Consider the following 56,877-nt stretch of genomic DNA (forward strand, 5'->3'; position numbering starts at 1 on the left):
TCGCGCCGCCAGACTCCGCAAGGATCTTCGTGATCGCTGCCGTCAGCGACGTCTTGCCGTGATCAACGTGACCGATCGTGCCGATGTTGCAGTGCGGCTTCGAGCGGTTGAACTTCTCTTTGGCCATTTCGTCTCTCTCACTCTCGGTCAGCGCCCCGCGCGGGCCGCCAAAAAATCCGCCGTGGGATAGGGGGTTTCAGAAGCGGATGCAAGAGGCGGGACAATCGCGCGCAAAACCGTCCGCCCCCGCGCGCACGCGCGAAGGCCGGTCCGGCAAGGCCGCGGCGCGGCCCCCTCCCCCTATCCGCCGTCCCCGGGACAAGCCTCAGAGCCACGGCCGGCGCCATAGGGCGTCGCGGCGATGAAGGCGTTCAGCGCGTCCGCAACGCCCGTCGATTTCGCGCGGACGATGAAGGAGAACGGCTCGTTCCGCACGTTTCCGTCCGGCGTCATCATGCAGTGCGGCCAGACCGGGACGAGGCCCATCTTCTGCGACAGGTACTGGACGGTGCCGAGCCCCGAGCCGAAGGCGAACGGGCCTTCTCCCTCCGCGGCGTCGCGGACCCGCCGGGCATTTTCCACATCGTCCGAGGTGCCGATGATGGTCACGTCGGCGATCCGAGCCTGTGCAACGCGGCTGCGGGCGTCGACGTCGGCCGTCGAGCCGGCGATGACCATGATGGTCCTGCCCTCAAGGTCGGCCGCACGCGCCAGCTTCCCGGCATCGGCCTTGCGCACGCCGAAGGCACGCAGCACGAAATAATAATGATCGGACCACACCCCCGCCGCGCCGGTCGCCTGCCGGCGCGTGGTGAGGTCGGCGATACCCGAGGCGGCGATGTCGCAGGCGTCGGCACCGGGGCGCGTCCACAGGCCGTCGAAATCCGCCACCTCCACCGGCTGGAACCGCAGCCCCTGCGACGCGGCGAAGGCCTTGAGATAGTCCACGTCCCACCCCTCCCAGACGCCGGCGTCGGACTTGCCGACGAAGGGCGGGAAGGTGGCGAACATGCAGACCGAGAGCGTACCGGGCGCGAGCGTTTCAACCGGCGCGGCTGCGAGCGGCAGCACGGTTGAAGCCGCCAGAATCATCCCGGCCGCGAAACCGACGGCCCCACGTCGAGCTACCCGCACGCACGCCTCCCCAAAGCTGTGCCGGGACCATAGTCGAGCCGGCCGAACGCGCAATGCGGAGGTATCGGCGAGCGCTAAGGAATCGCCCCCACGGCTGGCGCCTTGCCCCCGCGTCCGCGAACCGTCACAGTGCGACGGTCTTTGCTGACCTCAAGGAAATGCAGGGGCACCACAGCCAGCGCGGGTGCGACATGAGCCCTGACATGTCCCCTCTTTCCAGCCCTCCTCTTGCCTGCTCTCCTCTTGACTGCGCGCCGGACGACCTCCTGTCCGCCTCCGACGTGCGCGACATCGTGAGGCTGCTGGGCGACGTCATCGTCTCGCGCGCGGACTTCTCCTGCGTGAAGCGGCAGCTCATCGATGGCATCTCGACGCTGGTCGGCGCCGATTCCTGGACCTGGAGCCTCGGCTGCCTCGCGGAGCCGGGCGAGCAGCCGGTCTATCTCGGCGTGGCCCATGGCGGTTTCGACGAGGCGCGCTACGGGCGCCTCCTGCTCGCCGCCGCCCATCCCGACATGGCCTGGACCTCGGCGAAGCTGCTGGGCGAGATGCGCGCGTGCAACGCCCACGTCACCCGGACACGGCAGCAGATCGTGGATGAAGCCACCTTCGTCGCCTCGGGCGTCGGCAGCCACCTGGCTGATGCGGACATCGGACCCTTTATCTTCTCGCTCCGGCCCATCGACGAGCGCGCGGTCAGCACCATTTCGCTCTTCCGGCGCCGGAACGCAGCCCCGTTTTCCGACCGGGAAGCGCGGATCGCCCATATCCTGCTCAGCGAGCTGCCCTGGCTGCACGAGCAGGGCTGGCCGAGCGACCGCGGCGCCAGCGTGCCCCGCCTCTCCCCCCGGCTGCGGCTGGTGCTGAACCTTCTGCTCGACGGGCGCACGCGCAAGGAAATCGCCGTCAGCCTCAACCTCTCCGAATACACGGTCGCGCAATACCAGCGGGCGGTCTATCGCCACTTCGGCGTCCGCTCCCACGCCACCCTGCTGCGGCGGTTCCAGATGGGCGACGGTGGCGACCGCCGGTCGACCGTACAGGAGGCGGGCTGACCACCGCGGTCCCGCCCCCTCCCTCAAATGAGGGAATAGGAAGAGTTCCGGCGCGTTTGGTATGCAGGGCAAGCTGCAGCGTCGGCGGACAGCATCTGTGAAGCACGGACAGCTTCACGCGGCAGGATATGCCCCGCAGGGCGCATGCGCACTTGCACGTCCAGATTAAATTTAAACGCCTGATTTAAATTTTATCGCACCGCACGCCTCGAATTTCCGAAAATGACGCGACGTATCGGCATTCATAAATTACTGATACCCTGATTTTTACTTGGTCCGGGGAAGAAAAAAACATGCGTCCTTCGCGGCGTGATTTCGTGACGTGGGTTGCTGCCAGCGGGATCATGCTTGCCATGAGCCGCATCGGCGCAGCGCGGGCCGCCGGGTTCGACGCGAGCCAGACGCTCCCCGGCCCGGCCGCGTTCCGCCTCCCCGGCGCCACGGCCGGGCGCATCGATGCCTTGGCCAAGGTGACGGGCGCCAAGCTCTACGCATCGGATTTCCGCGCGGCGGACATGGAGGGCTGGCCGGCGACGACCGCCCACGCCCTGCTCCTGCGTGCCGCCGACGCCACCCACGTCTTCACCGGGCTCGATCTCTCCGCGCTGGACGCCGGCGCCCGGCCGACGCAGGTGGTGACGGCGCAGGATCTGGAGCGCGCCGGGGTCCGCGTGCCGCCCTTCTATGCCGGCGACCTGCTCTGCCCGGCGGGCAAGACACCGCTCTATCTCGGCCAGCCGCTGGCGCTTCTGCTGTTCGAGACGTTCGATGCCTATGACCGGGCGCGGGCGATCCTGCGCGAGAAGGCCCCCGCCCGATTCGGCGCCGAGACCGGACCCGTGGCGGAGCCGAACTACGCCGCCCTGCGCTTCACCCGCGTCGCCGGGGATGCTCCCGGCGTCCCGGATGTCTATTCGCCGCTGATCGAGGGCTGGATCAGCCCCGGCGTCTTCGAGCCCGGCGGCCGGCCCGTCTGGCAGCCGCTGCCCACCTCGGAAGGTGGCCAGTACAAGAAGGGCGCCATCCACGGCGAGGCCATCCGCGCCTTCATCGCCGCCGGCGCGCCGGACATGCTGGTCCTCGACCGCCGATTCCGCACCCAGTCCGTGGACCCCATGTTCCTGGAACCGGAGGGCGGCCTCGCCTGGTACGACCCGCAGGCCAAGGCCCTGCGGATGGTGCTCGGCGTCCAGTCGCCGCTCGAAGCGAGCGAGGAGCTGGCCCACCTTCTGGGAGCGGCGGCGGCGGGGTTCCGCCCCGAGCGGATCGAGAGCCATTTCGCCCATCTGGGCGGCGGCTTCGGCGGGCGCGACCATACCCCGTTCCCGTTCTACGTGGCTTTGGCCGCCATGTTCCTGCCGGGACACCCCATCCGCCTCGCCCACGACCGGTTTCAGCAGTTCCAGGGCGGCATCAAGCGCCATGCCTTCGACATGCACACGCAGGTGGCCTTCGAACGCGCCACCGGACGGATGCGGGCCTTTGCGGCCGACCATGTCCTCGATGGTGGCGGCCTCGCCAACTATTCGGCGAGCGTGGCCGCAGTGTCGGCCACATCAGCCATCGGCATCTACGATGTCCCGAAAGTGGACGTGACCACCCTCGCCGAGCACACCCGGGGCGTCACGGCCGGGTCCATGCGCGGCTACGGCGTGCTCCAGACCACCACAGCCCTTGAGACGCTGGTGGACGAAGCGGCGCAAGCCCTGTCGATGGACCCTATCACCCTAAGGCGGCGCAACCTGCTGAAGGCCGGCGGCCTCACCATGACCGGCAATCCGTGGACCGTCTCGATCCGCACGCCAGAAATCCTCGACAAGCTGGAAGGCCATGCCCTGTGGCGGGGCCGCGACGAGGCCCGCAAGGCAGCCCCGGCCGGGTCACTGGTCGGCACCGGCGTCGCCGTCTGCGCCAAGGACTACGGGACGGGCGCCGACTGCTCCCTCGGCCGGGTGGAGGTCGATCCCCAGGGGCACATCCGCATCTTCTGCGACGCGGTCGAGATGGGCAACGGCATCGGCACGGCGGTGGCGAACCGCGTGGCGGGCCTGCTCGGACGGCGGGCGGATGCGGTCTCCGTCGCCCGCATCGATGCGTTCGATGAACTCGGGCTCGTGACCTCAGGCGATCCCTACACCCTCACACAGGCGGAGCAGGACGCCGCCGCCCGCAATCCGCGCTGGGTGCCGGCGATCAGTTCGGCCACCAGCGCCTCCATCGGTGCCCATGTGGGTACCCAGGCGGCGGCCGAGGCGGCGCGGCTCATTTTTCGCTTCGGGCTGTGGCCGGCGGCGCTCAGCCTGTGGGGCATCGCCCAGGACGATCCGCGCCGCTTCCTTTGGCAGGAGGCGTTCTGGTTCGACGGTGCGCTCATCCTCTCCGGCCTGCCGCCGCTGCAGCAGGAGAAGGTGGCCGCCCGCGCGCACGAGATGGGCGGCCTCACCGGCGCCATGGCCCACGCCTTCTCCCGCTGGGCATGGGCGCAGGCGGCTTTTCCGCTGGACGGGTTCGAATGGGTCGTGGACCTCGACGCGCTGGCGGTGCGGCGCGGCGGCGGTGCGTTCAAGGTGCTGGACCGCAGCTTCATCGCCTTCCCGCCGGCGAGCTACAACCGGATCGGCACCTCCTTCACATCGAGCTGCGGCACGCTGGTCAAGGTCGAGATCGAGAAGGCGAGCGGCGCCGTGCGGGTCTCGCGGGCCTACAGCGTGCTGGAATGCGGCGAGGTGCTAACCCCCGAGGTGGTGGTCGGCCAGGCGCAAGGCGGCTTCGCCATGGGCCTTGGCTACGCTTTGCTCGAAACCCTGCCGCCGTTCGAGGACGGGCCCGGCAATGGCCGCTGGAACCTCGGCGACTATGTGGTCGCCCGCGGCTCCGATCTGCCCCTCCACGCGCTGGAGGTGGAAGTCTTGCCACGCGTCGCCCCGAACGAACCGCCCAAGGGCATGGCCGAGGTGGTCATGATCCCGGTGGTGCCCGCCATTCTCAACGCCATCCACGATGCCACCGGCCATCGTTTCCGTGCCTTGCCCGTCACGCCGGACGATGTCCGGCGGGTGCTGTGAAGGGAGAAACCGCTTGCCTCCGGTCTCACTCACCATCAACGGTCGCAGCCACGGTCCCATCGAGGTCCGCGAGGGCCTGAGCATGAACGACTTCCTGCGGGAAGTGCTGGGCATGACCGGTACCAAGTTCGGCTGCGGCGCCGCCCAGTGCCTCAGTTGCGCGGTCATCGTGGATCATGCGGACGGAACCAGTTCCACCACGCCCACCTGCATCGCGTCCGCCACCGATTTCAACACGCTCGCCATCCGCACTGTGGAGGGCCACGCGAAGAGCGGCGAGCTGACGCCGCTGCAGAAGAGCTTCGTCGCCCATTTCGCCTTCCAGTGCGGCTATTGCACCCCCGGCTTCCTCAACGAGGGGCAGGTGTTGCTGGAGCGGCTGGAACGCTCGCCCATTCCCCGGGCCGATCTGGAGCGCACCATCGCCGAGGCCCTCGACGGCCATCTGTGCCGCTGCTCCGGCTACGTCAAATACCACCAGGCGGTGCGCGATGTCGTGCTCGCCGACCCCAAACGCTTCCTGACCTGAGGAGCTTCGATGCTGTTCGACAGGCGCCTCGCAATAACCCTGCCTGCGGCGGCCCTCGCCGGGCTGCTGGCGGCAGCCGGGATCGCGCTGTCGGCGCCCGCAGGTACGCTTTCGGCGCCCGCAGGTACTCTTGCGCCGCCGGACGCCTTCGCCGCCATCGCCGATCCCGCGCAGCGGTCGGCGGCCTATTTCGGTGAGCTGAGCAAGGTGCTCACCCACCCGCGCTGCACCAATTGCCACCCCGCCACGGATCGGCCCCGACAGGGGGATTCAGCGCGTCTGCACCAGCCGCCGGTGACGCGCGGCGCGGACGGGTTCGGCACCGCGAGCCTTAGGTGCGGCACCTGCCATCACGGCGAGAATTACGCGCCGGCCGGCGTCCCCGGCCATCCCGAATGGCATCTCGCGCCCGCCGAGATGGCCTGGGAGGGCAAGAGCCCGGCCGAAATTTGCATCCAGATCAAGGACCCGAGCCGCAACGGCGGACGATCGCTGGCCGATCTCATCGCCCATATCGGCGACGACACGCTGGTCGGCTGGGCCTGGCATCCGGGCGGCGCGCGGACGCCCGCGCCGGGCTCGCAACAGGAGGCGAAAGCCCTGGTCAAGGCGTGGGTCGAGAGCGGCGCCGCCTGCCCCAAATGATCTGCCCCCAGCGACCCGCGCAAAATGACATATGGAGGAGGAAACGATGAAATACCGTTCCGTCGGATTGGCCGTGGCGGCGGCGCTCGCCGCAACGCCGCTGCCCGGCGCCCTCGCGGCCGAGCCACCGGCCTATCTCAAGCCCATCTCCGGGCCGCCGCAGCCGCTTTCCGCGCAGGATCTCGCCACCCGCAACGTCCTCCAGCTCAACACCACCATGTTCGCGCTGTACGACAATGCCGGCACCGCGTTTCGCCGCAACATCCTCGCCAGCCATCCGGTCATCCTGGCGCTGTTCTCGGGCGCCGGCGGCCGCATGATCCTCTACCGGCCGGGCCAGCCGCCGCTGGAGGCGCCCTCGGTGCCCAAGGCCTATCAGGTGATGAAGTCGCTGGGCCACAGCGCCATGGCCATTTCCGAGGTCGTGCTGCCGTATCTGGACACGCCGAGCGACACCTCCTGGGTCGCGCCCATGCGGGCCTATCTGAGTGAGATGAAGAGCGCACTGGAGACCATCGGCGCGGCGGAGATGCCCGATGCGTGGCGGGCGAATTCCCGCGCCATCCTGGAGAACAACATCGCCTTCATGGAGGACAGCCTCGCCAAGGGCGTCGTCACCCTCGATGCGGTGCAGGCCTATGCGAAGAAGCAGGCGCCGGTCCTGCGCAACGCCATCGCCTGGGCGGCCCAGACGCAGGTGAAGCACTGGATGGGCGTGCTGGACGGCTGGAAGAAGGACCTCGGCGGCAACTTCGATCAGGCCTTCGGCGCCAGCAACACCATCTATGTGGCCCGCCAGAACAACGTGCTGTTCAGCGTCCTCGCCCAGTATTTCGGCGAGAAGGCCATCAACGACCGCCTGTTCCTGATCGAGACCGTCTCCTTCACCACCACGCCGGAGGACATGCTGACCGCCGTGGTGCGCATCATCTCCGACCGCTCGGTGGGCGGGCTGTTCTTCAACAACGACCGGCTCATGGATTACGAGCTGATGGGAGGCGATGCCCGCAAGGCCATCATCGCGGAGATGAAGGCGCGCGGGCAGGAGCCGTTCCTGCCGCCGCAGGTGCCGTTCGGCTCGAAGCAGTGGCCGGCGCTGATCTCCGGCGGATCGGGCGCCGCCTCCCTCGACGATCTCCATTGAACGACGCCCCGGGCGCGGCACATCCGTGCCCGGGACCATGCACAGGCAGGTGGGACATGCGCGCACCGATCTTCGCCCTTCTCCTTGCCGCCGTCGCGGCGCTCACCCCCGGGCGCGCTCCGGCGGCAGAGGGCGCTGGCACCGACTGGATCACCGGCCTGCCGCGGCAGGACATTCCGGTCGCCGCATGGCCGGGCGGCAGGAAGGTCGCCGTGCTGTTCGTCCTCTACGTGGAAACATGGGGCCACGGACAGGGGCCGAACTTCCGCCCCGACATGACCGGCCGCACGCCCGATCTGGTGGACGAGGGGTTCCGGCAATACGCCATCAATTTCGGCCTGCCCCGCACCGGCCGGCTGTTCAAGGAGATGGGCGTTCCCCTCAGCCTCGCGCTGAATGCCCAGTTCCCCAAGGCGCAGCCGCAGGTGTGGGCGACGCTGCGGGCGCTCGTTCCGTCAGCGCCCATCATCGCCCACGGGCTGAACAATTCCACCGACCTCCTGCCCCTGTCGGAGGGGCCGGCGGCGCAGCGGGCCTATATCCGCAAGACGCTGGACATGATCGAGGCAGACACCGGCGTGCGCTCCACCGGCTGGTCGAGCCCGAGCGTCTATCCCGATGCGCAGACCTTCGAGGCCACCGCCGCCGAAGGCATCCGCTACACCCTCGACGGGATGGATTCCGACGTGCTGGCGCGCCTCGACACCAAGCCGGCGCCGCTGGTGCTGGTGCCCTACCCGCCGAGCGTGGTGGACATGGGCCAGTATCTCTCCCGCTTCAAGGAAGCCGACGACCTCGCACGCCTCTGGATCGACTACGTGCGCGAGCTGGCCCGCGAGGCGAAAGCCGATCCGGCACGCCCGGCGACGGTGGTCGCCATCGGCATCCACCCCTTCGTCGTCGGCACGCCGGCGGGTGCGGCCGCCCTGCGGCGGGTGCTGGAGGCGCTGAAGGCCGAGGACCAGGTCTGGCTGGGCAACACGGAGGCGGTGATGCAGGCCGCCGGTCCGTCTTTGGCGAGTCCCGCTCCCGGCAAGAAGTGATGAAGCGTCCTCAAATACCGCTCATACCGAGATCTGGAGGGTGCGCCGGGGCTTGACGAGAAGTTGAAGCCAATTTTCGGCGGGGAAAAATGCACAGCCCTCCCTTGACCCGCGAAGATCGACGAAGTCGGCGCAGGCGTTGAATAAATCCTGTTTTAAGAAATGGCCTCCGAACGGACTGAGATTACTAACCTACCACCCGACGTATCGGCAGGTATCAACATATTTCCCCGCCCCCTGTGCGATGGCGCGCAAAGCAAAACGCGGCGCTTGGGCTTGAGATAACGTCCCGCCGCGCCGCAGGGCGGCTAGATGCAACGCAAGTTGCTCTTTATCGATTGGGGGATACGCAATGAAAGTTTCCAGGCGCACAGTTACGGCCGGTCTCGGCCTTCTGGGTGCAAGCTCAGCGCTTGGCTCTGCGCAGGCGGAAGGCTTCATCGGCGAAATGGTGACGGACGCGGAAGATCTGCGCGCCGCGTCGGATGCCTATATCTACGGCTACCCGCTCGTGACCATGGAGTTCACGCGCCGGGTGATGACCAATGTGGCCGCCCCCGAGGGCAGCCATGCGCCCATGGGGCAATTCGCGCGCCTGCGCACCTATCCCGACGCGAGCTTCCGCGACGTGACCGCGCCCAACGCGGACACGCTCTACACGATGACGTGGCTCGACGTGGCCAAGGAGCCGTGGATCGTCAGCATCCCCGACATGAAGGGGCGCTATTACCTCTTCCCCATGCTGGACGGCTGGACCAACGTGTTCCAGGTTCCCGGCACCCGCACCACGGGCACCGGCGCGCAGACCTACGCCATCACCGGCCCCGGCTGGAAGGGCACGCTCCCGGCCGGCGTCGTCCAGTACAAGTCGCCGACCGCGCTCGTCTGGCTGCTCGGCCGCATCTACTGCACCGGCACGCCGGAGGATTACGCTGCCGTCCATGCGCTGCAGGATGCCTGCAAGGTCTATCCCCTCAGCGCCTATGGCAAGGACTACACCCCGCCCGCCGGCAAGGTGGACCCGTCCGTCGACATGAAGACGGCGGTGCGCGAGCAGGTGAACGCCCTGAGCGGCGTCGAGTACTTCAAGCTTCTGGCGGAGCTGATGAAGACCAACCCGCCCGTTCCCGCCGACGCGCCCATCCTACCGAAGCTCGCCGAGATCGGCATCGTGCCCGGCAAGGATTTCGACGCCAAGGCCGCCAATCCCGAAGTGCTCGACCGGGTGAAGAAGATCAGCGTCGACCGTGTCATGCTGCACATGGTCACCAGCGGAGACTTCAAGAACGTCAACGGCTGGCGCTACAGCACCAAGACCGGCCTCTACGGCACCGACTACATGCAGCGCGCGCTGATCACCGCCGTCGGGCTCGGTGCCAACCGCCCCGAGGACGCGATCTATCCCATCTCGCTGAAGTCCGGCAGCGGCATTTTCGCGCGCAAGTACAACGGCGCGAACAAGTATGTGATGCACTTCCCCAAGGGGCAGCTGCCTCCGGTGAAAGGCTTCTGGTCCCTCACCATGTATGACGACAAGTATTTCTTCGTCGCCAATCCCATCAACCGCTACTCGATCAGCGCCCGGCAGAACCTGAAGGCCAATGCCGACGGCTCGATCGACCTCTACGTCCAGCACGACTCGCCGGGAGCGGACAAGGAATCGAACTGGCTGCCGGCACCGGCGGGCGAGTTCATCCTCATGCTGCGCATGTACTGGCCGAACCCCAAGAAGCCTTCGATCCTCGACGGCACCTGGACGATCCCTGAAGTCAAGGCGTCCTGACACCAGGGCGCTGGCTCCAGCGCCCCCGCAGAGAAACGATCCGCCCTCCGGACGCAGGCGACCTCACCGGCCGCCTGCGCAGAGAGCGTTCATTGACTGTTCCCGAACTCCCGGCCCGGGCGCCGGGTCCACCACAAGGAAAATGAGATGACCTTTCGCACGCTGAAGCTGGCCATCGCTGCCGGCAGCCTTGCCGCCGCCAGCCTCGCCGCCGCCCTGCCGGCCGCGGCCCAGGCACCTGTCGTGCCGAAGCCCGAGGCGGTCGAGGTCGTGACCCTGCCGGGCGTCGGCAGCGCCACCGTCCTCACCTACAAGGTTCGCTTCGTCTCTGCCGATCCGGCGACCCGCCGGGTCGTGCTCGAGACCCCGGCCGGCAAGCGCTGGGCCGTCATCGCCCCGCCGCTGGTCGGCGACCTCACCGCCTTCCGCAACGGCCAGAGCCTGCTGATCCGCAAGCTGCCCGGCGTGGTCACCGCCATTGCCAAGCCTGCCAAGAACGAGCCCGCGGAAGTCCTGAACGAGGTCGTGGTGAACGACGGCCTGCCCGGCCTGCCCGAGGGCTTCGGCCTGCGCGAGGTGACGATCGTCGCCCCCGTCGTCGGCACCGATCCCGCCGCGGGCACCGTGAGCTTCCCCGGCCCGGATGGCTACCTGCGCACCCTGAAGGCCGCCAACGGCAAGGTTCTCAGCGACCTCCAGACGCTGCAGCAGGGTGTCAACGCGAAGTTCACCTACGTGGAAGGCCTCGCCATCAACGCGGTGCAGTGAACGGTCGCTAACGACCGTTTGAAGGATTGGAACCTCGACCTCGGTGGGGTGTGCGATGTCGGCTCCGGGCCGCCGTGCAGCGAGCGAGGTTCCAGGCCGTCAGGGGCTCCGAACGCCCCTGACGGCCGCTTTCGTTCTGGGAGCATAATCGTCACGGCCATCGGAGTCGCCGCATCACCGGCGTGCTCGCGTCCCGACGAATCGGGTGGTCAGCACCCGAGGCGATCGGCGCTCATGAGCCGGCTGGAACAGCGCGGACGGGGACGGCCTGAAATTCAGAAGACAGGGCTGGAGCGGGTGAAGGGAATCGAACCCTCGTATTCAGCTTGGAAGGCTGCTGCTCTACCATTGAGCTACACCCGCATGCCGGCTGGCTTAGCATGCCGGTTCAAAGGGCGGAAGAGGTGGCGGGCGACCGGACAGGCCGGTTCCCTCCTGCTTCCGCGGGCCGGCGGACACCGGCCCCACGCTCGCGAGAGCGCATTGCGACGACGGGTGGTGGAGGGGGTTGGATTTGAACCAACGTAGGCAGAGCCAACGGATTTACAGTCCGTCCCCTTTAACCACTCGGGCACCCCTCCATAACGACGCCCGTCATCGCGGACCTTCATGCCAGAGCAGGAAGGCTTCGAGCCGGACTGGTGATGCAGGAAAGCGCCAGCGGCCGAAGGTGACGCAGAGCGTGAACTCAAATCGCCATCCGAGGCCGGGTTTATGTGAAAACACGGTGCCGAAGTCAACCGGAAATCGCCCGCCCATGCGCCTCGATCCCCGCCCCTGTGGACGGCCGGGCCGGCCGTGCCGCCGCAACCGGCACCGAAACGCCTGTCCGGGCCCCGCCGCCCCTTGCGCGCGGCGGCGGTGTCTGACAAAGCCACGTCATGTCTGATCGTCCGCCCCGCGAACCGCGCCGCCCCGGCGCCCGCCCGCCCTTCGCCGGCCGTGGCGGCCCGCGCCCATCCGGCGCGCCGTTTCCCCCACGCAAGGGCAAGGGTGGCGGCAAGCCGCCGCCGTGGGCCGGCGCGGACGATGTCGCGCTGCTCTATGGCTGGCACACGGTCGCCGAGGCGATCGGCAATCCCAAGCGGCGGTTCCGCAAGCTGATGGCGACGGAAAACGCGATCAACCGCCTCGCCGAGGAGGGACTTGTCCCGCCGGTTACGCCCGAGCTAGTGCGCCCCGGCGACATCGACAAGCTGCTGGGGCCGGATGCGGTGCATCAGGGGCTCCTGGCGGAGGTCGACCACCTGCGGTCGCCCCCGCTCAAGGATCTCGCGCAGAGCGAGCTTGTCCTCGTGCTCGACCAGATCACCGACCCGCACAATGTCGGCGCCATCGTGCGCTCGGCGGCGGCGTTCGGGGTGAGCGCCATCGTCACCACCGCCCGTCACAGTCCGGCGGCCACGGGCGTGCTCGCCAAGAGCGCGTCAGGCGGGCTGGAGCACGTGCCCTTCTGCCTGGTGCAGAATCTGTCGCGGGCGCTGACCGAGCTGAAGGACAACGGCATGCTGGTGGTCGGCCTCGACAGCGAGGGGCCGGCGGACATCGAGGACACCCGGTTGCGGGCACCCCTTGCCCTGGTGCTGGGCGCCGAGGGCAAGGGCCTGCGCCAGCTCACCCGCGAGACGTGCGACGTACTGGCCCGCATCGACCTGCCCGGCGCCATCAAGAGCCTCAACGTCTCCAATGCCGCCGCCTTGGCCCTCGGCATCGCTCGCCGCGCGTTGAAGAAGGGCTGACGTGGGTCAGGCCTGCCAGAAGGCAGCCCACCATGCTGCGGCGCATGCATTTTTCGCCCTGCACCTAAGACCAATGACCAATCGTAAGGCTGCCACACCTTCGCCATGATACCGCTCGACGCGCCGTGCGCGTCCAGCCCTGCGGGATATCCGTGCGCCAACAATGACGCGGAACCCAGAGGGTCTACCGGAGGAACGCCCTGAGATCCGTCGCACTCCCGCGTGCGCACGGCGCTGTGGGCTTGCGCCGAAAAGACCCTCTCTCGCAGGACCTGTTGGGTCCGACATCCGCCGGCGGCGGAACCCGAAGCGATGGGAGGGATAGGTTCCATGAGCGTGACCACAGCGGGGGCGGCAGCCAAGCCTCGCCCCATGAGCCGGGAGGAGAAGAAGGTCATCTTCGCCTCGTCCCTGGGCACCGTCTTCGAGTGGTATGATTTCTATCTGTATGGCTCGCTGGCAGCCATCATCGGCGCGCAGTTCTTCTCCGCCTATCCGCCGGCCACGCGCGATATCTTCGCCCTGCTGGCCTTCGCAGCCGGCTTCCTGGTGCGCCCCTTCGGCGCCATCGTGTTCGGGCGCATCGGCGATCTCGTCGGCCGCAAGTACACCTTCCTCGTCACCATCCTCATCATGGGCCTGTCGACCTTCATCGTCGGCATCCTGCCCAATGCCGCCTCCATCGGCATCGCGGCCCCGATCATCCTGATCGGCCTGCGCCTGCTGCAGGGCCTCGCCCTCGGCGGTGAGTATGGCGGCGCCGCGACCTACGTGGCGGAGCACGCCCCGCACGGCCGCCGCGGCTTCTACACCTCCTGGATCCAGACCACGGCGACCCTCGGCCTGTTCCTGTCGCTGATCGTGATCCTGTTCACCCGCACCATCGTAGGCGAGCAGAACTTCGCGGCCTGGGGCTGGCGCGTGCCGTTCCTCGTCTCCATCGCGCTGCTCGGCGTCTCGGTCTGGATTCGCCTCCAGCTCTCCGAATCGCCGACCTTCCAGAAGATGAAGGAGGAGGGCACCACCTCGAAGGCACCGCTCTCGGAGGCCTTCGGCAAGTGGGGCAACCTCAAGGTGGTCCTGATCGCGCTGTTCGGCCTCGTCGCCGGCCAGGGCGTGGTCTGGTACACGGGCCAGTTCTATGCCCTGTTCTTCCTGCAATCGATCCTCAAGGTCGATGGCTACACCTCCAACCTGCTGATCGCGTGGTCGCTGGTGTTCGGCACGATGTTCTTCGTGTTCTTCGGCTGGCTGTCCGACAAGATCGGCCGCAAGCCGATCATCCTCGCCGGCTGCCTGATCGCCGCGGCGAGCTATTTCCCGCTGTTCAACATGATCACCACCTACGCCAACCCGGCGCTGGAGAAGGCGATCCAGAACATCCGGGTCACGGTTGTGTCCGATCCGGCGAACTGCGGAAGCCTGTTCAACCCGGTGGGCACCCGCATCTACACCCAGCCCTGCGACCTCGCCCGCGACTTCCTCGCGAAGTCCTCGGTGAAGTACTCGACCGAGGCCGGCCCCGCCGGTTCCCCGGTGCAGCTGAAGGTCAACGACACGGTCGTGCCCTACAGCCCCGACTTCAACAAGACGGCCCTCGCGGCGCTCCAGACGGCGGGCTACCCGTCGGCGGCGACCAACAAGGACGTCGTGAAGATGGCGCATCCGTTCGACATCTTCCGCCCGCAGGTGGCGGCGGTGATCGGGCTGCTGTTCATCCTCGTGCTGTTCGTGACCATGGTGTACGGCCCGATCGCGGCAGCTCTGGTCGAGCTGTTCCCGGCCCGAATCCGCTACACCTCCATGTCGCTGCCCTACCATATCGGCAACGGCTGGTTCGGCGGCCTGCTGCCGGCCACCGCCTTCGCCATGGTGGCCGCCACCGGCGACATCTACTACGGCCTCTGGTACCCGATCGTGATCGCGCTGATGACCTTCGTCATCGGCCTTCTGTTCGTGCCCGAGACCAAGGATCGCAACATCGATCACTGGCACTGAGGTCGCACGCGGCCCCGCCGCGCGTCTCCCCGCAATCGAACGGCTCCGCCCAAGGCGGGGCCGTTTTCATTTCCCCCAGCCCCCCCGCTTGTTCAGCCCTTGGCGCGCTGGTAGAGCATGGGGCCGGAGCCGGGTTAGCACAGCGGTAGTGCAGCGGTTTTGTAAACCGAAGGTCGGGGGTTCGATCCCCTCACCCGGCACCATTTCCCGGTCGGCCCACGTCGGTTGGCGTCGATAATTCAAAGAAAATCAACGGACTGAAAGCCCCGCTCGTCGGAGGCCGCCTTTGGGCATCTGCTGGCATCGTCAGGTGCCAACAAATCCGGATGCCAACAATATGGCGCTTTCCGATGCCGTCGTTCGTTCCGCCAAGCCCCAGCCGCGCCCCGTAAAACCGTCTGGCGGAGGCGACCTCCACCTGCTCGCGACGCCCGCGGGCGGCCGCCTTTGGCGCCTGGCTTACCGATTCGATGGCGGCTGGGGATCACCAAGCACTCGCTCTACGAGTGGAGGAAGCGGAACGGCAACGGCGTCCTTGTCCGACACCCGTCGTCGCCGGACAGCCAGTGCTGCCTGGATCTCGCGGCAACTCAATTCGCGCGCGCGCCACCGGTGATCCGGTTGGTGGAAAGCGCCCCATATTCGAATAATTCAAATTATTATCTGAATACAAATATCTCACCTCTCCACCAACCATCATCCATTTCGGGCGACTATTTATTATAGTTCCAAATCAACGCGATTGATCCCTCAGCTCAGACCGGATACCTCCTCCATACTCAATTCAAATATTTCTCCTGCCCCACCACGATGACTGCGAAACCTGATGCCGCTGGCGATCTGATGCTGGCCTACATGCGCCAATGGCACGACCTGCGCGGCCACCTCAGCAGGCGCGTGGGTTCGCGAGACCTTGCCGAGGAGGCGCTCCAGGAGACCTGGCTACGGCTCGCCGGCATGGGACAGGCGCGGGCGGAGGTGCGCGACTGCCACGCCTTCCTGCTGCGCATTGCGGGGAACATTGCCATCGATCTGTTGCGGCGCGAACGCCGTCATGTCGCGCGGCAGATCAGCAACGAGGCCGTCCTGCGCGAGATTGCCGACGCCGCCCCCTCCCCCGAGGCCTATGCCCTGCACCGCGACGAATTGCGGGTGCTGGTGGCGGCCCTTGCCGAGTTGGCGCCGAAGCCTCGCGCCGCCCTGCTGCTGAGCCGCTGCGACGGGCGGACCCATGCCGAGGTCGCGGCGCACCTGAAAGTCTCCGAAAGCATGGTCGCAAAATATCTAGTGCAGGCTCTGCGTCACTGCCGCGACCGCCTGAGGGCATTGGGCTAACCTCAAGGGTTCGTTGAGACATACCCGCATGACGCACACGCCGCCCCCGTCCTCCGCAGCGGTCGCCCGCCCGTCCATAGCGGCGAGCGATCGCGCCATTGATTGGGTCGTGCGTATGCATTCGGGAGCGCCGGGGGCTGAAGCGGAAGCGCGGGCCTTCGCCCGCTGGCGCGCGGAAAATCCCGAGAACGAGGCGGCGGCGCGGGAAGCCGAGGCGCTCTGGCATGGGCTCGGCGGTGCCGGCGTCCTGGCTCTGGACGCGAAGCGCAAGGCGTCGCGGGAGAAGATCACGCGCCGCGCGCTGATCGGCGGCGGCGCCTTCGCCGCCCTGGGCCTCGGAGCGCTTGCAGCCGGCGCCGTCCGCGATCGCCTCGCCGCGGATGTCGCGACCGGCGTCAACGAGGTGCGGACAACCGAACTGCCGGACGGCTCGCGCGTCCTGCTCAATGCCAGTACGGCGCTGGCGCTCGATTTCAGTGCAACGGAGCGGGGGGTGAGACTGCTGTCCGGGCAGGCCATGTTTACCGTGGCGCGAGATCCGGCGCGGCCGTTCGTCGTCACCGCGGGTGATGGGCGGACCCGGGCCATAGGCACGGCCTTCGACGTGGACATCCGGCCCGATGGCGTGGTGGTGACGGTGGTGGAGGGCGTCGTCGCCGTGGCGACGGCAGCCGGCGGAGCAGGTGCCATCCTGCGCGCCGACCAGAGCCTGCGCTATGACGGACGCGGCCGCGTCATTGGCCCGCAGGCGGTGAATGCGGATGCCGCAACCGCCTGGCGGCGCGGGAAGCTCATCTTCGATCGCCGCCCCCTGGTGGAGGTGGTGGCAGAGCTTCAGCGTCATACCCACGCGCGCATCATCATCGCCGGCAACCGCCTCAAGGGCCTGGAAGTGACGGGCGTGTTCGAGTTGGACGACCCCAGTGCCGTGCTGGAAACCATCGAGCAGACGCTCCCGGTGCGGGTCGTGCGCCTGCCGCTGATCAACGTCATCCTCTGATTGGAAAAAAGTCGCCCGCGCCGGTGCAAGGTCGCCGGGCTGGTTTCGTCCTTGTCCTTGAAGGTCCTGAACGGCGGCGCGCTGGCGGGCCGGCCTCAAGGAGAGAGACGATGGCGGCGGTTGGGAATGGCGTCCGGCGACGGGCGCGCGGAGCGTTGACACGAACGGCTTGGCTGACGGGTGCGGCCATCTGCGCCCTGGTCGCGACAGCCTCGGCCGGTCGTGCGCAGTCTGGCGAGGCGCCCCCCGGCATCGCCTTCAGCATCCCTGCGCAGGATCTCGGCAGCGCGCTCACGACCTTCGCCGACAAGGCCGGCGTACGCCTGCTGTTCCCGTCTGATCTGGTGGCTGGGCGCCGCACGCCTGGGTTGACCGGCACCTATTCGCGCGATGCCGGGCTGGCGCGCCTGCTGGCGGGCACCGGCCTCGTTTACCGCTTCACAAGCGCCAACACGGTGACCATCACGGCGCCTCAGGCGCAGGGCGCGACAGGGGCCGGCGACGCATGGCTCGGCATGGTGGATGTGCAGGGCGAGGACACCCAGCAGGTGGTGGCGCTGGAGACCTCGGCCGGGACCAAGACCGAGACGCCGCTCATCGACACCCCGCAGTCCATCAGCGTGGTGACGCGGGCGGAAATGGACCAGCGCGGCGTGCAGGACTTCAATTCCGCCGTGGCTTACACGCCGGGCGTGCGGGCGGTGGACTATCCCGGCGGCCAAGGCATGCCGGACATCTACATTCGCGGTTTCCGCGCGATCGACCAGAATGCCAATTTCCGCGACGGCCTGCGCAACGGCTTCAATAATTATGACGCCGACATCGAGGTCTATGGCCTCCAGCGCCTGGACGTGGTGAAGGGGCCGGCCTCGGCTCTTTACGGCGCCGGCACGCCGGGCGGCATCATCGATGCCGTCACCAAGCGCCCGACATCCACGCCGCTGCACGAGATCGAGATTCTCGGCGGCAGTTACGACCGCATCCAGGGCGCCTTCGACATCGGCGGACCGGCGACCGAAGACGGGACCTGGCTCTATCGCCTCACCGGCCTGATCCGGGACAGCGGCACCCAGATCGACTATTCCCCCGACAACCGCATCTACATCGCGCCTGCCGTCACATGGCAGCCGAACGCCAATACATCGCTGACCCTTCTCGCCAATTACCAGAAGACGGAAAAGGGCGGCTCCGAGCAGAGCATTCCCATGGCCAACAGCCTTTTTCCGCTGGGGCCGAAGATCTCGCCCAGCCTCTATCTCGGCGCCCCCGGACTGACCAGCTGGAACGTCGAGAACACCTCCGTCGGCTACGAGTTCAAGCACAGGTTCGAGAATGACTGGCAATTGGTCCAGAATGCCCGGTACGCTCACGCCGATGTGGACTATAACTCCGCCTGGGGCTGGGACTGGCCCATCGCGGTGGTCGACAACAAATACTACAATGTGGGCGTTCAATTGAGGCCCAAGGTGGCGGACAGCTTCCTCATCGACACCCACCTCTCCCGCGATTTTCAGACTGGGCCGCTGACACACAAGATCCTGATCGGCATCGACGGGGGGTGGTACAACTCGACCGAAACCCGCACGAACTCCACCAACTACAATTCCATCAACATTTTCGCGCCGAACTACAACTTCATCTACACATTCGGTCGTCCCTGGTCGGACAGCGAGAGCACCATCTCCCAGATCGGCGTCTACGCGCAGGACCAGGTGACCCTCAACAACTGGCTGCTCACCTTGAGCGGGCGTCAGGATTGGGTGCGCAACGAAGAAGCCAACTATTATTCCCGCACCCTCCTCGCGGACTCCGGCCTGACGGACCAAATCGCGACGGCCAATTATTCTGCTTTCACGTGGCGTGCCGGTCTTGGATACAAATTCGACAACGGCGTGATGCCCTACGCCAGCTACGCGACCTCCTTCCTGCCGGTGGCCGGGACGGACTTCCGTGGCCAGTCCTTCAAGCCGACGACCGGCGAGCAGTACGAGGCCGGCATCAAGTATGAGCCGCAGGGCTGGCGGGCCCTGTTCACGGCATCCGTCTTCCAGATCACCCAGCAGAACGTGCTCACCACGGATCCCGTCAACGTGGGCTACTCGGTGCAGGACGGCGAGGTGCGCTCGCGCGGCATCGAGCTGGAGGCGAAGGCCAACATCACCGCCAATCTCGATATCATTGCCTCCTATACCTATCTCGACGCGGTGGTGACGCAGGCCAACCCCAACGAGGCGGGCATCAGCAAGGTGGGCACCGCGCCGTCAGGCGTGCCGCACAACAGCGCCGCCCTCTGGGCCTACTATACGTTCCGCGAGGGCGCGCTGGACGGGCTCGGCATCGGCGCCGGCTTGCGCTACGTGGGCAGTTCCTGGGCGGTGATGAACGAGAGCAACGGCGGCCAGGTCGCCATTCCCGGCTATACGCTGGTGGACGCCTCCCTCCGCTACGACCTCGGCAAACTCAATGAGCAACTGCGCGGTGCGACCTTCTCGCTTTCGGGCACCAACCTTTTTAACACGGAATATTATACCGCAGGCTTCTACGCGAATTCTGTCATCTACGGCACCCGACGCACCATCTACGCATCCCTGAACTATCGCTGGTAGGCGGCCGGGCGTCATGCCCGGCCCGATCTTTGATACCAGGCGCTGGGACCGGAAGACGCCGGACGCCGCCCTCGACAAGGCGAACGGGCGGCGGCGACGGCGTAGAAATCACCACACCATCGCGTCCGTCTCGCCCCTCGTGGCGAGGCCGGCTCACGCTGCGCCGCGCATTGACGGCGGCGTGGGAACGGGTGCCCATACGTAGCCGCAACATCAGAAGCGCTCTTGAGCACGATCTGCACGGCTGGGGCAAACGTTCATGACTTACATTGTGCTGATAGCGGTCGGAGGCGTTCTGCTGCTGCAGTGGAGCGGCGCCATACCGATGGATAGCGTTGGCGGCGCGCTGGTGATCGCGGCCGCTGTAATCCTGGGTTCGCTGGCGGTCGCGATCCACGAGGCATGGACGAAACGACGGGGCGTCCTCGGCTGGATCGTCAACATCGTCGTCTCGTTCGCGGGCGCGTTGCTGATCGCTCCTCTCGCCGGCGGCGTGATGGTGGCGCTGCTCCTTCCGTTCATGGACGGAGCGTCGTCACTGGCTGCGGCCGGCGGGGCCAGGATGTCTGTCGCGCTTTCCGGCCAAATGGCCCTCACGCTCCTGGGCTCCTGGGGCGCGCTGTGGCTCTTGAACCGTTGGCGATGAGCCCACCGGGCGCGCCCCTGCCGGCGTCTACTGTCCGACGGCATCCTTGACGCACTTCGTGGTGAAGCTGGTCTGGGCGGCGCCACGGAGCTTCTTGTCGGTCGCCTGGGTGTTGCAGGCCGCCGTCGCGTCCTTCTGGCACTTGGTGAGGAAGCTGGTGCGGGCCGCACCGGCGAGCTTCTGCGCATCGGCATTGGCGACGCAGGTGTCCGCCGAGGCGGCGGCGGCCGAAAACGACAGCAGGGTGAGCGCGATTGCGAGCGTCTTCATGATTCCCTCCCACAGGTGGAGACGGGAGGCTATCATCGGCCGGGACGACGTTCGATGGTGACCAAGCGTCAGACGCCGAACCACCGGCGCCACACCCTGACGATCGGGTCCAAGAACAGGACCAGAAACAGGACCAGGAACAAGTCCAGGAACAAGAGTATCCACGCCGGGGGCATGTCGAGCCCCCCGGGGATGCTTTGAGGGGCATCTCGACTGTTGGCATGTCGGGCCAAAGCGCTCCGGCCTCTGGCAGCCATCCTGATCGGCAAGACGTCCGCTGACCATAAGGAAGACTTCGCCTTATCGCCGTGCTTGACATTCCGGGCGGCGTTGGGCTCTCTCCTCGCCATGCTCCGAACCTCGGGATGGCACTTTGCACGTTTGTGGTCGCTGGCGCTGCGCCGGCTGATCGCGGCCTGCGTCGTGCTGTCCATGGTTGCGGCCCCCGTCGCCGCCGGGCTTGTCACCCATCATTCGGACGATCTGGACAGCACCGCCTTCGCGGCGGCCGTGGCTGGTGCGGAGGCCGCCCTTCCGCTCGCGGCTGCAAAGGATGTGGCCGTCGACAGCGCCAAGAATGGCGACGCCGCCCAGACGAAGCATGTCGTTCCCTCCGCAGACCATGATTGCCATGGCTGCGCCGCCGTGCTCCTCCCCGCTGCCGATGCCACCCGTTTGGCTGAGGTCGTGGCGGTGACGGGCATCACCATCCCGGCGCTCGGCTCCGGCCGCGCCGTTCCCGCCGACCCCCGCCCCCCGCGCGCCTGATCCCTTCTGTTCGCACGCCGATGTCCTGCATCGGCCCATCGCAATCAGAATCCGGATCAGATCATGCCGCCCCGTGCAAACGGGCAGGCTCTCGCGCTCGCGCTCGGGGCAGCATTCGCGCTGCTTTCCGCTCTGCCCGGCCGCGCGGAGACCCAACGCCCGCTGACCCTTACCAGTGCCCTTGCGAGCGCGCTCGCAGCCAATCCACGGCTGACCGCCGCCGAGCGTGACATCGGCATGGCCGCCGGCCGCGACCGGCAGGCCGCGGCGCTGCCGAACCCGAACCTCTCGCTGGAGGTGGACAACGCCTTCGGGTCCGGACCCTACCAGGGGCTGGACCTTGCCGAGCAGACGCTTCAGATCAGCCAGCTGGTCGAGCTGGGCGGCAAGCGGGAGGCCCGCATGGCGGCCTCCGGGGCCGGCGTCGGCATCGCCCGCTGGGAGCGCGAGGCCATCCGCCTGCAGGTGCTGGCCGAGACGACGGCTGCCTTCGCCGGCGTCCTCGGCGCGCAGCAGCGGGTCAACATCCTCCAGGCCCAGGCCGAGGCCATCGGCCGCCTCTCCCCGCTCCTTCAGCAGCGGGTGGAGGCGGGCGCATCGTCGCCGTCCGAAATCTCCCGCGCCCGGGTGGCGGCCGATTTCGCGCGGGTGGAGCTGGACCGCGCCAAGGCGGCCCTCGGCACTGCCCGGCGGGAGCTGGCCCTCCTCATGGGCCTCGGGGCGGCGAATTTTTCCCGCGCCACGGGCAATCTCCTCCGCGTGGCGCCCCCGCCGGCGCTGCCGCAACTGCTGAAATCCACACAGGGCAACCCGCAGCTCACCCGCTTCACCGTGCTCCAGGCGCAGCGTCGTGCCGAGCTGCGCTCGGCCCAGGCCAAGGCGGTGCCGGACGTCACCCTCGGCGTCGGCTACCGGCACTACAACGAGACCGCCGACAGCGGGATGATCTTCACCCTGTCGGTTCCCATCCCGCTGTTCGACCGCAACGAGGGCGGCATCAGCGAGGCGCGGGAATCCCTCCTCAGGGCCGAGGCGGAGGAGGCCATCGCCCGCAGCGCGTTGATCTCCCAGCTCGGGCGCGCCCACGACCAGCTGAAGGCCGCCTTCGACGAGGTGACGCTGCTGCGCGGCAGCACCATTCCCGGCGCGCGCAGCGCCCATGAAGGGGTCGAGACCGGCTACACCCAGGGCCGCTACACGCTGCTGGAACTGCTCGACGCGCAATCCGCCCTCTCCGAGGCCTCCCTGCGCGAACTCGACGCGCTCGTCACCTATCACACCGCGCTCGCGACCATCGAAGGCCTCACCGGCCGTCCCGTCGCCGTAGCCAAGGGAAAATCCAAATGAGCCGCTCGGCGCGACGGGACCTCGCGATGCTGCTCGTCGGCCTTCTGGCCGGAGCGGGTGCCGCCTACACATTTTCGGACCGCGCCGCCCCGGTGGGCGGCAGCCAAGCGGCGGAAGACAGCCACGCCGAAAAGGCGGGCGGCGGCCACGGCGACAGCCATGGCGAAGGCGCCGTCGAGCTGGACGACGCCAAGCTCTCCGCCGCCGGCATCGGGCTGGAGACGGCCGGCCCAGGCACCCTTAGGCAGACGCTCCGGCTCAACGGGCTGATGCAGACCAACCAGGAAGCCGTCGTCCAGGTGACGCCGCGCTTTCCCGGCATCGTCCGCGAGATCCGCAAGCGCATCGGCGACACCGTGCAGAAGGGCGACGTGCTCGCGGTGATCGAGAGCAACCAGAGCCTCACCAGCTACGACCTGAAGGCGCCCATCGCCGGCACCGTGGTGGACCGGCAGGTGGCTTTGGGCGAATACGCCTCCGACCAGAAGCCGTCCTTCGTGGTCGCGGACCTCTCCACCCTGTGGGTGGATCTCTCCGTCTACCGGCGCGACTTCGCCCGCGTGCGCGTCGGCGACGCGGTGGCCATCGACCCGGACGACGGAGCGCCGCCCATCATCGGCAAGGTCTCCTATGTCTCGCCCATCGGCTCGGCCGATACCCAGTCTGCTCTGGCGCGCGTGGTCATTCCCAATGACGGCCTGAGGCTGCGGCCGGGGCTGTTCGCCAGCGGCACCATCGCCCTCGCCGAGCAGCCCGTGGACCTCGCGGTGCGCCTCTCGGCCCTTCAATCCACCGAGGGGCGCACGGTGGTCTTCGTGCGCACCGGCGACGCCTTCGAGCCACGCGACGTGGAGACCGGTGCGCGCGATGGCGCGTTCGCCGAGGTCGTGTTCGGCCTCATGCCGGGCGACGTCTACGCGGCGAAGAACAGCTTCGTGGTCAAGGCGGAACTCGCCAAAGGGAGCGCCAGCCATGAGCACTGAGACGGCGCACGAAACTCAGAACGACCTCCAGCGCATCACCGCCTTCCTCCAGCCCCATCTGGAAGCGCGGGCGGTGCAGGCGCTGCATGCGCTGGAAGAGTTTCCCGGCTTCTCCATCGTCGAGGCGCGCGGCCAGGGCCGTGGCCGCGGCGCAGGAGGAACCTATGTCGCGAGCGAATACGACCTCACGTACCAGCGCCACATCCGCATCGAGATCGTCTGCCGCGCCGCGGCGGTGGACCTGATCGTGCGCACGCTGGCGGAGGCCGGCTGGACCGGGCGGCGCGGCGACGGGGTGATCTTCGTCTCGGCCGTGGAACGCTTCGTCCGCATCCGCGAGGCCGGCACGCCGGCAGCCGAAATGCGGGAGGGCGCGCGATGATCGATGCCATCCTCGCCTTCTCCATCCGCCAGCGCTGGCTGGTGGTTCTCGCCTGCCTGATGGTGGGCGCGTTCGGCGCGTGGAACTTCACCCGCCTGCCCATCGATGCGGTGCCGGACATCACCAACGTCCAGGTGCAGATCAACACCCAGGCGCCGGGCTTCTCGCCGCTGGAGGTGGAGCAGCGCATCACCTTCCCCATCGAGACCGCCATGGGCGGTCTGCCGGGGCTCCAGTACACGCGCTCGCTCTCGCGCTACGGGCTCTCGCAGGTCACCGTGGTGTTCCGCGACGGGACCGACATCTACTTCGCGCGCCAGCTCGTCAACGAGCGCATCCAGCAGGCGAAGGACCAGCTCCCGCAGGGCGTCGAGACCGCTCCGGGGCCGATCTCTACCGGCCTCGGCGAAATCTACATGTACACGGTGGAGGTGAAGCCCGGCGCGAAGAAGCCGGACGGCACGCCCTTCACCCCCACCGAGCTGCGCACGATCCAGGACTGGATCATCAAGCCCCAGCTGCGCACCGTGCAGGGGGTGGTGGAGGTCAACACCATCGGCGGCTACGAGAAACAGTTCCACGTGCTGCCCGACCCCGCCCGGCTGATGGCCTATTCCATCTCGTTCCGGGACGTGATGACCGCGCTCGCCGCCAACAACGCCAATGTCGGCGCGGGCTATATCGAGCGCAACGGCGAGCAGTATCTGGTGCGCACGCCGGGTCAGGTGGCCGGCGCCGAGGACATCCGCGAGATCGTCATTGGCTCGAAGGGCGGCACGCCCATCCGCATCGGCGACGTCTCCGAGGTGCGCGAGGGCCGGGAGCTGCGCACCGGCGCCGCGACGCTGAACGGGGAGGAGGTGGTGCTCGGCACCACCATGCTGCTCATCGGCGAGAACAGCCGCACCGTCGCCCAGCGCGTGGCGGCGCGGCTGGAGCAGATCTCCCGTTCCCTGCCGGAGGGCGTCGTCGCCCGCGCCGTCTATGACCGGGCGCACCTGGTGGAAGCCACCATTGCCACGGTGGAGAAGAACCTCGTCGAAGGCGCGCTCTTTGTTGTCGTGGTGCTGTTCGTGCTGCTCGGCAATTTCCGCGCGGCGCTGGTGACGGCTTGCGTCATCCCGCTGTCCATGATGCTCACCATCACCGGCATGGTGGAGAACAAGGTCAGCGCCAATCTGATGAGCCTCGGCGCCATCGACTTCGGCATCATCATCGATGGCGCGGTGATCATCGTGGAGAACTGCCTGCGCCTGCTCGCCGAGGAGCAGCACCGGCGCGGCCGCCTGCTGACGCGCGCGGAGCGCTTCGAGACCATCCTCGCGGGCGCCAAGGAGGTGATCCGGCCGAGCCTGTTCGGCACCCTCATCATCGCCGTCGTCTATCTGCCCGTGCTCACCCTCACCGGGGTCGAGGGCAAGATGTTCACGCCCATGGCCATCACCGTGCTGATGGCGCTCGGGGCGGCGGCGCTGTTCTCCATGACCTTCGTGCCGGCGGCGGTGGCGCTGCTCGTCACCGGCAAGGTCTCGGAGCACGAGAACTTCATCATGCGTGCGGCGCGACGCGTCTACACGCCGCTGCTGGACGCCGCCATCAACCTGCGCGCCCTTGTGGCCGTCGGTGCGGTGGCGCTGGTGATCGCGTCGGGCGTCGCCGCCTCCCGCATGGGCGGCGAGTTCATCCCGAGCCTGGACGAGGGCGATGCCGCCATCCAGGCCCTCCGGGTGCCCGGCACGAGCCTGACCCAGTCGCTGGAGATGCAGCAGGCGCTGGAGAAGGCCCTGCTCGGGGTACCGGAGGTGCGGGAGGTGTTCGCCCGCACCGGGACGGCGGAGGTCGCGACCGACCCCATGCCGCCCTCCATCTCCGACGGCTACGTGATGCTGAAACCGCGCGCGGAATGGCCGGACCCCGGCAAGGCCAAGAGCGCGGTGATGGAGGACATCGAGAAGGCGGCCGAACAGGTGGCGGGCAGCAATTACGAGCTTTCGCAACCGATCCAGCTGCGCTTCAACGAGTTGATCTCGGGCATCCGCTCCGACGTGGGCGTGAAGATCTTCGGCGACGATCTCGACACGCTGCTCCAGGTGGCCGGGCAGGTGGAGGCGGTCATGCGCGCCGTCCCCGGCGCCGCCGATGTGAAAAGTGAGCAGGTCTCCGGCCTGCCCATGCTCACCGTGGCGCTGAACCGCCCGGCCATGGCGCGCTACGGCGTGAGCGTGGCGGAGGTGCAGGAGCTGGTCGAGATCGCGGTCGGCGGGCGGGAGGCCGGTGTCCTGTTCGAGGGCGACCGGCGCTTCGACATCATCGTCCGCCTGCCGGAGAACCTGCGCACGGACGTGGAGGCGCTGCGGGATCTGCCGATCCCCCTGCCGCCGGCCACGGCGGCGCCGGAGCAGGCGATGCGCGCCGCCTGGACACCGGCGGCCACGGGGCAGATCCGTTATGTGCCGCTCTCGGCCATCGCCAGCCTCTCGGTGTCGCCCGGCCCCAACCAGATCAGCCGGGAGGACGGCAAGCGGCGCATCGTGGTGAGCGCCAACGTGCGCGAGCGGGACCTCGGCTCCTTCGTCTCAGAGGCCCAGCGGCAGGTGGCGGAGAAGGTCCGGCTGCCCGCCGGCTACTGGATCGGCTGGGGCGGACAGTTCGAGCAGCTCGTGTCGGCGACGCAACGCCTCGCCATCGTGGTGCCCATCGCGCTGCTGCTCATCTTCCTGCTGCTGTTCATGAGCTTCGGCTCCATGGCCGATGCGGCGCTGGTGTTCTCTGGCGTGCCTCTGGCGCTCACCGGCGGCATCGCGGCGCTGATCCTGCGCGGGCTGCCGCTCTCCATCAGCGCCGGCATCGGCTTCATCGCCTTGTCCGGCGTGGCGGTGCTGAACGGCCTCGTCATCATCGCCTTCATCCAGAAGCTGCGAGCGGAGGGGCGCGACATCGTCACTGCCGTCCGGGAGGGGGCGCTGACGCGCCTGCGTCCGGTGCTGATGACGGCGCTGGTCGCCTCCCTCGGCTTCGTGCCCATGGCCATCGCCACCGGCCCCGGCGCGGAGGTGCAGAGGCCGCTCGCCACCGTGGTCATCGGCGGCATCGTCTCCTCCACCATCCTCACGCTGCTCGTGCTGCCGGCGCTCTACGTGCTGTTCCGGCGCGAGCCCAAACCCGCCGCCCCGCCCGAACCCGCGGCGGCCGCATCCCAGTGACCCCAAGGAGAAATCCCATGCTCAAGAGCCTGATCGTCGCCCTCGGCCTCGTCGCCGCCGGCCCGGCCCTCGCCCAGCACGCCCACGGCGCCCAGAAGGGGCCGAACGGCGGCCCCATGGAGGATGTGGCGGGCGTTCATGTGGAGTTGGTCGTGGCCGGGGAGGCCGTGACCTTCAACCTGCTCGACGAGGCAGGCAAGCCGCTCGGCGCAGCCGGATTCACCGGCTCCGCCATGGTTGCGGCCGGGACCGGACGCAAGACGCTGCCGCTCGTCGCCGCCGGCGAGGCCCTCGCCGGGAAGGCTGCCGCGCCCGTGCCCAAGGGCGCCGCCGTGACCCTGCTCATCAAGACGCCCACCGGGAAGTCCGGTCAGGCGAAGTTCACGGCGCCGTAGGATGGCACCGATGGCACGGCATCGAAGGCTCCGCGCCGGTGCTGCGGCCGTCACTGCCTTGCTCGGTCTCGGGTCGCCGGCGCTGGGCCTGGACCCGAGACCGACAACCTATCGCGAAAGGCTGAAGCACGACTTCCGCGATGTGCAGCTCGGCCTCGCGCATCCCGTACCCGACGGGCGCAGCACGCCTGTCGGTCCTCCGGCCACGCAGGGACGGTCCCGCGGGCCAACCACCGCCCCCGGCATCCCCGCCACACCGATTACGAAAGGCACGCCATGAAAGGCCCGCGCTACACAAGCCTCATCTGCCTCACCCTCAGCAGCCTTGCCGTGGGCCCGGCCCTTGGAGACGGCATCCCGCCCGCGCGGCCAGCGAGCGCCTCGGACGCCGGCTGCGAGCATGGCAGCGCCGGCACGCACAACCTCTTCTGCGCGAAGACCAAATCGGAATGCATCAGCAAAAACCGCGCATTCCGGCCGCACGAGATCACCCATTGCACCATTCGCTATGACCAGTGCATGCGGGTGTGGGGCACGGCCAAATGAGGGCGGCGGCGTCTGCAGCGTGGATGCTGCATCTTTTGGTGGCGGCCGCATCACCTCTTGCGCTCGGGCCGGTGCAGGCGAGCGAGAGCCACAATGAGCGCGATCTGATCCGGGCCTTCACCTTTCAAAACCTCACGGTCTATTGCGGCCAGTTCACCCCCGCCGCCCTCTCCCAGACGGTCGGAAAGGACGGCGGGATCAACGGGCTGGCTCACCATGTGAAGGCGGAAGCCGCAGCCGGGCTCCCCGAGGCGGACGCCGATCGCCTCCTCCGGCGCTCCGCGGATACCGCACGCGCCCTCGCACTGAACGCGGTGCGTCTGCACTATGACGCAGATCGCGAAGTGGAAAACGCCCGCATCACACAATGGTGCGACGCGGTCGTGGTGCCTGCGGTGCGGCGACAGATTGAATCGCATGGTGCGGCGGAAGAGGGTGGCCCGACGGCGCCTGAGCAGCGCCGGCCTTGAGCCGGTCTCACTCAGAACGCCGCTGGCGCACCCTCATCACCGAGCACGCCTCCCGGAAGGTCCCCGTGTGCGTTGTGGAGCATCGGTGCCAACCGTTTCATATCCCGCCCCAGCGGATAGAAATACTCCCAAGGGAGGCGGCCATGAACACCGGAATTGTCTTCGCACTCGTCTCGGCCGGGTTATTTGGCGCCAGCACGCCGCTCGCCAAGCTGCTCCTTGGCGCCGTCGATCCGTGGATGATGGCCGGCCTGCTCTACCTCGGGGCCGGTGCGGGCCTTGCCGCCGTGCATCTGTCCCGGGCCGCGCTCCGGCTGCCGGCGGTGGAGGCGCCGCTGCGGCGGACCGACGTGCCATGGCTCGCGCTGGTGATCCTCGCCGGCGGTGTCCTCGGCCCCCTGCTGCTCATGTTCGGCCTCGCCCGGACCGACGGCGCGAGCGCGTCCCTTCTGCTCAATCTGGAAGGTGTGGCGACCATGGCCATCGCCTGGATCGCCTTCCGCGAGAATGTGGACAGACGCCTCCTTCTGGGCGCGCTCGCCATCCTCGCCGGCGCGGCGCTGCTGTCATGGCAGGGCCGGGCGACGCTCGACCTCGGCGCCATGCTGATCGCCGGCGCCTGCCTGTGCTGGGGCATCGACAACAACCTCACGCGCAAACTGTCCTCCGCCGACCCCGTGCAGATCGCCATGCTGAAGGGCCTGATCGCCGGAACCATCAACCTGGTGATCGCGCTTGGCCACGGGGCGGCCCTTCCTTCGGCAGGGGCTGTGGCCGCGGCTGCCGTGGTCGGCTTCTTCGGCTATGGAATCAGCCTCGCCCTGTTCGTGCTCGCGCTGCGCCATCTCGGCACCGCGCGCACCGGCGCCTATTTCTCGCTCGCGCCGTTCGCGGGCGCACTCCTCGCCATCGCGCTGCTCGGCGAGGCCCTTACGCCCCAGCTCGTGATCGCGGGCCTCTTCATGGCGCTCGGCCTCTGGCTCCACCTCTCCGAGCAGCATGAGCACGAGCACGCCCACGAGGCTCTGGAACACGAGCACCGCCACCGCCACGACGCGCACCACCAGCACGCCCACGATGCGGGCATCCCGGCCGGCGAGCCGCACACCCACCGGCACCGGCACACTCCGATGGTGCACAGGCATCCGCACTACCCGGACATCCATCACAGGCACGGACACGGCGCGTGACGTCTGAGACCGGATTGCGCGCGGATCATCGATCACGGTCGGCCGTCGTCGAGGCTTCCCTATATGCTCGAAATCCCGTCCCATAGGGACAGGACACGAGACGGAGGTTCAGATGCGGGAGGGACAGGGACCGGATCTCATCCAACGCATGGCACCTCCCCCCATGAGGCCGCCGCGCCGGTACCGCGCAGTCCTTGCGGGTGCGCTGGCTGCGGTGCTCGCCGCCATGCCTGGTATGGCCGAGACACAGAAGGCATCGACGTCAACGTCGCCGGAGCCGGTGCGGATGGTGCTGGATCGGCCCGCCCTGAGCATGGTCGAGGCCAAGGGCTGGTCGTTCGCCGCGCTCATGGGCGCGCCCGGCGCGGCAACGCTCGATGCGTTGAAGGCCCGCAGCCCGCTCTATGGCGATCTCTCCCGCCAGCTCGGAGACGACGTGAAGACGCTGCGGACGGAGATGGCGGCCAACAAGCGCCCGCTGTTCGAGGTGACCGACGACAATGTGGGCCGGATCATCGACCTGCGCTGGCTCGCCTCGCCTTTGGCCAGCTTCCGCCTCGTCGGCGTGGTCAACCGCACCGACCGGCGCGATTTCACCGCGCTGACGTTACGGCCATCCTGCGGCGAGGTGCGCCTCATCTATCGCCTCGCCTATCGCTTCCGCCGGGGCGCCCTTGTCTACGCCTCCCGTCTGCCGGTGAACATCAATGCGGTGTTCGACGTGCCCGCCGCGGCCGGGGTCCCCTGCCCTGACCTCGCCCGCGCCTGGACGCCGCCGCACCCCGATATGGACGCGACCGAGACGGCGAACTGGCTGGCGACCGGGCCGCTCGCGGGCCTCGCCTTGCGGCAGATCGAGATCAACGCCCAGGTGGTCCGCCTGCCGTCCGGCATGGAAACCGAGCTCGGCGGGCAGGCCATCTATCTCATGCGGGTGTTCCGCATTGAAGGCGACCGCGCCATTCCAAAGCCGCTGGAGAACACCCCGGATGTCGCGCGGCTCGGCGCCGATGCCGCATTGAAGGCGCGTCTGGTGGACTATCTGCGCGCCCACCTGCCTGAGATCGACCGGGGCGTGTACCAGATCCCGGACGAGTTCCTGGCCGACAAGGTCCTCTCCTTCTCCACCTTCGGCAGCGCGCGGACCGCCAACCATCCCTTCGCCAGCCTTTTCACGCCAACGGATTTTGCCGGCCTGCCCTATGCGGACCTCGGCTATGTGGCCTCCCCGGCCGGGCTGATCGCGCGGCTCGATGACGGAACCTGCACCGGCTGCCATCAGGGCGCGGCGACGGCGGGCTTCCACCTGATCGGCCATGACGAGCCGGATGCCTCCCCCTTCAACGTGGTGAAGGTGCCCATCTCGCCCCATCTTTACGCCGAGGATGCGCGGCGGCGCGCCTATCATGCCGCGCTGGCGGAGGGGCGCGACCCCGACGTGTTCCGGCCGCTCTCCATCGCGCCGCCGGCCTCGTGGACCGGCGCGACCCCGCATGCGCCGATGCCGGCGGCCGCCACCATGGCATGCCTGCTGCCCAGGGAGCCGGCGCCCTTCAAGGACGGATGGAGCTGCGGCGGGGCGTTCTCCTGCGAGGCCATCGCCCACAATCCCCGCCTGCCGGTGGAGACCGGCCAGTGCATGCCTAGGCAGGACAAGGGCCGCAACAATGGCATCGTCTCCGGCATGGCCTGCCTCTCCGGCGAGATCGTGCCCGGCAGGGCGCCCTATCTCGATCGGTTCCGCATCCTCCGGCAGATCAACAGCCCTTCGGCGACGGTCTCGCCCACCGCCTACAATTGCCGGCCGGCAAAACTCGGCGTGCCGGGCGGTGCGGCCTATCGCCAGTGCACGCCGGCCGAGCGCGCGTTCTCGGGATTCACGGCGGGCCAGCCACCGGCGGAAATCTGCGCCCTTGTCGGCGGCAAGGCGTTCGATTTATGTGTCGCAACCGACAACTTCGCCAGGTGCATGGATGCCAGCGTGGTCCGAGGCAACCGGCCGAGCTGTGGCACCGGCCGCTTCTGCCGCGAAGACTTCATGTGCCAGGCCCTGCCGCCGAACATTCCCGGCGTCGCCCCGGTGGCGCGGGACAACGGCTTCTGCTCACCCACGTATTTCGTGTTCCAGATGCGCATCGACGGCCATCCGGATCCGATCCAGGGCGTGAAGTAAATCCGTCGGCCGGCCTCGGGGGGAGGCCGGCCGACCACTCGCATGGACCTATCGCAGGTCCGTCAGGTCGGGTTTTCCAGATTGAACTGGCCGGCATGCTCGTCATAGCCGAACAGCTCGCCATAGCGGCCCCAGGTTATGAGCGCACGCAGGGTCGTCTCGGCGAAGTCCTCGGACATGTGGTCCTCCAGCTCCTCGCTGAAGCGGGTGAACGGCGCGCGGTGGGTCGGCCGCTCGTCCAGCACCCGACGGATGAGGCCGGCCAGCGGCACGTAGGCCATCAGGTGATCCGCGAACAGGCGCTTGCGGGCATCCACCTCGGATTCGGCAAAGTGCCGGCCGGCCTCAGACAGCGTCACGTCGCCCGCTTCCACCCCCGCGAACCGCAGCAGTTGCAGCGTCTCGACGATGGGGAACAGCTCGTCCACCTCCATCTGCAAGGCGGCTGCGAGAACGGGGAGATCGGCCCTGCCGTTGTAAGGCGGCCCGGCCAGCGTCTCCATCAGGCCTGACAGGAGGTTGGTGGAGATGTTGGGCAGAGCGGTGCCGATGCCCGCGATGCCGGCGCCTTCGTGCCTGGGTTCGCTCTTTTCCAGCGGCGTCCGCTGGGTCATGCGGCCATAGATGTCATCCACGATGGCGCGGAACACCGGGTCGAGCCGCGCGCGCGGGTGCGGCAGGTCGATCTTGATCTCCGCCGCCACCCGGCCGGGATTGGAGGAGAAGATCAGGATACGGTCGCACATGAGCACCGCTTCCTCGATGTTGTGCGTGACCATGAGGATGGACTTGATGGGCAGCCGCCCCTCGATCCACAGGTCGATCAGGTCGGTGCGCAGGGTCTCGGCGGTGAGCACGTCGAGCGCGGAAAACGGCTCGTCCATGAGCATCAGGCGCGGGTGCACCACCAGGGCGCGGGCGAAGCCCACGCGCTGGCGCATGCCGCCGGAAAGCTCCTTGGGATAGGCGCTCTCGAAGCCGTCGAGGCCGATGAGGTCGATGGCCTGAATGGCGCGGCGCCGGCCTTCGGCCGCGGGCACGCCGATGGCGTCGAGACCGACCTCCACATTCTCCAGAACGGTGAGCCAGGGAAACAGCGCGAAGCTCTGGAACACCATGGAGAGGCCCTCGCACGGGCCGGTGACGGGCTTGCCGCACCATTCCACGCGGCCGGTGGTGGGCTTCACCAGGCCGGAGATGATGCGCAGGAGCGTGGACTTGCCTGAGCCCGAGCGGCCCAGAAGCCCCACCACTTCGCCCTCATTGATGGTGAGCGACACGTCATCCAGCACCAGCAGGTCGGCATTCTCACCCTTGTGGTAGATCTGCCGGACGCCCGAGGCGGAGACGAGGGTTTTCTTTTCGCTGTCGACGACAGAGGCGTGGTGTTCCATCAGGGTCATCTCATCCTCCATCAGTCGAGGCGCAGACGGCGGCCGGCGAAGACATAGAGCGGACGCCAGAGCAGTCGGTTGAACAGGATCACGAAGATCGACATCACCGCGATGCCGAGCACGATGCGCGGATAGTCGCCCGCGGCGGTGGCATCGGCGATGTAGGCGCCGATGCCGTGGGCGCGCAGCGTGGTGTCACCCCAGCTCGCCACCTCGGCGACGATGGAGGCGTTCCAGGAGCCTCCGCTCGCGGTGATGGCGCCGGTGACGTAATAGGGAAAGATCCCCGGCAGCATCACCTTCTTCCACCAGCTCCAGCCGCGGATGCGGAAGGTGCCCGCCGCCTCCCTCAGATCGTTGGGGAAGGCGCTCGCCCCCGCCACCACGTTGAACAGGATGTACCACTGGGTGCCGAGCACCATCAGCGGCGACAGCCAGATGTCCGGGTCGAGGCCGAGCCGGACGATGGCCACCACCGCGAACGGGAAGATGATGTTGGCCGGGAAGGCCGCGAGGAACTGCGCCAGCGGCTGCACCCGCTCGGCCCAGGCCGGCCGGAGGCCGATCCAGACCCCGATGGGCACCCAGATGAGGGTGGCAAGGGCGATCAGCACGATCACCCGCAGCATGGTCAGCACCCCGAGGCCGAAGGCCTGCGCCACCTCCGGCCAGGTCAGCTCGGTGGCGACGAAGGTGACGATAGTCCACAGGCAATAGGCCGTCACCGCCAGCACCAGCGCGAGCCACACCTTGTCGGAGAGCGGGCTGGACAAGGCGCGGCGGGCGTCCCCCGGCACCGCGACCGGAAGGGCGAGGCGCTGGCGCGGGACCGCGGACAGCAGCGCGCCCAGCGGCCCCAACAGGCGCTGGAACAGGCGGGTGCGCCGGGCCGCCGAGAGCAGCCAGGAGGAAGGCGCGGCCCCGCTGGCGGAGGTCTCCACCCGGAACTTGTCGGCCCAGGCCACCAGCGGGCGGAACAGCAGCTGGTCGTAGATGAGGATGACGGCCAGCATGGCCAGCACCGCCCAGCCCACCGCCGGCAGGTTCTGCTCCTTGATGGCGAGGGCCACGTAGGAGCCCACCCCCGGCAGGGTGATGGTGGTGTCGCCCACCGAGATGGCCTCCGACGCCACCACGAAGAACCAGCCCCCGGACATGGACATCATGGTGTTCCACACCAGTCCCGGCATGGAGAAGGGCACTTCCAGCCGCCAGAAGCGCTGCCAGCCGGTGAGGCGGAAGGAGCGGGTGGCCTCGTCGAGGTCGCGCGGCACGGTCTTCAGCGACTGGTAGAAGCTGAAGGTCATGTTCCAGGCCTGGCTGGTGAAGATGGCGAAGATGGCCGCCAGTTCCACCCCCAGCACCTTCCCCGGGAACAGGGACATGAAGCCCACCACGGTGAAGGACAGAAAGCCCAGCACCGGCACCGACTGGAGAATGTCCAGCATGGGGATGAGCACCATCTCCGCCCGCCGGCTCTTGGCCGCCAGCGCGCCGTAGAGGAAGGTGAAGACCAGCGAGGCGACGATGGCCGCCAGCATGCGCAGCGTGGTGCGCAGCGCATATTCCGGCAGCTGGGCGGGATCGAGGGAGACGGGCGTCTGGTTCAAGGCGGCGAGGGGCACGAGTGTGCCCTGCCCGCCATGCACAATCAGGATGAGCGCGCCGAACAGCAGGCCGAAGGCCAGCGCATCCCACAGGTTCGGCGCGAAGCGCCGCCGACGGCCCGCTTCCAGGGCCGGGTGCTGCATCGTCATGACGACAGATCCGAATGCGATTGGGAATTTGCGGCGCCGACGGGCAGCCGGTGCCGGGAGGTTTCGCATGGGACTGGGGCTCACCCTGTCCTGCCGGGACAGCAGGAACCGCCCTGCCCGAGGCCGCGCAGCGGAGCACGGCCATGCGACGCCACCGTGACGGCGCCGCGATGGGGCTGTGGTCAGCCAGGATGGGTGCCAGGCCTGCGCCTGTGCGCGCATCGGCTTCGATCGCCGTCCTCGTTACGATGAGAGAACGCGATAGGTCTGCGGAAATACAGCGCCCGCATGGCTCACCTCTTGTCCCGGAGCCTGCCGGCGGGACGGTGAACCGGACGCGAAAGGTCAGGTCCGCGCGGCCGCGGGCGGGCTCGAGCTAGATCGACTGGAACTGTCCATCACCCGATTGCTTTCAAGAAATCCGGCCGGCCTGACGGTGGAGTCTTCGATGAACCCGCGAACGGGCACGCTCCATCTCCCAAGCATCCGGTGACGCCGCCTATCGCGCCCGGCGCCGGCGCGGTCAAGCGGAAAATGCGCGGTGCGGCAAGGCGTCCGGACTGACGCTGCGAGACCGGCTTCGGCGCCCTGGGACAGCAGCTGAGGCACGAAATCTCCGGTCATCACCCATGAATGGATGCATCCGGCGCGGCCTTGAGCCGTGCCCCGCCCTACCTGCCGCTCCGTCTCCGGAGCCCATCGACCGCCCGAAGGATCGCCTTCGCCTCGGCCCCTGCGTCGAACGGCACTGCATCTCCGCCCCGCCCATAGAGCCGCGCGTCGAGGCGGGCCGTCTCTTGCCCGCTCACCGGCAGTCCGAGTGCGCGCCACCGGCGCAGGTGACGCTCCACCGCACGGCGGAGCGCGAATGGCTCGCCGGTCCGCACCGCCCGGCGCAAGGCGAGACGGGTGGGGTCCACTGGCGAGAGCCGCCCGAGCACCCTCAGCACGTCGTCCCGCCGGCGCGGCCCGAGGCCCGCGAGGACCAGCACACATCCCGCCAACAGCCCGCCCGTGATGGCCAGCGCCGCGGCCCGCACCTGCCCGGCGGGCAGATGCCCGGTGCCGCCGACCCCGGCGTAGATGCTGGCATAGCCGAAGGGGATCGCGGGAATCTCCGCCGTGCGCATCTGCCGTGCTTCGGTGTCAAACCAGGGGATGGCGATGGCCGGAAGGACGGCGGGGTCGCCGGTGCTCGGCCGCAGGTGCCATTCCCATGTCACCGTCGTGACCGGCCCGTCTGGCGTCAGGCGCTGCGTGCGCGCCTCCGGCGCCGCGAAGCTGATGAGCCAGGGCGCGCGCACGATGGGGCGCGGCGGCACCAGATGCGAGGGCGCCCCCACCGCCTCGATGGTGACGCGGCGGACGAGGGTTTCCCCGTCGCGCAGCTTGCCGGGTTCGGCGGACAGCACGTCGGTGACGGTGAGGCTGCGCGCCGCGAGCGTCGCCCCCTCGACCGGGAACGGGGCCACCGCCACCGTCACGGGCTCCGCCGTGACCGGCAATTCCTCCCGCGGCGCATCGGTGCCCACCACAGTCAGCCGGTGCGTCACCGGCCCGATGGTGAGCGGACCGGCATGGCGCGGGAACAGCGCGATGCGGCGCTCGAACACCCGGACGGACCGCCCCTCCACCTGCTCCGTTCGCCACTGGTCGCGGGCGAGCTGCATCCAGTCATAGTCGGGAGAATCGGGAAAGCTCAGCTTTTCCAGCGTGATCTGCCGCTCGTATTCGCCGCGCACGAGAACGGGGATCATCTCGCCCGCCACCGGCCGCATCTCGGGAATGACCAGCCGCAGGCTCTCCCCTCGCGCGGCGCCAGCCGGGCACAGGAGGAACAGGAGGCAAAGCGCACGGCGGATCATCAGGGCGCGTAGCCTCATTGTGAGTCTCCATCCCGCCCGATCAGGCCCAGGGCTGCGCGGCGCTCGAACTCCTTGCGCAGGCGCAGGCGCAGATATGCGCCGGGATCGTCGGCGATGGTGTCGAGCCAGGCATCGGAGGCGACGATGCCGCGCGCCTCGATGGGCTTCTTCAACTCCGGGTCGGGTGTCGCCACCACGCCGTCGCCCGTGTTCGCGGATGCAGTTCCCACAGCAGCCGGGATATGGCCACGGACGACGCTGGTGCCCACCGTCTTGGGCACCAGCGCGTCGATGATCCCGCGCAGCCGGCGCGCCTCGGTGTCCGCCGGGTCCACGAACAGCACAGCGTCGAGATAGGCGACGGACAGCGCGTAGCGGCCGGTCGCCGCGAGGGTCAGGGCGCGGTTGAAGGTCTCGCTGCGGCCGGCCTCCGCGAAGGCCGCATCGGCGGCGGAATAATCACCGTCCCGGTAGAAGGCGATGCCCCGTGCGGCGGCATCATCCTGCCAGCCCGCCGTTCCCGGCGCCCCCGCCCAGAAGGCGAGCCGCGCAAGGGAGGACAGCCCCGCAAGCATGAGGCAGGCGAGGCCCGCCGCCGCCATGAGGAGGATGCGCCGTGCCGGGGAGAGGCCGCTCATGCGCGCCTCCGGAACAGGGCGAGAAACGGGACGAGCGCGAGCGCCGCGACCAGCGGGCCGAGATCCTCGAACGCAAGCCCCGCCGCCCGCCCGTCAGGCGCGAACGCCGCCGAACCGGACAGGCGGTCGATGACCGGCCGGGGCGCACGGGCCGGGGCGGATGCGACGCCCAGCGCCTCCAGTGACGCCCCTCCGGCACTCCCCGCACCGAGGGCAAGAGTGAAGAGGCGGACGCCGCCCGTGGCGAGCCGCGCCGCCTCCGTGCGCGCCGCCGCATCGAGGCCGCTGCCGTCCGAGATCAGAACGAGATCGGCGTCCGGCGTCCCCTCCAGCATGCGGCGGGCAAGTCGCAACGCGGCGGCCGGCCGGGCGCCGCTGCTCGGCATGGTATCGGGGCCAAGCACGGCGATCAGGCTCTCCAGCACCGCGGGATCGCCCGTCGGCGCCGCCACGTCATAAGCCTCGTCGGAATAGAGGATGAGGCCCACCGGCCGCCCAGCCGCGGCAGCCATGACGCCGGCGGCGGCGGCCTGCGCATCGGCCAGCGCCGCTCCGGCGACGCCAGGCGTCAGGCCGATGGCCATCAGCACCGCCCCCGCCCCGGCGAATTGCGGGGCGTCCGCGCGCGGGATCGCAGGCCCCGCAAGGCCGAGGCCGACCAGCGCCGCCGCCGCCACCGGCATCAGGCTGGCACCGGCATCGTCCCGGCGCAGATGGCCGAGGGAGCGCATGGCCGCCAGCATGGCGGGCGTCATCACCCGCCCCCAGCCGCCCGCCACGGGGCCGCGCCGCCACAGCCAGACGGCCAGCGCGGCGAGCAGCGGCAAGGCGGCGAGCCACCAGGGGCGGAGCAGGACGAAGCCGCTCATGAACGCCGCCCCGTGGCCGGCAGCAGGGCCAGCAGCGCGGCGAGGACGAGCGCCGCCGCCGCGGGCCACATCCAGAGGGAGCGCCAGTACAGGGCCGGGGGGCGCCGCATGGGGTTCGGCTCCAGCCGGTCGAGGGTCGCGGCCACGTCCACCAGATCGTCGAGGGTGCGCACCCGGAAACTCGCCCCGCCGCCGGCCGCGGCAGTGGCCCGGAGGCCGGCGACATCCACCGCATCGCTGGCGTCCGGCTGGCTCTCCAGATCCTCCGGTCCAAGGGCGATGGTGTGCACGCGGATGCCGTGGCGGGCCGCAAGCTGCGCCGCGTCGCTCGCCTGCACCTTGCCCGAAGTGTCGATCCCGTCCGACAGGAGGATCACGGCTTTGGACTTGGCATCGCTGCGGGAAAGGCGGCGCACCGCGAGGCCGAGCCCCTCGGAAATCGCCGTGGACAGGCCGGAGATGCCGATCTGCAGCGTATCGACGGCGCGGGCCGTGGAAGCCACGTCGAAGGTGGGCGGCTGCGCCACATAGGCCCGGTCGCCGAAGACGACGAGGCCGATCCTGTCGCCCTGCCGGCCGGCAATGAAGCGCGCCGCGACCGCCTTGACCGCGTCGAGCCGCGACAGCGGCCGGCCGTCGAGCACGAAGTCCGTCTTCGCCATGCTCCCCGACAGGTCGAGGGCGAGGATGATCTCCCGGCCGGACGCGGTGGGAAGGCTCACGGGCGTGGCGACGCGCGGCCCGGCCAGCGCCACCACCAGCGCGATCCAGGCCCCCGCGCGCAGCAGGGCCGCGACGGGGTCATGGCGCAGGCCGGACGGGGCGGCAGCGGCAAAGGCGGTGGCATCGACGGCGAGCGAAGCCATCGCCGGCGCCCGCGCCGCGAGGACGTAGCGAACCAGCCACGGCAGGGGCAGGAGCAGCAGGGCGAGGGGAAAGGCGAGGCTCATCGGCGCGCGCGCCTCGCCTTCAGCGCGATGCGCTCGATGGCCTCGGCGCCGGGCGGCGGGGCGGCGCCGTAGGCGGCGGCGCGCAGTTCGTCGGGCAGGCGGCCGAGGATGCGGGCGATGGCGAGCAGCCGAGCCTCGGGCTCAAGGGAGCGCACCGCCCGGAGCCGCGCGCGGAGCGGGACAGGCCGCGCGAGGAGTGGCAGCACGAGGGCGCAGCACAGCGCGCCGAGGAGCAGGCCGAGGCCGAACAAGGCGACAAGGTCGGTCGCATGGAGCGCCATCAGGGCGGGCGGCAGGCGCCCTTCCGGCAAGGCGGCGATCAGCTCAGCCTGCGTCATCCGGGATCACCTCGAGGCTGACATTCAGGCCGGCCATGCGGTCGGCCAGCGGTGCGGGATCGAACGGGCGGAGCCGCGCCAGCCGCCGCTCCGGCCCGGCATGGATCGGCAAAGGCGCGGCGGGCGGCGCCACGTCGAGCGGATCGAGGGGAAGCAGCACGCGCACCCGCCGCTGACGCGCGAGGCGTGCCAGCGCCGCCTCGTCGGCCGGGCGGATGCCGTCCGGCCCGGTGGCGATGAGCACCTCCGCGCCCGATGGGACCATGGCCACCGCCCGCGCCAGCACCTCGCGCAGGGACGTCGCCCTGTCTCCCCTCCGGCCCGCCGCGAGCGCGCGGTCGTGGCTGTCGGCCAGCATGCGGCTGATGCGGCCCATCTGCGCCACCCCGGCGCCTGCGGCGGCGACGGCAACGCCGGACGCATCGAGGCTGATGGCGGCGAGGACGGCGCGGCGCGCCGCCGCCTGCCAGCCGCGCCGCGCCAGAACGCGGGCGGCGCGCACCGAGCGCAGGCTGTCCCCGGTGCCCCAGAGCATGGCCGGCCTGAAATCGGCGATCAGCAGCACCGTGTCGTCGCGCTCCTCGTGGAAGCTGCGGATGTGCGGCGCGCCGGTGCGGGCGGTGGCGGCGGGATCGATCCGCCGGAAGTCATCGCCTTCGGCGAAGGCCCGGATCTCCCGAAGGTCCATGCCGGAGCCGGCCGGGCGCGCCTGCACCGCGCCGGGGCGCCGCGTCACCGGGCGATGGCGGGCGCGCGGCAGGCGCGTGTCGCGCAGCGCCAGCAGTTCCTCTGCGACGAGCCGGATGCCGGGCACATTGAGCGCCGCCGTCACCATGGCTCCACCGCCTTCAGGATGTCGGCGACGAGGCTGCGGCCAGTGCGTCCCTCGCCGACGGCAGCCCAGGTCGGCACCAGCCGATGGGCCAGCGCGTCGGGCGCCAGGGCAATGACATCCTCGGGCAAGCCGTAGTCGCGCCCCTTCAGCCAGGCGAGGGCCTGCGCCGCCGCGGCCAGCGCCAGCGTGCCGCGCGGCGAGACCGGATGTTCCACCCATTCGGCGACCACACCACCGGGCCGCGAGGCCATCACCAGCCGGACGATGAAATCCTTCAGCGCCGGTGCGAGATGGACGGTCGCGACTTCGGCCTTGGCCTGCGCCAGCGTGTCCGGCGACAGCGCGGCCTCCGCCTGCGCCGGCCCCGCGATCCGCTCCGCAGCGACGAGATCGAGGATCGCGCGCTCCTGCTCGGCGTGGGGCAGTCCGAGGGACAGGTGGAGCAGGAAGCGGTCCATCTGGGCTTCGGGCAGGGGAAAGGTGCCCTCGTGTTCGATGGGGTTCTGGGTCGCCACCACCATGAAGGGCTGCGGCAGCGGGCGGGTGACGCCCGAGGAAGTCACCTGCCCCTCGGCCATGGCTTCCAGCAGCGCCGACTGCACCTTGGGCGGCGCCCGGTTGATCTCGTCCACCAGGACGAGCGCGTGGAACAGCGGGCCGGCGACGAAATCGAAGCGTCCGGTCTCCGGCCGGAACACCTGGGTGCCCGTCAGGTCCGAGGGGAGCAGGTCCGGCGTGCACTGGATGCGGGCGTGGCTTCCCGGCAGGCTGGCGGCGAGGCGCTTGACGGCGCGGGTCTTGGCGATGCCCGGCGGCCCCTCGATCAGCACATGGCCGCCGACCAGCAGGGCGATCAGCAGCCGCTCCACCAGCGCCTCGTGGCCGATCAGCCCGGCGGCGACGGCGCTGCCGAGGCGGGTGATCGGATGGCTCATGTCGTTCATGCCCGGCGCCTCCCATGGTCGGGAGAGGATGCAGGCGCCCGGCGCCGCGCCGCCAGAGAGCCCTTCCCGGCCGGTTCGGGAAGATCACCCGGATCAGCGGGGAAGACGTGCCGTCGCCCGCATGCCGCCGCCCGACGGCAGCAGCGCGAAGCTGCCGCCGAGCGCATCGACCCGCTCGCGGATGCCGAGCAGGCCGTAGCCGTCGCCCGCCCGGCTGTCGGGCCGCGCGGCGCCGTCGTCCTCGACGGTCAGGGTGATCGTCTCGGCGACCTCCAGCGTCAGCACGACGCTGCCGGGGGCGCCATGGCGGACGGCATTGGTGAGGCATTCCTGGGCGATGCGGTAGAGGCTGAGGGCGAGGGTGTCCGGCACCGCCTCCATGTCGCCCTTCAGCTCCAACGCGAAGCGGATGGCAGGCACGCGGCTGCGCCAGTCGGCGACGAGCCGCTCCAGCGCGTGGCGCAGGCCGAGGTCGTCGAGATCGGGCGGGCGCAGGCGGGAGAGCTCGGCGCGCAGGCTGTCCATCATCTGGCCGCTGATCTCGGCGATCCGCGCGCCGTCCTCGGCGGTGGTCTCCTTCGACTGCGCGATGGCCGTGGCCAGCGCGCGGGTGGCGGTGAGGCACTGGCCGAACTCGTCATGCAGCTCGCGGGCGAGCGCCCGCCGCTCGCTCTCCTGCATGGTGAACAGGCGGCGCGTCAGCTCGGTGCGCATGGCCTGAGCCTCCTTGAGCGTCTCCGCCGTATGGTTCAAGGCGGTGCTCAGGCGATCGAACTCGGCGACGTGGAGCGGCGGCAGCCCGGCCGAGAAGTCGCGCCGCTGGAGGCGCTCGATGCCGCTCAGGATGATGCGGAACGGAGCGAGGAGCCGGACCATCAGCAGGCCGGTGAGAATGGAGCCGCCGACCGCCATGCCCACCGCCACCCGCATCAGGTCGCCGGTCCGCGTCCAGGCGCGGCTCATGACGACGCCGGTGTCGGCCGAAGCGGTGACATAGGCATCGGTTAGGTAGCGCGTGCGCACCGGCACGGACATGGGCTCAGGCATCAGGCCGAGGTGCCCCGCCAGCCAGACGAACCAGCCCGGCGGCGCCACATCGGCGGCGACATAGGGGCCGCAGCGCCGGTGCAGCGGATTCTCCCGCGCGCCGAGTTCGACGCAGATCCCCGGTGCGATGAGGGTCCAGGCGGGAAAGGCCTGCCAGTCGCGGAACACCGGCACCGGCGCCACGCCGCCGAAGGCGAGCCCCTCGAAGCTCGGGCGGGCGGCGATGGCGTCGGCGACGCGGACGGCGGTGGTCGCCACATCCTGCCGCGCGGCCTGCGCCGTATCCCACAGCACCCAGCCGGCGGCGACCACCACCGTGGCAAGCCCCGCCGCCAGCACGCGCAGCACCAGCTGGGGCAGGAGCCGGCGCATCAGATGGCCGGGACGAGGCCGGACCGCTGAGCCTTCAGCACCAGGTCGGCGTCACCGGAGGCGCCGAGCTTGGCCCGGATCAGCGACAGGTTGTTCTGGACGGTCTTGGAGGAAAGCCCGAGGCTGCGGGCGATCGAGCGGCCGTTCATGCCGCGCGCGACGAGCAGCAGGATCTCGCGCTCACGCGGTGTCAGGCTGGCGATCTCGTCGGTGCCGAGCGAGGTGCGGGCCAGCTCCTGGGCCATGTCGGACGACAGCGCCCGCCGCCCCGCCGCCACCGCCGTTATGGCCTTGACCAGTTCCTCCGGCGGGCTGCTCTTGGACACGAAGCCCCGCGCTCCCGCCGCCATGGCCTTCTGGGCGAAGATGGCGCCCTGGTGCATGGACACGACGATGATCCGCGCCCCCGGATCGCGGGCCACCATGGCCTCCACCGCCGTGAAGCCGCCGCCGCCGGGCATGGACAGGTCCATCAGCACGATATCCGGCGCATGGGCGGCGAAGGCGGTGAGCGCCGCGATCCCGTCGCCCGCCTCGGCCACGACAGAAAGGCCGGGCTGACGGTCGAGCAGCCGGCGGTAGCCCTCGCGCACGATCGGATGATCGTCGACCAGCAGAATGCGGATCATGTCCATGGGGCGAGGATATCCCTCCGCGGCGCCCACACAATGGGGCGACGCGCTTGGGAAGGCTCGACGGGAGGCTGCGGCCGGCCGGTCCGCCGCGATACGCGCGCCCTCCCCCCGTTGAACTCGGCTCACACCTGCCTCGGTCTATTCGACCTTCAAGGGTGAGGCGCGGCTGACCCTCAGCTGCCGCTGCGGGTGCGCAGCTGCGGCACGAACAGGTCGCTCCAGCTCGCCGGCTTCGCCTTGATGGAGCCCGCGAGGTGCATGAAATCGGCGATCTTCATGATGCCCTCGGGGGTGGTGGAGAACCAGGTGTCCTTGTCCTCCAGCATCTCCAGCACCTCCTGCTGGGTGGTCTTCACCTTGGAGGAGCGCACATAGATCTCGGCTGCGGCCGCCTTGTCCCTGGCGATGAACTGATCCGCCTCGTCGAGCGCGTCGAGGAAGGCCTGCACCACCTTCGGGTTGGCATCGACGAAGCGCTTGGGCGCGAAGGTCACGTCCATGGTCAGGCGGCCGAGGATGTCCACCGAGTTCGCCACCCGGCGCACATTAGGGTTCTTCACCTCCAGATAGGAGAAGGGCGGCGAGGTGAAGTGCGCGGTGATCTCGGTCCGGCCGGCGGTGAGGGCCGCGAGCGCCTCGGGATGGGGCAGGCCCACGGTCATGGGATCGAGCTTGGCGTAGTTCTCGCGGCCGAATTCCTGCGCCGCCATCATCTGGAGAATGACGGCCGAGAGCGAGGTCTTGATGCCCGGCAAAGCGATCTTGTCGGAGGACTTGAAGTCCTTCAGCGAATTCACCGCCGGATTGTTGGTGTTCATCCACAGGGCAGTGGAGGACAGGCCGCTGACGCCGACCACCTCCACGTTCGGGATGCCCTTGGCCTTGGACCAAAGCGTGATGAAGCCGGGCGCGCCGGTGCCGGCGATGTCCAGCGAGCCGGCCATCATGGCGTCGTTGATGACGTTGCCGCCGTCCAGCATCAGCCAGTTGACCTTGAGCGGGCCAAGGCCCGCCTTCTCCGCCTGCTTCTCCAGGAGCTTCTGGTCCTCCATCACGATGAGCGGCAGATAGAGGATGCCGTAGCCCTTCGAGATGCGGACGTCCTTCACTTCCGCCTGCGCGGCGCCGGCGGCGAGCGTCGCTGCGACGGCGATGGCGGCGGCCTTGAGGCACTTCATCCAGCCCATGTCTCTCTCCCTTTGTGTTCTCGTTCGATGACGGGTTTGGCGACCCGGGTCAGTGCTGCATGCCCCAGCGATGCACGGTCTTGCGCTCGATGGTGGCGAAGATCAGGTTTTCCACGGCGAGGCCGATGAGGATGACGGTGAACAGGCCGGCGAAGACGTTGGCCGTCTCCAGCTGGTTGCGGTTTTCGAAGATGAACCAGCCGAGGCCGCCGGAACCGGAGGATACGCCGAACACCAGCTCGGCGGCGATCAGCGTGCGCCAGGCGAAGGCCCAGCCCACCTTCAGGCCGGTGAGGATGGCCGGGAAGGCGGCGGGGATGAGGATGAGCCGCACCAGCTTCAGACCGCGCAGGCCGTAGTTCAGGCCCACCATGGTGAGCGTCTTGGACACCGCGCGGAAGCCCGAATGGGTGTTGAGCGCGATGGCCCACAGCACCGAGTGCACCAGCACGAAAATGACGCTGCCCTTGCCGAGCCCGAACCAGATGAGCGCCAGCGGCAGCAGCGCGATGGCCGGCAGCGGATTGAACATGGAGGTCAGCGCCTCCAGCAGGTCCGCCCCGAGCCGCGATCCGATGGCGATGGTGGTGAGCACGGCGGCGAGCACGATGCCGATGGCATAGCCGATGAGCAGCGTCTCCAGCGAGGAGAGGGTGCGCGCCGGGATCACCCCGTTGGCGACGTTCTCGAAGAAGGCCGAGAGCGTGTCGGTGAAGGTGGGGAACAGCAGCGGATTGGCGAGCCACAGGCCATAGGCCTGCCACAGCGCCGCCAGCGCCACGAGGATGATGGCCTTGCGCACCGCGCCGATGCGGTAGATGCGCTCGAAGGGCGAAAGGGTGGCCTCGACGGTGATGTTACCGAGGGGCGTTTCCGGATTGACGATCTCCGGACGCAAGGCGAGGGTCTGGTTCACGGGCGTATCCTCAGTGTCCGAAGAGCATGTCGTTGATGCGGGCTTCCAGCTCGACCTGCGCCGAGGTGCCCATCTGTTCGGCCGGAACGCTGTTCAGCTCCGCCCGCACCCGGCCGGGATGGGGCGAGAGCAGGAGGATGCGCGTGCCGATCTTGATCGCCTCCTCGATGGAGTGGGTGACGAACAGGACGGTGAAGCGCGTGTCGTCCCACAATTGCAGCAGCTCGTCCTGCATCTTGCGGCGGGTGAGCGCGTCGAGCGCGGCGAACGGCTCGTCCATCAGCAGCACGTCCGGCTCCATGGCCATGCCGCGGGCGATGGCGACGCGCTGCTTCATGCCGCCGGAGAGCATGTGGGGATAGCTGTCGATGAACTTGGTGAGGCCCACCTTGTCGATATACGAGCGCGCCCGCTCGCGCGCCTCTGCGGCGCCCAGGCGGCCGGAGGAGGTGAGCGCGAAGATCACGTTCTCGCCGACGGTCTTCCATGGCAGGAGCTGGTCGAACTCCTGGAACACCATCATGCGGTCCGGGCCGGGCTCCTTCACCTCATGGTCCTTGAGGCGGATCTTGCCCTCGGTCGGCGTGATGTATCCGCCGATGGCCTTCAGCAGCGTGGACTTGCCGCAACCTGACGGACCGAGAAGAACGAAGCGGTCGGAATCGTAGACCTTGAAGTCCACGCGATAGGTGGCCGTGACGAGACTGTCGGGCGTCTTGTATTGAAGGGTCACGCCCTCGACGCTGAGCAGCGGCGCGAATCCAGTCTGGTCTGGATGCATAGTCATCGTTCCTCCCCGCGCCAAGCGGCGCAAATTGTTCTTGGTGCACTTCGGCGACCTTGCTTAGGATCATAGCCGGCGATCCTGACCCGAACCTGACACGGGGCGGCTTTGATCGCGGGAGCGTTCGGTGCGCATTCTGCTGGTGGAAGACACGCCGGAGATCGGCCTCGCGGTGCAGAAGCGCTTCGAGCGCATCGGCTATGCCGTGGACTGGGAGACCGACGGGCGCACCGCGAGCGAGCTGATCGAGGTGCAGCCCTACGACCTCGTGGTGCTCGACGTGATGCTGCCCAACATGGACGGCTTCACCGTGCTGAAGCACCTGCGCCGGCGCGGCCTGCGCACGCCCGTATTGGTGCTCACCGCGCGCTCGGCGGTTGACGACCGGATCAGCGCCCTCGACCTCGGCGCCGACGACTATCTGGTGAAGCCGTTCGACTATCGCGAGCTGGAGGCGCGGGCGCGGGCCCTGCTGCGCCGGGCGGCGGGCATGGCGGACAACACCATCAAGGCCGGCCCGCTGGTGATCGACCGGGCGGGACGCACGGCGATGATCGCGGGCGCACCGCTCGATCTCACCCGGCGCGAGCTGACCGTGCTGGAAATCCTCGCCTCGCGCCCCGGCGCCTTCGTCGGCAAGGAGGAATTGCTGGAGCAATTGTTCGGCTTCGACCGCGATCCCAGCACCAATGCGGTGGAGCAATTCATCACCCGGCTGCGCCGCAAGCTCGCCGCCACCTCCGTCGAAATCCGCACCGAGCGCGGCCTGGGCTACCAGCTTGTCGCTTCGTGACCTTCGGGCCTCCCTCCGCGCCCGCATGCTCACCGCGCTGGCGGCGATCCTTTTGCTGGGCGCCGCGGTCCTGAGCCTCGCCGCATGGCAATATGCGGCGCTGGCCGCCCGCGATGCCTACGACAAGCTGCTGGTGGGCGGGGCGGTGCAGATCGCGGAGAACATCTATCTGCAAGGGGGCGTCGTCACCCTCGATCCGCCGGTCGCCGCCATCGCCACGCTCTCCGCCTACGACCTCGTATTCTACAGCGTCACCGATCCGCGCGGCATCGTGGTGGCGGGCTATGGCGACCTCACGCTCGCGGCCTCGCCGGAACGCCTGCGCAAGGGCGTCGTGCTGGAGGACGGCCAGTATCAGGGGCAGCCGGTGCGCGTCGCCGGCCTCGTGCGCAAGGTGGAGGGCGCGCCGGGGGATGGCTGGACCCGCATCATTGTCGCGCAGACGCTCTCGGCGCGGGCCGCGCTCACCTCCGACCTCGCCTTCAAGGCCCTCGCCATGATCGCGGCCATGAGCCTTCTCGCCCTCGCCACGGCGGCGCTCAGCCTGCGCCTCGTCTTCTCCCCGCTGACCCGCATCGAGCGGGAGATCGCCGGCCGCCAGCCCGACGATCTGAGCCCCATCGCACTCACACCGCCGCCCGAGGCGCGGGCGCTGGTGGAGGCCATCGACGGCTTCATGCTGCGCCTCAGAGAGCGCATCGCGCTCATGCAGCGCTTCATCGCCGATGCCGCCCATCAGATCCGCACGCCGCTCGCCGCCATCGATGCGCAGGTGGAACTGCTGGAGACGGAAGATCCCGCGCACACCGCGCAACTGGAGGGGCTGAGGTCGCGCATCGCCGAGTTGGGCCGGCTCACCAGCCAGTTGCTCGACCACGCCATGGTGCTCCACCGCGCCCGCGCGCAGAGCCTTGCGCCCACCGACCTCAACGCGTTGGCGAAGGCCGTGCTCTCCCGCGCCGTGCCTCTCACCCTCGATCGGGAAATCTCCATCAGCTTCGTGCCGCTGGAGGGCGCGCCGCTGCTCGATGTGGACGCCATCAGCGTTGGCGAGGCGCTGGCCAACCTGATCCACAACGGCCTGATGCACGGCGCCCGCAAGCGGCTGTCGGTATCTGTGGAGCGCACGCCGGACGGCGTCGCGCTGCGGGTGTGGGACGACGGCCCCGGCATTCCCGCGTCCGATCAGGCGCGCATCGCCATGCCGTTCCAGAAGGGCGCCGCCTCGTCCGGCTCGGGCCTCGGCCTGGCCATCGCCGGAGAAGTCGCCCGCGCCCACGGCGGCACGCTGCGCTTCGAAGGGGGCGACGGCGATTTCAGCGTGGTCCTCGAATTGCGCTGAACCGGGCGCACTCGGAGCCGGAGCGGCAGCTCGATCCCGTCGATCATGGGGCGGGCGCGAAGAACGATCGGGCCGGCGGCGTTAAGACAGCCGGCCCTGAGAGTGCGCGACAGGAATGCGGAGCGCCTCAGCCCCTCACCTGAGGGAAGAAATCGGTCGGCCCCATCTGGCCGCCCTTCAGCACCAGTTCCAGCCCGTCATAGAGCGGGTCGTCGGACCATGCGCGGCACAGGGGGGCGCCGGGGGCGAGGCCGGCGACGATGTCGAGGGCGAAGATGTTGAGCGCCTCCATCACCTCGCCCGAACTGTCGCCGCCCGCCACCATCACCCGCCGCACCGCGCCGCTCTCCACGATGCGGCGCATGATCTCCGCCAGCACCGTGCCCACCCGCCGTGCCGCATCGGCACGGGAAAGGCCGGCCGCAGCGGCGGTCGCGTCGAAGCCGGCGACGGCCGCATCGTCCGGCCCCTCGGCGCTGTAGACGACCGGGCTCAGGCCACGCGAAAGCGCATCCATGGCGGTGGCGACGGCGCGGGCGACTTCCGCCTCCCGATGGACGTCGGAGAGCGCGTGGGAAAGGTCCAGCCGCTCCGTGTGGAAGCCGGCGGTCCGCGCGTGAGCGAGCTGCGCCGCCGTCACCGGCGAGCAGCTGCCCGAGACGACGGCGATCTTCTCCACGGCCGCGGCCTTGGGCAGACCGGGTGTTTCCGGCAGCAGACCGAGGCTGCGCCAATAGGCGGCGAGCGCATATTGCAGGCCGGAGGAGGAGGCGGAGAACAGGCCGTCGCCCCTGTTTTCCCAGATGAGCCGTCCGGCCTCCACCAGGGTCGCCTCATCCATCACGTCGATGAGCACCACGGGTGTGTCATCGCCCCGGAGCGCGTCGCAGCGCGCCTGCGCCTTGCCGGCGCGGATCTCGGCGAGATCGATGAGGGCCATGCGCCGGTCCGTCTGGCGCGCGAGATGGCGGCCGAGGTCCGCCTCGTCCATGGGCGTCACCGGATGGCGCGACATGGTGGGGTGGCGGTCCAGCCGGTAGGTGGTGCCGTTCCAGGTGACGAACAAATTGCCGAACATCTGGTAGCGGCCGAGGCGCGGCACGCCCACCACCATGGGCGACCAGCCACCGCCCATCTGCCGCACCCCGAGATCGATGGCGCGGCCGATGGAGCCCACATGGGGGGCGGAATCGAAGGTGGAGCAGACCTTGTAGTGCAGCACCGGCGCGCCCAGCGCCGCGAGGCGGGCGAACAGGGGCGGCAGCTCCTTGTCCATCCACTCCGGCGATCGCCCGCGCGAGGAGCCGGCAAGGCCGATGGCGCGGGCATGGGGAAAGCGCGCGCGCATCTCCTCGGTGGGCGGGCGCAGAAACAGCACCGAGGGCACGCCGGCCGCGGTGATCGCCTCCAGCGCATCGGTGGAGCCGGTGAAGTCGTCGCCGTAATAGGCGAGGAGCAGGCCCTCCGGCAGCGCCGCCCCGGTCTTGGTCCCCGAGGTCATCGCCAGAAGCCGAGCGCGGTCTTCAGCGCGGTGCTGCGGGTCGCCTCGTCCTCAAGGCTCGCCCCCGCCATGGCCGCCCGCCACGCCGCCCTGAGCGCCTCGACGCCAGCCGGCACCCCGGCGGGATGGCCGAAGATGCCCCCGCCCGCCGTGTGGATGAGATCGGCGCAGCCGATGGCGGCATAGGTCTGTGCCGCCTGCCGTCCGGTCTGGCCGGAGGAGAAGACCGGCATGGCCTCCATGGGGGCCGTGTCATTGATGGGCGCCAGCACCGCGCGGGCGGCGGCGATGACGCTCTCATTGCTCTCGGAGAACTTGTTGTAGAGCCCGTTCACATGCAGGTGGTCCACCCCCGCCAGCCGCCAGAGCTGCTGCCAGGGGGCATAGTCCCACCCCAGCGCCGGGGCGCGGTAGAGCGTGCCCCAGCCGGCGCGGTGGCCGTGCAAGGGCAGCTGGGCGTGGCGGGCGATCTCCCGCACCCCCACGAGGCCGATGGAATTCAGGCACACCATCACGCAGGTGCCCCCCAGCTCCAGCACCAGGTCATGCCGGCGGCGCATCTCGTCCAGGTCGCCGGTGATGTTGAAGGCCACCATCACCTTGCGGCCCCGCCGGTCGGCGGCATCGTTCACCACCCGCATCACCGCCCGCGCCCGCTCCTCGAAGGGGCAGCGGCCGCCGTCGGCCTGCAATTCGTCGTCCTTGATGAAGTCGATGTCGCCGGCGATCAGCTCACGCACCTGCTGCGCGGTCTCCTCCGCCGTGAGGCCGATGGAGGGCTTGATGATGGTGCCGATGATGGGCCCTTCCGCCACTCCGGCGAGGCGGCGGGTGCCGGAAATGCCGAAGGCCGGACCCTTGAAAGCTGACGTGAAACCGAATGGCAGCTGAAGGCCGGTGATACGCAGACCGGAAACCTGGTGTAACTCGAACAGATTGCCGGCGACGGTGGACATCAGGTTCGGCAGGGACGGGCCGAAATTCTCCACCGGCCAGGACAGTTCGAGCGTCGCCCTCGTGTAGCGATCGGACGCCATGGCGCCCGGCAGGCTGGGCCGGTCCACCACGTCAAGTATCTCGAGACGCTCGACTTTTGCACCCGAACGCTGCTTCAGCTCCGCCGTCTCGGTGGCCAGCGCCACGAAGGTGCCGCTCGACTGCTCCCCGGCGATGACCTCCGCCGTCCGCGCCGGGTCGCCCCCGGTCTCCATCCAGTAGGTGGCATGGACACGATCGCTCATCACAGGGGTTCCCAAGGTCGTCTGTCAGGTGAGTCCAACCAATTGCCTTTGTTAAGGAATTGGTTGGGCTCTCGGGGGAGCTGGTACCGCTCAGGTGATGCGGCGGATGCTCTCGGCGATCTCGTCATTGTCCAGGCACTTGAGCCAGTCGTCCCGCATCAGCCGCGGCTTGCCGAACTGGATGGCCTTGTTGCAAGCATCTGAGAACATGCCCGGAATCTCCTTGAACGTCACCGCCGCAAGGATGTTCATGTGGCCCAGCAGGAAGTCCCGCGCGCACTCCGCCGGCACCCCCCGCCGCACCGTCTCGTCCATGGCTTCCCGCATCACATCGAGCAAGGTGGCGCAGATGGTCTCGGACAGGCCCGGCTCCAGGATCGCCATCTGCTTAACGGTCAGGCGATAGGAGCGCAGGATGGGGGCGTAGATGGCCTTCGCCACCGCCTCGCCCAGGGCGAACGCCTCGTCCGGCCCCTGCATCAGCGCGGAGGTGATGGACTGCTTCGCGGCCACGCCGCCGAAATAGTCGCGCCGGCCTTCCTCGGTGGTCTCATCGTTGAAAATCAACGGGTGGCAGGGGTGCGAGACGAAATAGATGAGGTCGGGCCGCTCCGGCAGATGCCCAGCGAAGGGTGCTGCGGCGTCCAGCAGCATCACCATGGTGCCCGCCTTCAGCTTGGGCGAGATGGCGTGCGAGACCTTGCCGATGAGCGTATCCGGCACGGCGAGGATGACCACGTCGGCGCCGTCGAGGGCGGCATCCACCTCGGTGCAGTCGACGCCCACCTCGTCCTTGAGCCGCCTGCGGCCGACCTCGCTGACCTCCACATGGGCCACGCGGAAGTCCGTCTTGGCGAGGTTCTTGGACAGGCGCACGCCCATCTTTCCGCCGGCGCCGAACAGCGCGATCTTCGCATCCATCTTGTTTCTCCCGTCGTCTTCATCGGGGCCGGCAGGGCCGGCCCCTCGTGTTTGTTCAGTTGCGCCGTCAGGCCGAGCGCGCCGGAGCCGCGGCCCTGTCGGCGAGGCTCTCGCCCTGCCGCGCCACCACCAGGGTCAGCACCGCGGACAGGAGCATGAAGCCGCCCACCAGCAACATCGCCGCCTGGAAGGAGCCAGTGGCATCCTTCACCCACCCGGTGATGAAGGGTGCCGCAAAGCCGGCCACATTGCCTACCGTGTTGATGAGGGCGATGCCCGCCGCCGCACCGGCGCCCGACAGGAACCGGGCGGGGATGGCCCAGAAGTTGGGCAGTGCCGAGAAGATGGCGCAGGCCGTGACCGTGATGACCGCCACCGTGGCCGCAGGCGAGTTCACGTAGAGCGCCACCGGGATGGAAACGGCGCCGATGAGGGCGGGCAGGCCCACGTGCCAGGGCTTCACGCCGGTCTTCGCCGCCTGCCGGCTCCACAGCACCAGGGCGAATGCCGCGGGCAGATAGGGGATGGCGGTGATGAAGCCCTTCTGCATCACGCTGAACTTGGAGCCGAACTGGGCCTCGAAGCCGGAGATGATGGTGGGCAGGAAGAAGGCCAATGCATAGAGGCCGTAGATGAGGCCGAAATAGACGAAGGAGAGCAGCCACACCCGTCCGTTCAGCAGCGCGCCGGTGGCGAGGATGTTGTGCGAGCCGCCCTTCGCCTTCTCTTCCTTGGCGAGCTCGGACGTGAGCCAGGAGCGCTCCGCGGCGGTCAGCCATTTCGCGTCGGCCGGCTTGTCCACGAGGTAGAACCAGGCGATCACACCCACCACGATGGCCGGCACCGCGACGCCGAAGAACATGACACGCCAGCCGGCAAGGCCCATCAGCCCGTCAGCACCGATCAGCGCCGACGCGAAGGGCGCACCGATGACGATGGTGAGCGGTTGCGCCACATAGAACAGCGCCAGCACCTTGTTGCGGTGACGCGCCGGTACCCACAGGCTGAGATAGAGGATCGCGCCGGGGAAGAAGCCGGCTTCGGCAACGCCCAGCAGGAAGCGCAGGAAATAGAGGCCTTCCACGCTGCTCACCCAGGTGAACAGCAGGGCGACGATGCCCCAGGTGACCATGATGCGGGCCAGCCAGCGGCGGGCGCCGAACTTGTGGAGCGCAAGGTTGCTCGGCACTTCCAGGAGGATGTAGCCGAGGAAGAAGATGCCCGCGGCGAACCCGAACTGTGCGGCGTTCAGGCCGAGGTCCTTGGTCATGCCGTTGGGTCCGGCGAAGGACACGGCGGTACGGTCGAGGAAGTTGATGAAGAACATCAGGCCGATGAACGGCGTCAGCCGCCAGCAGACCTTGCTGATGGCCGACCGCTCGACGGCCGACACCTCGGGCTCAGGCATGGTTATCCTCCCAGATAAGGCAGATGGGTTGCCGTCTGCGCATTCTTGTTTTTGGGCTCGGGACGCCGCGCAGGTGGCTGCCCGGGCTTAGAGCTGACGTGCGCCATTAGGCGCTGGGAGGCGGCAGGAACAATCGATTTGTTGTCCGCCGGATGTGAGTTAAACTCACATTTAGGATGCTGCATTGCAGCGAAACTGAGCCTTCAGCCGATGTCTCAACAGCCGAGCCACCCCTTGCCATCATTGGTGGCGCTGCGCGCGTTCGAGGCCACGGCGCGGCACCGGAGCATGAGCCGGGCCGCGGAGGAATTGTGCGTCACGCACGGGGCCGTCAGCCGCCATGTGAAGGCGCTGGAAGCGACGCTCGGCGTGCAGTTGCTGGCCCGCCGGGGTACCGCCACCGATCCGACGCCCGAAGGCCAGCGCCTCGCCGAGGGGCTGACGACCGCGTTCGGGGTGATCCATGCCACGCTTGAGCGGGTGCGGCCGGGACCGCTGACCCTCTCCTGCTCGGCCTCCATCATGCTGTGCTGGCTCATCCCGCGCATGGCCGGGTTTCACCGTCGGAATCCGGACGTGCAGGTGGAGCTGAACATGAATTACGACAAGGTGGATTTCAGCCGCGACAACATCTCGCTGGCGATCCGCTCCTCCACCATCCCGCCGCCACGCGATGCCATCATCCGCGAACTGGGGGCAGAGTGGATCGGGCCGGTCTGCGCCCCCGACTATCTTGCCGCCATGCCGCTGGCGACGCCGGATGATCTGGCGCGCGCGCACCTTCTGGCCACCAACACCCGGCCGGAGGCGTGGCGGGACTGGGCCGAGGCGACCGGCAACGGCGACCTCACCCTCAAGGCGCAGCGCAGCTTCGATCATTTCTATCTGCTCATCCAGGCGGCGGCCTGCGGCCTCGGCGTTGCGGTGGTGCCGCACATGCTGGCGCTGAGCGAACTGCAATCCGGCCGGCTGGTGGCGCCGTTCGGCTTCACGCCCGGCGCGCGGCACCTGAGGCTGTGGATCTCGCCGCAGGCCGCCATCCGCGCCGAACTGAGGGCACTCGAAGCGTGGCTCGTAGGCGAGATGGCGACATTCGGCGCGGCGCCCCGGCCGGCGCGTGGCGGAGCCTGACCTCAGGTCGGCTTGGAGATGAGATCCATTCAGAGACTGCCGAAGCGGGCCATCGCGCATCCCCCCTTTTTGCGCATGGTTGGCCCTAGACGCGGCGCGCGATGCCGTAGCGGCGCATGCGGCGGTGGATCGTGGTGCGGTCCACACCGAGGTCGCGGGCGACGGCGGAAATGTTCCAGCTCCGCGCCCGCAGGGCGGCGAGGAGCCGGTCGTGGGCGATCTCTCCCTCTCCTGACGGGAAGGCGGGCGACAGGGCAGCCGCGCCCGCCTCGTGCGGGGCGTCAGCCTCGCGCAGGCGTTCGGGAAGGTCTTCCCACTGGATCGTCCCCTCGGCGGCGAGCGCGCAGGCGAAATCGAGCGTGTTCATCAGCTCGCGGATATTGCCGGGCCAGCGATAGGCGCGCAGCAGATCCAGCGCGTCCGGCGACAGGCTGAAGCGGGTCTTCGCCGCCTTGCCCCGCTCCTCCAGGAGGCGCTCCACCAACCATTCGAAATCGGCGCGGCGGCGCAGCGGCGGCAAGGCCAGGACGGCGCCGCTCAGGCGGAAATAGAGGTCTTCGCGGAAGCGGCCGGCGTTCACCTCCGCGAGGAGATCGCGGTGGGTCGCGGCGATGACGCGGATGTTCACCGGCACCGGCCGCGTGCGGCCCAAAGGCGTTACCTCCCGCTCCGCGAGCACGCGCAGGAGGCGGGTCTGGAGGGTCAGCGGCATGTCGCCGATCTCGTCCAGGAAGAGCGTGCCGCCGTCCGCCTCCAGCACCAGACCCTTGCGGCCGCGTGCGACGGCGCCGGTGAAGGCGCCCGCCTCGTAGCCGAACAATTCGCCCTCGATCAGCGTCTCCGGCAGCGCCGCGCAGTTTACCGCCACGAAAGGCCGCGCGGAGCGGGCGCCGGCAGCGTGGATGGCCTTGGCGAGGAACTCCTTGCCGGTGCCCGTCTCGCCGCAGACGATGAGGTTCATCTGCGTGTTCACGAGCCGCGCCGCGCGGGCCGTCACCGTCGCCATGGCCGCATCGCCGCCGTGGAGGCCGGCGAGCGGTGCCGGCAGGCTCGGCGGGGCGGCCGCAACCGACCGCGTGGAGATGCGGGCGGGCAGTTGGCAATGGGCGAACATGGGCGTCCCCGTGCCGGCGAGGCGGACCATGCGCTGCGCCACGGGGCTCGCCGGGCCAAGGCGCGGCAGGTCGTCGATGGCGATCTCGATGAACTCGCTCAGGCGGCGCCCCACCAGCGGCCGCACGGCATCGGCCGGCGGGCGTGCCTCCAGCTCGCGCCGCAGCAGCGCGCGGGCCTTGCTGTTGAAACCGGCGATGCAGCCGGAACTGTCCACCGCCAGCACGTAGGGCGGGTCCACGTCGGCGAATTCGGGCGAGGGCGCGAGGCGCAGGATGAACTCGCCCCGGAAGCGATTGAGCAGGTTCGCCGTCTCGATCTTGTGCGCGACCGACTTCACCAGCTGGAGCGCGAGGAGTTGGCTCTCCTTCGGCTGGGGGGAGCGCAGCGCCGAGATGTCGAGGACGGCGGCGAGCGCACCGGAGGGATCGAACACGGGCGCCGCCGTGCAGGTGAGCGGGATGTGGGTCGCGTCGAAATGATCGGTCTGGTGCACCACCAGCGCCTCGCCGGTGGCGATGCAGGTGCCCACGGCGCAAGTGCCCGCGCTCGGCTCCTTCCAGTCGGCGCCGAGATAGAGGCCGGCGCGCATGAGCGTGGCGTCGAAGGTGGGATCGCCGATGAAGTCCACGGTGATGCCCTTGGCATCGGTGAGCAGCAGCACGTAGCCGAGCCCCGC

Annotated in this window: 50 protein-coding genes and 3 tRNA genes (1 of these 53 only partly in view); 29 read left to right on the forward strand and 24 right to left on the reverse strand. The window is 69.0% G+C overall.

Going from position 1 to position 56,877, the window contains the following annotated elements:
- A partial coding sequence (locus EJ105_RS20500) for a GTP-binding protein (protein ID WP_245420775.1) occupies positions 1-127 on the reverse strand: 127 nt, incomplete at its 3' end.
- A 173-nt stretch (positions 128-300) separates the two neighbouring features.
- A complete protein-coding gene (locus EJ105_RS20505) occupies positions 301-1,071 on the reverse strand; it encodes a substrate-binding periplasmic protein (RefSeq protein WP_250167793.1) in 771 nt (256 codons plus the stop codon).
- Positions 1,072-1,337: 266 nt separating this feature from the next.
- Between EJ105_RS20505 and EJ105_RS20510 the strand changes: the two genes are divergently transcribed.
- The 8 genes from EJ105_RS20510 to EJ105_RS20545 all read left to right on the forward strand — a co-directional run bounded on the left by EJ105_RS20510 (position 1,338) and on the right by EJ105_RS20545 (position 11,166).
- Positions 1,338-2,189, forward strand: a complete 852-nt coding sequence (locus tag EJ105_RS20510; protein WP_250167794.1) for a helix-turn-helix transcriptional regulator — start codon at positions 1,338-1,340, stop codon at positions 2,187-2,189.
- Positions 2,190-2,482: 293 nt separating this feature from the next.
- Positions 2,483-5,254: a xanthine dehydrogenase family protein molybdopterin-binding subunit gene (locus EJ105_RS20515; protein WP_250167795.1), complete on the forward strand. Its 2,772-nt coding sequence runs from the start codon at positions 2,483-2,485 to the stop codon at positions 5,252-5,254.
- A gap of 13 nt (positions 5,255-5,267) precedes the next feature.
- Positions 5,268-5,783 (forward strand): (2Fe-2S)-binding protein, encoded by a 516-nt coding sequence (locus tag EJ105_RS20520; RefSeq protein WP_250167796.1) that lies wholly within the window; start codon positions 5,268-5,270, stop codon positions 5,781-5,783.
- Positions 5,784-5,792: 9 nt separating this feature from the next.
- Positions 5,793-6,428: an Isoquinoline 1-oxidoreductase subunit gene (locus EJ105_RS20525; RefSeq protein WP_250167797.1), complete on the forward strand. Its 636-nt coding sequence runs from the start codon at positions 5,793-5,795 to the stop codon at positions 6,426-6,428.
- Between the two features lie 46 nt (positions 6,429-6,474).
- Positions 6,475-7,572, forward strand: coding sequence for a hypothetical protein (locus EJ105_RS20530; protein WP_250167798.1), 1,098 nt, complete (start codon positions 6,475-6,477; stop codon positions 7,570-7,572).
- A gap of 56 nt (positions 7,573-7,628) precedes the next feature.
- Complete coding sequence (locus EJ105_RS20535) at positions 7,629-8,615, forward strand: polysaccharide deacetylase family protein (RefSeq protein WP_250167799.1); 987 nt, start codon at positions 7,629-7,631, stop codon at positions 8,613-8,615.
- A 352-nt stretch (positions 8,616-8,967) separates the two neighbouring features.
- Entirely contained in the window at positions 8,968-10,398 is a 1,431-nt protein-coding gene (locus EJ105_RS20540; RefSeq protein WP_250167800.1) for a DUF1254 domain-containing protein, read from the forward strand.
- A gap of 147 nt (positions 10,399-10,545) precedes the next feature.
- Positions 10,546-11,166, forward strand: coding sequence for a hypothetical protein (locus tag EJ105_RS20545; protein ID WP_250167801.1), 621 nt, complete (start codon positions 10,546-10,548; stop codon positions 11,164-11,166).
- A gap of 289 nt (positions 11,167-11,455) precedes the next feature.
- Here EJ105_RS20545 and EJ105_RS20550 read toward each other — a convergent pair.
- A tRNA-Gly gene (locus tag EJ105_RS20550) sits at positions 11,456-11,529 on the reverse strand.
- 133 nt (positions 11,530-11,662) lie between these two features.
- A tRNA-Tyr gene (locus tag EJ105_RS20555) sits at positions 11,663-11,747 on the reverse strand.
- Positions 11,748-12,047: 300 nt separating this feature from the next.
- On the opposite strand from EJ105_RS20555, the gene rlmB reads away from it, so the two are divergent.
- The 8 genes from rlmB (at position 12,048) to EJ105_RS20590 (ending at position 20,490) form a co-directional block, all read left to right on the forward strand.
- Positions 12,048-12,905 carry a 23S rRNA (guanosine(2251)-2'-O)-methyltransferase RlmB gene (gene rlmB, locus EJ105_RS20560; RefSeq protein ID WP_029557776.1) on the forward strand — a complete coding sequence of 286 codons (858 nt, stop codon included), beginning with the start codon at positions 12,048-12,050 and terminating at the stop codon, positions 12,903-12,905.
- 330 nt (positions 12,906-13,235) lie between these two features.
- Entirely contained in the window at positions 13,236-14,903 is a 1,668-nt protein-coding gene (locus EJ105_RS20565; protein ID WP_029557775.1) for an MFS transporter, read from the forward strand.
- 128 nt (positions 14,904-15,031) lie between these two features.
- A tRNA-Thr gene (locus EJ105_RS20570) sits at positions 15,032-15,106 on the forward strand.
- Between the two features lie 134 nt (positions 15,107-15,240).
- Complete coding sequence (locus tag EJ105_RS28030; RefSeq protein WP_347881336.1) at positions 15,241-15,519, forward strand: Arm DNA-binding domain-containing protein; 279 nt, start codon at positions 15,241-15,243, stop codon at positions 15,517-15,519.
- Between the two features lie 227 nt (positions 15,520-15,746).
- On the forward strand, positions 15,747-16,238 hold the full coding sequence (locus tag EJ105_RS20575; protein ID WP_250167802.1) for an RNA polymerase sigma factor: 492 nt from the start codon (positions 15,747-15,749) through the stop codon (positions 16,236-16,238).
- A gap of 28 nt (positions 16,239-16,266) precedes the next feature.
- The gene (locus tag EJ105_RS20580; RefSeq protein WP_284145568.1) at positions 16,267-17,238 is read left to right on the forward strand and encodes a FecR family protein; all 972 of its coding nucleotides are present in this window, start codon (positions 16,267-16,269) and stop codon (positions 17,236-17,238) included.
- A 155-nt stretch (positions 17,239-17,393) separates the two neighbouring features.
- Positions 17,394-19,844, forward strand: a complete 2,451-nt coding sequence (locus EJ105_RS20585; protein WP_250167803.1) for a TonB-dependent siderophore receptor — start codon at positions 17,394-17,396, stop codon at positions 19,842-19,844.
- A gap of 259 nt (positions 19,845-20,103) precedes the next feature.
- Positions 20,104-20,490: a hypothetical protein gene (locus EJ105_RS20590; protein ID WP_029557737.1), complete on the forward strand. Its 387-nt coding sequence runs from the start codon at positions 20,104-20,106 to the stop codon at positions 20,488-20,490.
- A gap of 27 nt (positions 20,491-20,517) precedes the next feature.
- Here EJ105_RS20590 and EJ105_RS20595 read toward each other — a convergent pair whose 3' ends face one another.
- Positions 20,518-20,760 (reverse strand): hypothetical protein, encoded by a 243-nt coding sequence (locus tag EJ105_RS20595; protein WP_250167804.1) that lies wholly within the window; start codon positions 20,758-20,760, stop codon positions 20,518-20,520.
- A 348-nt stretch (positions 20,761-21,108) separates the two neighbouring features.
- On the opposite strand from EJ105_RS20595, the gene EJ105_RS20600 reads away from it, so the two are divergent.
- The 10 genes from EJ105_RS20600 to EJ105_RS20645 all read left to right on the forward strand — a co-directional run bounded on the left by EJ105_RS20600 (position 21,109) and on the right by EJ105_RS20645 (position 32,217).
- Entirely contained in the window at positions 21,109-21,528 is a 420-nt protein-coding gene (locus EJ105_RS20600) for a hypothetical protein (RefSeq protein ID WP_250167805.1), read from the forward strand.
- A 63-nt stretch (positions 21,529-21,591) separates the two neighbouring features.
- Positions 21,592-22,875 carry a TolC family protein gene (locus tag EJ105_RS20605; RefSeq protein WP_250167806.1) on the forward strand — a complete coding sequence of 428 codons (1,284 nt, stop codon included), beginning with the start codon at positions 21,592-21,594 and terminating at the stop codon, positions 22,873-22,875.
- Positions 22,872-23,858, forward strand: coding sequence for a divalent metal ion exporter adaptor subunit IhpB (gene ihpB / locus EJ105_RS20610; RefSeq protein ID WP_250167807.1), 987 nt, complete (start codon positions 22,872-22,874; stop codon positions 23,856-23,858). The genes EJ105_RS20605 and ihpB overlap by 4 nt, the downstream gene beginning before the upstream one ends.
- Positions 23,848-24,240: a P-II family nitrogen regulator gene (locus tag EJ105_RS20615; RefSeq protein ID WP_250167808.1), complete on the forward strand. Its 393-nt coding sequence runs from the start codon at positions 23,848-23,850 to the stop codon at positions 24,238-24,240. The genes ihpB and EJ105_RS20615 overlap by 11 nt, the downstream gene beginning before the upstream one ends.
- On the forward strand, positions 24,237-27,443 hold the full coding sequence (locus tag EJ105_RS20620) for an efflux RND transporter permease subunit (RefSeq protein ID WP_250167809.1): 3,207 nt from the start codon (positions 24,237-24,239) through the stop codon (positions 27,441-27,443). The genes EJ105_RS20615 and EJ105_RS20620 overlap by 4 nt, the downstream gene beginning before the upstream one ends.
- A gap of 17 nt (positions 27,444-27,460) precedes the next feature.
- Positions 27,461-27,838 carry a hypothetical protein gene (locus EJ105_RS20625; RefSeq protein ID WP_250167810.1) on the forward strand — a complete coding sequence of 126 codons (378 nt, stop codon included), beginning with the start codon at positions 27,461-27,463 and terminating at the stop codon, positions 27,836-27,838.
- Positions 27,839-28,114: 276 nt separating this feature from the next.
- Entirely contained in the window at positions 28,115-28,384 is a 270-nt protein-coding gene (locus EJ105_RS20630; RefSeq protein ID WP_250167811.1) for a hypothetical protein, read from the forward strand.
- Positions 28,381-28,854 (forward strand): hypothetical protein, encoded by a 474-nt coding sequence (locus EJ105_RS20635; protein ID WP_250167812.1) that lies wholly within the window; start codon positions 28,381-28,383, stop codon positions 28,852-28,854. Before EJ105_RS20630 ends, EJ105_RS20635 begins: the two co-directional genes overlap by 4 nt.
- A gap of 143 nt (positions 28,855-28,997) precedes the next feature.
- The gene (locus EJ105_RS20640; protein ID WP_250167813.1) at positions 28,998-30,044 is read left to right on the forward strand and encodes a DMT family transporter; all 1,047 of its coding nucleotides are present in this window, start codon (positions 28,998-29,000) and stop codon (positions 30,042-30,044) included.
- A gap of 286 nt (positions 30,045-30,330) precedes the next feature.
- The gene (locus EJ105_RS20645) at positions 30,331-32,217 is read left to right on the forward strand and encodes a hypothetical protein (protein WP_250167814.1); all 1,887 of its coding nucleotides are present in this window, start codon (positions 30,331-30,333) and stop codon (positions 32,215-32,217) included.
- A 62-nt stretch (positions 32,218-32,279) separates the two neighbouring features.
- Here the strand turns inward: EJ105_RS20645 and EJ105_RS20650 are convergent, their stop codons facing one another.
- The 14 genes from EJ105_RS20650 to EJ105_RS20715 all read right to left on the reverse strand — a co-directional run bounded on the left by EJ105_RS20650 (position 32,280) and on the right by EJ105_RS20715 (position 46,751).
- The gene (locus EJ105_RS20650) at positions 32,280-33,620 is read right to left on the reverse strand and encodes an ABC transporter ATP-binding protein (RefSeq protein ID WP_394042596.1); all 1,341 of its coding nucleotides are present in this window, start codon (positions 33,618-33,620) and stop codon (positions 32,280-32,282) included.
- Positions 33,621-33,631: 11 nt separating this feature from the next.
- Positions 33,632-35,368 (reverse strand): ABC transporter permease, encoded by a 1,737-nt coding sequence (locus EJ105_RS20655; RefSeq protein WP_250167815.1) that lies wholly within the window; start codon positions 35,366-35,368, stop codon positions 33,632-33,634.
- A 671-nt stretch (positions 35,369-36,039) separates the two neighbouring features.
- Positions 36,040-37,251, reverse strand: a complete 1,212-nt coding sequence (locus EJ105_RS20660) for a hypothetical protein (RefSeq protein ID WP_250167816.1) — start codon at positions 37,249-37,251, stop codon at positions 36,040-36,042.
- Positions 37,248-37,871, reverse strand: a complete 624-nt coding sequence (locus tag EJ105_RS20665; protein ID WP_250167817.1) for a hypothetical protein — start codon at positions 37,869-37,871, stop codon at positions 37,248-37,250. Before EJ105_RS20665 ends, EJ105_RS20660 begins: the two co-directional genes overlap by 4 nt.
- Positions 37,868-38,740 (reverse strand): VWA domain-containing protein, encoded by an 873-nt coding sequence (locus tag EJ105_RS20670; protein WP_250167818.1) that lies wholly within the window; start codon positions 38,738-38,740, stop codon positions 37,868-37,870. The genes EJ105_RS20665 and EJ105_RS20670 overlap by 4 nt, the downstream gene beginning before the upstream one ends.
- Positions 38,737-39,690, reverse strand: coding sequence for a VWA domain-containing protein (locus EJ105_RS20675; RefSeq protein WP_250167819.1), 954 nt, complete (start codon positions 39,688-39,690; stop codon positions 38,737-38,739). Before EJ105_RS20675 ends, EJ105_RS20670 begins: the two co-directional genes overlap by 4 nt.
- On the reverse strand, positions 39,687-40,028 hold the full coding sequence (locus EJ105_RS20680) for a hypothetical protein (protein WP_029557720.1): 342 nt from the start codon (positions 40,026-40,028) through the stop codon (positions 39,687-39,689). The genes EJ105_RS20675 and EJ105_RS20680 overlap by 4 nt, the downstream gene beginning before the upstream one ends.
- Complete coding sequence (locus EJ105_RS20685) at positions 40,015-40,863, reverse strand: DUF58 domain-containing protein (RefSeq protein ID WP_250167820.1); 849 nt, start codon at positions 40,861-40,863, stop codon at positions 40,015-40,017. The genes EJ105_RS20680 and EJ105_RS20685 overlap by 14 nt, the downstream gene beginning before the upstream one ends.
- Entirely contained in the window at positions 40,857-41,807 is a 951-nt protein-coding gene (locus EJ105_RS20690) for an AAA family ATPase (protein ID WP_029557718.1), read from the reverse strand. Before EJ105_RS20690 ends, EJ105_RS20685 begins: the two co-directional genes overlap by 7 nt.
- Positions 41,808-41,900: 93 nt before the next feature.
- Positions 41,901-43,226 (reverse strand): HAMP domain-containing sensor histidine kinase, encoded by a 1,326-nt coding sequence (locus EJ105_RS20695; protein ID WP_250167821.1) that lies wholly within the window; start codon positions 43,224-43,226, stop codon positions 41,901-41,903.
- The gene (locus EJ105_RS20700; protein ID WP_029557716.1) at positions 43,226-43,861 is read right to left on the reverse strand and encodes a response regulator; all 636 of its coding nucleotides are present in this window, start codon (positions 43,859-43,861) and stop codon (positions 43,226-43,228) included. The genes EJ105_RS20695 and EJ105_RS20700 overlap by 1 nt, the downstream gene beginning before the upstream one ends.
- Positions 43,862-44,034: 173 nt before the next feature.
- On the reverse strand, positions 44,035-45,048 hold the full coding sequence (locus EJ105_RS20705) for an ABC transporter substrate-binding protein (protein ID WP_250167822.1): 1,014 nt from the start codon (positions 45,046-45,048) through the stop codon (positions 44,035-44,037).
- A 49-nt stretch (positions 45,049-45,097) separates the two neighbouring features.
- A complete protein-coding gene (locus EJ105_RS20710) occupies positions 45,098-45,964 on the reverse strand; it encodes an ABC transporter permease (RefSeq protein WP_250167823.1) in 867 nt (288 codons plus the stop codon).
- 10 nt (positions 45,965-45,974) lie between these two features.
- Positions 45,975-46,751 (reverse strand): ABC transporter ATP-binding protein, encoded by a 777-nt coding sequence (locus EJ105_RS20715; RefSeq protein WP_024279881.1) that lies wholly within the window; start codon positions 46,749-46,751, stop codon positions 45,975-45,977.
- A 124-nt stretch (positions 46,752-46,875) separates the two neighbouring features.
- Between EJ105_RS20715 and EJ105_RS20720 the strand changes: the two genes are divergently transcribed.
- Both EJ105_RS20720 and EJ105_RS20725 read left to right on the forward strand, forming a co-directional pair.
- Positions 46,876-47,541, forward strand: a complete 666-nt coding sequence (locus tag EJ105_RS20720) for a response regulator transcription factor (RefSeq protein ID WP_250167824.1) — start codon at positions 46,876-46,878, stop codon at positions 47,539-47,541.
- 25 nt (positions 47,542-47,566) lie between these two features.
- On the forward strand, positions 47,567-48,883 hold the full coding sequence (locus EJ105_RS20725; protein ID WP_250167878.1) for a sensor histidine kinase: 1,317 nt from the start codon (positions 47,567-47,569) through the stop codon (positions 48,881-48,883).
- Positions 48,884-49,010: 127 nt separating this feature from the next.
- Here EJ105_RS20725 and oiaK read toward each other — a convergent pair whose 3' ends face one another.
- The 4 genes from oiaK to EJ105_RS20745 all read right to left on the reverse strand — a co-directional run bounded on the left by oiaK (position 49,011) and on the right by EJ105_RS20745 (position 53,954).
- Positions 49,011-50,384: a 3-oxo-isoapionate kinase OiaK gene (gene oiaK / locus EJ105_RS20730; RefSeq protein ID WP_250167825.1), complete on the reverse strand. Its 1,374-nt coding sequence runs from the start codon at positions 50,382-50,384 to the stop codon at positions 49,011-49,013.
- Entirely contained in the window at positions 50,381-51,625 is a 1,245-nt protein-coding gene (locus EJ105_RS20735; RefSeq protein WP_250167826.1) for a ribulose-bisphosphate carboxylase large subunit family protein, read from the reverse strand. Before EJ105_RS20735 ends, oiaK begins: the two co-directional genes overlap by 4 nt.
- A 90-nt stretch (positions 51,626-51,715) precedes the next feature.
- On the reverse strand, positions 51,716-52,546 hold the full coding sequence (locus EJ105_RS20740) for a phosphogluconate dehydrogenase C-terminal domain-containing protein (RefSeq protein ID WP_250167827.1): 831 nt from the start codon (positions 52,544-52,546) through the stop codon (positions 51,716-51,718).
- Positions 52,547-52,613: 67 nt separating this feature from the next.
- Positions 52,614-53,954 carry an MFS transporter gene (locus tag EJ105_RS20745; RefSeq protein WP_250167828.1) on the reverse strand — a complete coding sequence of 447 codons (1,341 nt, stop codon included), beginning with the start codon at positions 53,952-53,954 and terminating at the stop codon, positions 52,614-52,616.
- Between the two features lie 210 nt (positions 53,955-54,164).
- Here EJ105_RS20745 and EJ105_RS20750 point away from each other — a divergent pair, with 210 nt between their 5' ends.
- Complete coding sequence (locus tag EJ105_RS20750; RefSeq protein ID WP_029557710.1) at positions 54,165-55,085, forward strand: LysR substrate-binding domain-containing protein; 921 nt, start codon at positions 54,165-54,167, stop codon at positions 55,083-55,085.
- An 85-nt stretch (positions 55,086-55,170) separates the two neighbouring features.
- Here EJ105_RS20750 and EJ105_RS20755 read toward each other — a convergent pair whose 3' ends face one another.
- Positions 55,171-56,877: the 3' portion of a sigma-54-dependent Fis family transcriptional regulator gene (locus EJ105_RS20755; RefSeq protein WP_250167829.1), read on the reverse strand. Its footprint extends 255 nt past the window's final position; only the last 1,707 of its 1,962 coding nucleotides appear in the window; its start codon lies off the right edge, out of view; the stop codon is at positions 55,171-55,173.

The organism is Xanthobacter aminoxidans (genome assembly GCF_023571765.1).
GTDB classification, from domain to species: Bacteria; Pseudomonadota; Alphaproteobacteria; order Rhizobiales; family Xanthobacteraceae; genus Xanthobacter; species Xanthobacter aminoxidans.

Excerpts from the sequence above, each read along its gene's own strand:
- EJ105_RS20605 (WP_250167806.1), top strand. The coding sequence starts at position 21,592 with ATGCCGCCCCGTGCAAACGGGCAGGCTCTCGCGCTCGCGCTCGGGGCA.
- EJ105_RS28030 (WP_347881336.1), top strand. The coding sequence starts at position 15,241 with ATGGCGCTTTCCGATGCCGTCGTTCGTTCCGCCAAGCCCCAGCCGCGC.
- rlmB (WP_029557776.1), top strand. The coding sequence starts at position 12,048 with ATGTCTGATCGTCCGCCCCGCGAACCGCGCCGCCCCGGCGCCCGCCCG.
- EJ105_RS20590 (WP_029557737.1), top strand. The coding sequence starts at position 20,104 with ATGACTTACATTGTGCTGATAGCGGTCGGAGGCGTTCTGCTGCTGCAG.
- EJ105_RS20620 (WP_250167809.1), top strand. The coding sequence starts at position 24,237 with ATGATCGATGCCATCCTCGCCTTCTCCATCCGCCAGCGCTGGCTGGTG.
- EJ105_RS20735 (WP_250167826.1), bottom strand. The coding sequence starts at position 51,625 with ATGAGCGATCGTGTCCATGCCACCTACTGGATGGAGACCGGGGGCGAC.
- EJ105_RS20600 (WP_250167805.1), top strand. The coding sequence starts at position 21,109 with ATGCTCCGAACCTCGGGATGGCACTTTGCACGTTTGTGGTCGCTGGCG.
- EJ105_RS20665 (WP_250167817.1), bottom strand. The coding sequence starts at position 37,871 with ATGAGCGGCCTCTCCCCGGCACGGCGCATCCTCCTCATGGCGGCGGCG.
- EJ105_RS20545 (WP_250167801.1), top strand. The coding sequence starts at position 10,546 with ATGACCTTTCGCACGCTGAAGCTGGCCATCGCTGCCGGCAGCCTTGCC.
- EJ105_RS20565 (WP_029557775.1), top strand. The coding sequence starts at position 13,236 with ATGAGCGTGACCACAGCGGGGGCGGCAGCCAAGCCTCGCCCCATGAGC.
- EJ105_RS20615 (WP_250167808.1), top strand. The coding sequence starts at position 23,848 with ATGAGCACTGAGACGGCGCACGAAACTCAGAACGACCTCCAGCGCATC.
- EJ105_RS20670 (WP_250167818.1), bottom strand. The coding sequence starts at position 38,740 with ATGAGCGGCTTCGTCCTGCTCCGCCCCTGGTGGCTCGCCGCCTTGCCG.
- EJ105_RS20690 (WP_029557718.1), bottom strand. The coding sequence starts at position 41,807 with ATGAACGACATGAGCCATCCGATCACCCGCCTCGGCAGCGCCGTCGCC.
- EJ105_RS20750 (WP_029557710.1), top strand. The coding sequence starts at position 54,165 with ATGTCTCAACAGCCGAGCCACCCCTTGCCATCATTGGTGGCGCTGCGC.
- EJ105_RS20645 (WP_250167814.1), top strand. The coding sequence starts at position 30,331 with ATGGTGCTGGATCGGCCCGCCCTGAGCATGGTCGAGGCCAAGGGCTGG.
- EJ105_RS20580 (WP_284145568.1), top strand. The coding sequence starts at position 16,267 with ATGACGCACACGCCGCCCCCGTCCTCCGCAGCGGTCGCCCGCCCGTCC.
- oiaK (WP_250167825.1), bottom strand. The coding sequence starts at position 50,384 with ATGACCTCGGGGACCAAGACCGGGGCGGCGCTGCCGGAGGGCCTGCTC.
- EJ105_RS20630 (WP_250167811.1), top strand. The coding sequence starts at position 28,115 with ATGAAAGGCCCGCGCTACACAAGCCTCATCTGCCTCACCCTCAGCAGC.
- EJ105_RS20575 (WP_250167802.1), top strand. The coding sequence starts at position 15,747 with ATGCTGGCCTACATGCGCCAATGGCACGACCTGCGCGGCCACCTCAGC.
- EJ105_RS20675 (WP_250167819.1), bottom strand. The coding sequence starts at position 39,690 with ATGAGCCTCGCCTTTCCCCTCGCCCTGCTGCTCCTGCCCCTGCCGTGG.
- EJ105_RS20680 (WP_029557720.1), bottom strand. The coding sequence starts at position 40,028 with ATGACGCAGGCTGAGCTGATCGCCGCCTTGCCGGAAGGGCGCCTGCCG.
- EJ105_RS20525 (WP_250167797.1), top strand. The coding sequence starts at position 5,793 with ATGCTGTTCGACAGGCGCCTCGCAATAACCCTGCCTGCGGCGGCCCTC.
- EJ105_RS20625 (WP_250167810.1), top strand. The coding sequence starts at position 27,461 with ATGCTCAAGAGCCTGATCGTCGCCCTCGGCCTCGTCGCCGCCGGCCCG.
- EJ105_RS20535 (WP_250167799.1), top strand. The coding sequence starts at position 7,629 with ATGCGCGCACCGATCTTCGCCCTTCTCCTTGCCGCCGTCGCGGCGCTC.
- EJ105_RS20705 (WP_250167822.1), bottom strand. The coding sequence starts at position 45,048 with ATGGGCTGGATGAAGTGCCTCAAGGCCGCCGCCATCGCCGTCGCAGCG.
- EJ105_RS20595 (WP_250167804.1), bottom strand. The coding sequence starts at position 20,760 with ATGAAGACGCTCGCAATCGCGCTCACCCTGCTGTCGTTTTCGGCCGCC.
- EJ105_RS20540 (WP_250167800.1), top strand. The coding sequence starts at position 8,968 with ATGAAAGTTTCCAGGCGCACAGTTACGGCCGGTCTCGGCCTTCTGGGT.
- EJ105_RS20740 (WP_250167827.1), bottom strand. The coding sequence starts at position 52,546 with ATGGATGCGAAGATCGCGCTGTTCGGCGCCGGCGGAAAGATGGGCGTG.
- EJ105_RS20655 (WP_250167815.1), bottom strand. The coding sequence starts at position 35,368 with ATGACGATGCAGCACCCGGCCCTGGAAGCGGGCCGTCGGCGGCGCTTC.
- EJ105_RS20530 (WP_250167798.1), top strand. The coding sequence starts at position 6,475 with ATGAAATACCGTTCCGTCGGATTGGCCGTGGCGGCGGCGCTCGCCGCA.
- EJ105_RS20745 (WP_250167828.1), bottom strand. The coding sequence starts at position 53,954 with ATGCCTGAGCCCGAGGTGTCGGCCGTCGAGCGGTCGGCCATCAGCAAG.
- ihpB (WP_250167807.1), top strand. The coding sequence starts at position 22,872 with ATGAGCCGCTCGGCGCGACGGGACCTCGCGATGCTGCTCGTCGGCCTT.
- EJ105_RS20700 (WP_029557716.1), bottom strand. The coding sequence starts at position 43,861 with ATGGACATGATCCGCATTCTGCTGGTCGACGATCATCCGATCGTGCGC.
- EJ105_RS20640 (WP_250167813.1), top strand. The coding sequence starts at position 28,998 with ATGAACACCGGAATTGTCTTCGCACTCGTCTCGGCCGGGTTATTTGGC.
- EJ105_RS20695 (WP_250167821.1), bottom strand. The coding sequence starts at position 43,226 with ATGCGCCGGCTCCTGCCCCAGCTGGTGCTGCGCGTGCTGGCGGCGGGG.
- EJ105_RS20510 (WP_250167794.1), top strand. The coding sequence starts at position 1,338 with ATGTCCCCTCTTTCCAGCCCTCCTCTTGCCTGCTCTCCTCTTGACTGC.
- EJ105_RS20650 (WP_394042596.1), bottom strand. The coding sequence starts at position 33,620 with ATGACCCTGATGGAACACCACGCCTCTGTCGTCGACAGCGAAAAGAAA.
- EJ105_RS20635 (WP_250167812.1), top strand. The coding sequence starts at position 28,381 with ATGAGGGCGGCGGCGTCTGCAGCGTGGATGCTGCATCTTTTGGTGGCG.
- EJ105_RS20715 (WP_024279881.1), bottom strand. The coding sequence starts at position 46,751 with ATGACTATGCATCCAGACCAGACTGGATTCGCGCCGCTGCTCAGCGTC.
- EJ105_RS20725 (WP_250167878.1), top strand. The coding sequence starts at position 47,567 with ATGCTCACCGCGCTGGCGGCGATCCTTTTGCTGGGCGCCGCGGTCCTG.
- EJ105_RS20660 (WP_250167816.1), bottom strand. The coding sequence starts at position 37,251 with ATGAGGCTACGCGCCCTGATGATCCGCCGTGCGCTTTGCCTCCTGTTC.
- EJ105_RS20515 (WP_250167795.1), top strand. The coding sequence starts at position 2,483 with ATGCGTCCTTCGCGGCGTGATTTCGTGACGTGGGTTGCTGCCAGCGGG.
- EJ105_RS20685 (WP_250167820.1), bottom strand. The coding sequence starts at position 40,863 with ATGGTGACGGCGGCGCTCAATGTGCCCGGCATCCGGCTCGTCGCAGAG.